This is a genomic window from Variovorax sp. PMC12 (assembly GCF_003019815.1).
Classification (GTDB): Bacteria; Pseudomonadota; Gammaproteobacteria; order Burkholderiales; family Burkholderiaceae_C; genus Variovorax.
On sequence record NZ_CP027774.1, the window covers coordinates 1070092 to 1126067 of the forward strand.

A 55976-nucleotide genomic window follows, 5' to 3' on the forward strand; every position below is an offset into this window, starting at 1 on the left:
CCTGTGGAATGTGCTGGAGAGCATTCCCTCGCCCGGCACGCCGAACCGCACGGTGCGCGACGAGATCCTGGCCTTCAACGCGCTGTGGCGCTCCGACGCGCATGCCCGGCTGATCGACCGCAACCGCCGCATACTCGATGCCAGCGACCTGGGTTTCAACTTCCAGGACCGGCTGGAGCTCATGCGCCTGCTCGCCACACCCGAGCGCGCCCTGGGGACGAAGCGCATCGAGGAGTGCTTTTCCACGCACTTCCTGGACACCCATTTCTGGGCCATGTGGCGCACCACCTTCGCGTTCCAGAACTGGCACAGCGCGGTCGAGCTCAAGCGCTACATGCTGCGCTTCCTGCAGGAGCTGCCGCGCATCCACACGCTGGGCGGCGTGCGGCGAACCGAGTTCAACCAGTACGACGCCATCGTGCGCCCGATGGTGAAGTGGCTGCTGGAACACGGCGTGCGCTTCGACTACGGAACGCGCGTGTCCGATGCGGACTTCACCGCCGGCGCGCAGGGCCTGCGGCTCGACACGCTGCATTGCCTGCGGGAGGGGCGCCCGTTCACCTACAGCCTGGGCGCGCACGAGTGCGCCTTGATCACCATCGGTTCGATGGTGGCCGACTCGCGCAACGGCAACGATCACCAGGCACCGGAGCTGGTACGCGACCAGCGCGACGGCGCCTGGACCCTGTGGCGGAACATGGCGCGCAAGGCACCGTGCTTCGGCCGGCCCGAGGTTTTCTGCGGCAACGTCGACGAGAGCAAGTGGGAGTCGTTCACCCTCACGATGCGCAGCCCTCTGCTGATCCGGCGCATCCAGGCCTTCTCAGGCAACGCCCCCGGCACCGGCGGGCTCATGACCTTCAAGGACTCGAGCTGGCTGATGTCGATCGTGGTGCCGCACGCCCCGCATTTCGAGGACCAGCCTGACAGCGTCTTCACCTTGTGGGGCTGCGGCCTGCTGCTGGACACGCAGGGCAACTACATCGAGAAGACGATGTCCCAAGCCGGCGGCCAGGACATACTGACGGAGCTCATGCACCACCTGGGCTTCGAGGACATCCTCGAAGAAGTCCGGCGCACCACGACCGTGGTGCCGGTGATGATGCCGTACATCACCAGCGAGTTCGAATGCAGGAGCGCGTCGGACCGGCCTCCCGTCATACCCGCCGGCGCACGCAACTTCGCCTTGCTGGGCCAGTACGTGGAAATTCCCGAGGATGTGGTCTTCACCGTCGAGTATTCGGTGCGCGGCGCGATGCACGGTGTCTACGGACTCATGGGCCTGGACACGGAGGTGCCCGCCATCTACCACGGGATCGCCGACCCGAAGGTGGCGTTGGCCAGCCTGCGCACGCTGATGAAATGACCGCGGCGCTGCCGTGGCGCAAGCTTGATCCACCTCAAGTCGGCCAGCCTCCGAGACGCGCAACATGGGCATTCATCGAGTTCAAGGAGAAACCTGATGTCTTTCCTGTCGAACAATGTCGGACCCCTCGACCGCGCGGTACGCATCTGTGCCGGTATTTTGCTCATCGGGCTGGCGGCCAAGGGAACCGTTGGCGTGTGGGGCTACATCGGCGTGGTGCCGCTGCTGACCGGCGTGGCGGGCACCTGCCCGGCCTATTCGCTTTTCGGGTTCAGCACCTGCGCGCGCCGTGGGCGCTGAACGCCGAGCCCAATCGCCTCGTCGTACCGGGAGATGCCCATGCCCTTCCCGTTTTGGCTGCGGGTCGCGCTGTGCGCGGCGCTCGGCGTCTTCGTTCTTTGGAGCGCCGTGCGGCTGCTCATCATGTGGGTCACGCTCGACTGAGGCCTGCGCGGAGAAACGCTCATGTGCATGGCCTTGCTGAGGAAGCTCGCCAGCGTGCGGCTTCCCTACACCGAAGCCGATCCCGCGATGATCGACAGGCTGCGTGTGCTCGAGGCCGCCGGCCATATCAGGGTGCTGATCCCGCCCGTGCATGTGGACTGCGATCACTGCATGCGTCAGCCTCCGGCCACCGTGCTCGAGATCACGCCTCAGGGGCGCAGGGTCCTGAGCACGGGGACGATTGAAGAGGAAACGCCATTGGCCGCCATGCAAAGGCGGCATGCCTCGACGCCGCGGACCAGGGCCGCCAGCGCCGCGCTGGATGTCGTCCAGTTGGCCGCATGGTTCAGCGGCACACGGCCCCGGTCAGGAGACTGAGGCCGGGCTCATCGCCGCGCCTCCAGCGAAACTACTGGATGCTGGAGGCGAACCATCGAAAGGTGTTCTTCCGATTCTGCGAGTTTCCTCCCGTCCGGATGAACAGGAAGCCGAACTGCGCATTGCCCAGCGAGTCGACTGGAATGCCTGCGGCGCGCAAGGCCGCGATTTCATCGCGCAGGCTCAGGTCGAGCGGCAGTTTCAGTGTGATGGTCGCACTGTGGATCGTCTGCTTTTGCATGGTTCACTTCCCTTGCGTATCCCCGATGAATCCGACCGTTCCCCTACGAAGGTCCGGCAGCCAGGAGCCTTGCGCGCAGCATGCCTTCGCGCAACGCATCGACAACATCGGCAGGCATGCCGCCCGCTTGTCGAAAGTCGAAGGTCGTTGTCTCGCCCTCATCCGATCGCACGACGATGACGTCGCTCTCGGCGTTCGGCGAAACAACCCCGATGGCTTGATGCGCATCGACCGGCATCTCGGTCGCTCGCCGCAGGTACAGGTCGAAGCGTCCATGAAAACCGAGCGGCAGCAATTCACCCTGCCCCCCGCAGACGACTTGCCGATGACGCGGTCCGGGATAGAAAGCGGACGTCCAGCGAATGCGCGCCTTCGTGTCGTCGACGGAGGTCACGCGGGCTCCGATGAAAACCGCGCCGGGCGCGAACATGCGGAACTCCCCGAGTGCCTCGAAATACCGGAACTGACGGTCGACACGGTCCTGAACCCAGGCGATCCCGTACCCGTTGGACTTCCACGCACGCGAGGCCAGGCAGGCGGCCCTCACACGCTCGCCGAGCGTTCTGCCCGCAGCGAATTCGCTGACGGTTGCCAGGCGCAGATAGCGGTACATGGCCGTCAGCGGACGCGCACGGCGCCACTGACCAGACGATGCAACAACGGCATTGGCATGGGATTCCCTCGAGAACTGCCGGCAGCGAATGATTTTTTGGGGGGCCGGCGCGAACTCATCCTAAGACTGCGCAACGACTAAATCCAGGATAGAAATTTCGTCTGGTGGACACAAGACTATCCGCGTCGGATGGGTGGAGTGCCTCAAGAGTCGGAACGACTCATCTGGTCACATGAACCATCGCCGATAGCCCCTGTCCAGGTGATGGAAGAGCTATCATCGATTTTCTTTCTATCTCAAACAGCGCCTACCCTAGGGCTGTGAATAGCCGTCAACTAATTCGCGAAGGACGCAAGCGCCTCCAGATGAGCGAGCAGCAATTTGCTGATGCGCTGGGGGTTAGCCGTGGCGCAGTACAGCAATGGGAAAAGCAAGGCGGCACAGCTCCGAAGCGGGCCAATCAGGCACGCGTGGCGAAGCTGCTTGGGATTTCCGTCGCCGAACTGGTCTCGGGTGTGTCGGCGGGCGCACGAGGGGTCGACGTGCGTGCTGAAGTTCCCCTGGTCTCCGAGGTCGAGGCGGGCAACTACACCGTCATCGACAACTTCAAGCCGACGACGCAATTCGACGCCATCCCTGTGAGCGTGCCGGTCAAGCGGCACACCTACGCACTGCGGGTCCATGGCGACAGCATGGTCAGCGAAAGCGGCGACTCCTTTCCCGCCGGATCCATCCTGATCGTCGAACCCGAGATGGAGGCCTTCCCCGGCGACTATGTCATCGCGGTGAACCATGCCAGCGAGACCACGTTCAAGCAGCTCGTGAAAGACGGCGGAGACCTGTATCTCAAGCCGTTGAACAGCCGATATCCCATCAAGCCGCTCGGCAATGCGCGGGTCATCGGCGTCGTGCGCGAATTCACCAAGCGTTTTCGGTAGCGGGCGCAAAAAAATCGCAAGTATGTAGATAGATTTTCTACAAAGCGATACATTTTCCATCCTGGCGCGGCAATCGCCTGGCTCATTCGGGCAAGACGGCTGCGGTGGAAAGGATCGAACATGGATCCCCCGCAGCGGGTCAACCCCGGCGCGAGTTTTCGATGGCCGAAAGAACCGGTCGAAAACCATGGTTGCCGCAATCCTGGCGGAAGCAGGCGGCAATGAAGCTGATCCTGCCGCCACAGTACCGGGACCGGTTCGAATTCGTGTTCAACGTTGACCAGAGCTTCGATAGCCGGACAGTCGTGTGCAGGGCCGAGATCTTCGAGCATTCCGTCCTCAAAGCCGTCCTGCAGATCGTGGACACGAAGCGCACGCGGCTCGAAGTCGTCGATGCAGTCTTGGTTCGCTGCATCCGCTGGGCGGACCTCCGGATTCAGGACGAAGCGGGCGTCTGATTCATCTCTCTGCGTTAGCGGCACCAGGCCTCGATTTGGCGAACGAGGTCCGACCACAGCGCCTGCACAGCCACTGCGGCCAGCAGCACGCCAGCCAACCTCGCGCCCCAGGCCTGGCGCGTCCTGCCGCCAGCCAGCCGCAAACGCTGCCAGAGCCACGGCCCGACCAGCAGCGAGATGCCGCTGCCGGCAGCAAACAATGCCATCAGCGCTGCGCCCTCCAGGGCGCCGTTGGCCATGCCTGCCAGCATCAATGCCGAGTACAGCAGCCCGCAAGGCAGCGCCACCCACAGCAGCCCGGTTGCAAGCACGCCCAGCCACGTGCCGCCGGCATGCGAGCGAAGACGCGTTTCGAGCGAGCGGCCGATGCGCTGTGCCCACAGCGGCTGCCGGCCCGTGGCGGCCAGCATCGCGCCCCAGGCGAACACGAACACATGCAGCAGCACCCACAACGGCCGCAGCGCGGCAACCTGTGTGCTGGCCAGTGCGAGGCTGTCGACGCTGGCGGCGGCGACGGCGCCTGCCGCAGCGTAGCTCGCGAAGCGCCCCAGTTGGAAAGCGCCGGGCGCCGCGAACGTCGCCATCGCGCCGTGCTGCGCCGTGGACGCGAGCGGCACGATGCGAATGACCGCCGACGAAGCCGCACCGCACATCGCCACGCAGTGCGGACCGCCGGCAAGGCCCATGACAAACGCGGCACCGGCGAGCGCGCCCTGCATGGTCAGACCACGCGCGAAAAGCGCGTGCGGTTCGCGCGGGCGTAGCGGTCGAACACCATCGCGATGGCACGCACCAGGAACCAGCCTTGCTCGGTGACCGTGATGTCGTGATCGCTCAACCGCACCATGCCGCAGGCGACCAACGGCCCGAGCGCCGCGAATTCGGTGGCGAAGTAGTGCCGGAAATCGACGGCGTGGGCCTCGCCCATGGCATCGAAGTCGACCCGGCCGCGGCACATCAGCGCCATGATCACCGCGCGGCGCAGCAAGTCGTCGCGCGACAGTACGAGGCCGCGCACCACGGGCAGATGCCCCCGATCGAGAAGGTCGTAGTACTCGTCGAGCGTCTTGGCGTTCTGGCTGTAGGTGGCCCCCACGCGTCCGATGGCGGAGACGCCCAGCGCTATGAGGTCGCCATCGGGCCGCGTGCCGTAGCCCTGGAAGTCGCGCTGCAGCGTTCCGTGCCGCTTCGCGACGGCAAGCGGATCGTCTGGCAACGCGAAATGATCCATGCCGATGTACACGTAGCCGGCTGCCGTGAGCACGTCGATCGCTCGCGCGAGCATGCGCACGCGCCCGGCCGCATCCGGCAGTTCCTCGGCCAGGATGCGACGCTGCGGCTTGAAGCGCTCCGGCAGGTGCGCGTAGGCGTACAGCGCGATGCGATCGGGCCGCAGTTCGCGGATCTGCGACAGCGTGCGTTCGAAGGAGGCATCGTTCTGCCGCGGCAACCCGTAGATCAGGTCCACGTTGATCGACTCGAACCCCAGTGCACGCGCGGCCGCCATCAGAGAGAAGACCTGCGACGCCGGCTGAACGCGGTGCACGGCTTGCTGCACCGCGGGGTCGAAGTCCTGCACGCCGAAACTCAGGCGGTTGAACCCCAGCGCTGCCAGGTCCGACAGCCGCTGCGCGTCGACGGTGCGCGGATCGATCTCTATCGACCGCTCGCCGCCGCGCTCGAAGCAGAAGGAGCGGTGCAGCAGCGCGGCGAGCTCGGCCAGTTCCTGGTCGTCCAGGAAGGTCGGCGAGCCGCCGCCCAGGTGCAGCTGGCTCACGGTCGCGCCGCGCCCCAGCTGCGCCGCCTGCAGCTCGATCTCGCGCGCCAGGTAAGCCAGGTACTGGCGTCCCCGCTCCTTGTGGCGCGTGACGACCTTGTTGCAGGCGCAGTAGTAGCACAGCGATTCGCAGAACGGGATGTGCACGTAGAGCGACAGCGGCGCCGCTTGCGCGCCGGCGTCGCGTCGCTCGCGCAGGGCCTGCAGATAGTCGTCTTCGCCGAAGGCCTCTACGAAACGGTCGGCGGTGGGATAGGAGGTGTAGCGCGGCCCGGGAACGTCGAACTGCCGCAGCAGTTCGATCGGCAAGGCAGGCGCGGGAACGTCGAGGACAGCTGCTGAGGACATGTTCATCCCGAAAATGTTTGAGGTGGCGCGCCTCGGCGCTCGGCCGCCGGCGGCCTGGCGAGCAGCACGGTGCAGGCGCTCGATGCCGCCGCCATCAGCCAGAAGACGAAGAACGCCGCCGTGTACAGGCTCTGGCGGGACATCCGCAGCGCATCGGCGCCGCAGAAGGTGTTGAGCGGATCGAACAGCGCGAACACCAGCACCTCCATGCCGCAAGCCACCAGGAAGGAGGGCCAGAGGATGGTCGCCAGCTGGCGCCACCCGTTCATGACCCGGGCCTCCCCGACGGCGGCGGCACATCCTCGGCGGGCGTGAGCGCATGGTTTCGCCCTGCGAGCGCGGGCATGAGTTTCTTGTCGCCCAGCGTCTTGTTGATCTCGATGCCCTCGCGGTAGTAGTCCTCGGACACCAGTGCTTCGGGGCGGGAGAGCGCGAGCCAGAGCGTCACGAAGCCCGCGACCACCACCACCGCGGGCCCCGCGATCACCATCCAGACCATCGGGTAGCGCCACCATGCGAGCGCCGCGGGTTCGGGTGTTGTTGTTGCCATCGTGTTCATCTCGACCTTTCAGCGCGGCACCAGGAAGACCGCTTTTTCGGAGACCTGCACCGCGCCACCCTCTTCCCGGATGTCGAAGTGCACCGTGTGGGAGCCGGCCGGCGCTGCGCCGTAAGGCACCTGCAGACGCACCGCGACCCAGCGCGACTGGGCCGGCTCGACCGCAACCGCTTCTTCCGGCGAGACACTGAGGCCCTCGATGCCGTGCGCGGCGATCCGGTAGCGCTGCGGCTGCTCGGTGGCGTTCATGATCTGGAGCCGGTAGACGTTCTCTAGGCGCCCGCCTTCCACGATCCGCGCGAGCGAGGCGCGGTCGCGCACCACGTCCACCTTCAGCGGCGTGCGCGTGACGAGGCTGGCCAGCAAACCGGTCACCAGCAGCGCGAGGATCGACGCGTAGACCAGCACGCGCGGGCGCAGCACGCGGCGCAGCAGCTGGCGGCGGCTCCAGCGGCCTTCCATGCCGTTGTGCGTGTCGTAGCGGATCAGCCGCGGCGCATAGCCCATCTTCGTCATGACGGTGTCGCAGGCATCCACGCACAGGCCGCAGCCGATGCATTCGTACTGCAGGCCTTCGCGGATGTCGATGCCGGTCGGGCATACCTGGACGCACAGGCCGCAGTCGATGCAGTCGCCCAGCGCCAGCGTGCGGGGGTCCGGCCCCTTGCGGCGCGGCGCGCGCGGCTCGCCGCGTGCGGGGTCGTAGGTGACGATGAGCGTGTCGCGGTCGAACATGGCGCTCTGGAACCGCGCATAGGGGCACATGTACTTGCAGACCTGCTCGCGCATGAAGCCGGCGTTGCCGTAGGTGGCCAGGCCGTAGAAGAAGACCCAGAACACTTCCCAGGAGCCCATCTGCGTCTGCAGGAAGGCCATGCCCAGCTCGCGGATGGGCGTGAAGTACCCCACGAAGGTGAAACCGGTCCACAGCGCGATGCCGATCCAGATGATGTGCTTGGCCCACTTCTTCACCAGCTTCTCGAGCGACATCGGCTCGGCGTCCAGCCGCATGCGCGCGGTGCGGTTGCCCTCGATCCTGTGCTCCACCCACATGAAGATCTCTGTGTAGACCGTCTGCGGGCAGGCGTAGCCGCACCACAGGCGGCCCGCCACCGCGGTGAACAGGAACAGCGACAGCGCGCTGATGACCAGCAGGCCCGACAGATAGATCAGGTCCTGCGGGTACAGCACCAAGCCGAAGATGAAGAAGCGGCGCGCGGCCAGGTCGAACAGCACCACCTGCCGCCCGCCCCACTCCACCCAGGGCATGCCGTAGAACACGAGCTGGGTCAGGAAGACCAAGGCCCAGCGCCAGCGCGCGAACACGCCGCGCACGGTGCGGGGATAGATCTTCTTCGAAGCCTCGTAGAGGCCGACCTCCTCGGCTGCCGGCGCGCTGGCAATGGGAATGATCTTGCGCGGCATGGACGCGCGGCCTCAGGGTCCGGCCGCCGCGGGCGCGGCGGCGGAGGTGGCGTTCGTGTTCGAGAAGCCCCACACATACGAGGCCAGCAGCTTGATCTGTGCCTCGGTGAGCCGGCCCTGCTGCGCCGGCATCTCGTTGCGCTTGCCCTCGTTGATCATCTGGATGATGGCGGCCTCGCCGTAGCCATGCAGCCAGATCTTGTCGCTGAGGTTGGGTGCCCCCAGCGCCTGGTTGCCGACGCCGCCGATCCCATGGCAGGCCGCGCAGGCCGTGAACTTCGACTTGCCAAGGCCGGCGCGCACCGAATCATGCGGCTCACCCGACAGGCTCAGCACGTAGTTGGCCAGATTCTTCACGTCCTCCGTCGTCCCGACCGCCGCGGCCATGGGCGGCATGACGCCGATGCGCCCGTTGGTGATGGTCTCGACGATCTTGTCGGGCGTGCCGCCGTGCAGCCAGTCCTTGTCGGTGAGATTGGGAAATCCCTTGCTCCCGCGCGCATCGGAGCCATGGCACTGGGCGCAGTTGTTCATGAACAGGCGCTCGCCGATGCCCCTGGCCTGCGGGTCGCGCGCCACCTCCTCGACAGGCATGGCCGTGAAGCGGGCATAGACCGGGGCGAGGGCCTGCGTGGCCTGGGCGACCTCGGCGTCATAGGCGCTGCGCGAGCTCCAGCCGGACCGCCCCCCGAAGCTCCCCAGGCCGGGGAAGACAGCCAGATAGCCCAGAGAAAAAACGATGGTCAGCACGAACAGCCCGATCCACCACATGGGGAGAGGGTTGTTGGCTTCGCGCAGGTCTTCGTCCCAGACATGGCCGGTGGTGTTGTCGGCGCTGGCCGGCACGCGCTTTCGCGCCGTCAGCCATAGCAGCAGCACGCAGCCGAGGATGCTCAGCAGCGACGCCACGGCAACGTAGTTCGACCAGAAATGGCTGATGAAATCGCTCATGTGGGGTCTCCTTCAGTCCTGCTCGAACGGCAGGCGGGCCGCTTCCTGGAAGTCGCGCGCATTGCGCCGCGAGTACGCCCAGATCACGATGCCGATGAAAAGCACGAAGCAGACGACGGTGGCGGCGACGCGCAAGGTGGTGATGTCGATCATGGTTTCGCTCCTTCCCTGCCTACTTGAGCGCCAGGCCCAGCGACTGCAGGTAGGCCACGGTGGCCTCCATCTCGGTCTTGCCCGTGACCTCTTCGCGGGCCTTGGCGATCTCCGCGTCGGTGTAGGGCACGCCGGCGACGCGCAGCGCGCGCATGTGGGCCGGCAGGGACTCTGCGTCGACCAGGCTCTTTTCAAGCCATGTATAGGCCGGCATGTTCGACTCGGGCACGAGGTCGCGCGGATTGTTCAGGTGGATGCGATGCCATTCGTCGCTGTACTTGCCGCCCACGCGCTGCAGGTCGGGGCCGGTGCGCTTGCTGCCCCACTGGAACGGGTGGTCGTAGACGAACTCGCCGGCCACGGAGTAGTGGCCATAGCGCAGCGTCTCCGAGCGGAAGGGGCGGATCATCTGCGAGTGGCAGTTGTAGCAACCCTCGCGAAGGTAGATGTCGCGTCCGGCGAGCTGCAGCGGCGTGAGCGGCTTGACGCCCTGCACCGCTTCGGTGGTGGACTTCTGGAAGAAGAGCGGCACGATCTCGACGAGGCCGCCGATGGCCACGACCACCAGGATCAGGACGATCATCAACAGGTTGTTGGTCTCGATCTTCTCGTGGGAGAAGCCGGTGGACGCGGGTGTCTTGGGGTTGTTCATGGATGTCCTCAGGCGTGGGCGATGGCGGGCGGAACACTGGCGCGCACCGAGAAGCCCGAGATGACGGTCATCCAGACGTTCCAGGCCATCACCAGCATCCCGCTCAGGTAGAGCAGGCCGCCGATCAGGCGCACCACGTAGAACGGGAAGGTGGCCTTCACGCTCTCCACGAAGGTATAGGTGAGCGTGCCGTCGGGGTTGATGGCGCGCCACATCAGGCCCTGCATCACGCCGGCGATCCACATGGCCGCGATGTACAGCACGATGCCGATGGTGGCGATCCAGAAATGCGCCTCGATGGCCTTCACGCTGTACATGGTGGTGCGGCCGTACATGCGCGGGATCAGGTAGTACAGCGAGCCCATGCTGATGAAGCCAACCCAGCCGAGCGCTCCGGAGTGCACATGGCCGACGGTCCAGTCGGTGTAGTGGCTCAGGGCGTTGACCGTCTTGATGGACATCATCGGCCCTTCGAAGGTCGACATGCCGTAGAACGACAGCGCCACGATCAGGAAGCGCAGGATCGGATCAGTGCGCAGCTTGTGCCAGGCGCCCGAGAGCGTCATCACGCCGTTGATCATGCCGCCCCAGCTCGGCGCCAGCAGGATCAGCGAGAACACCATGCCCAGCGACTGAGTCCAGTCGGGCAGCGCGGTGTAGTGCAGGTGGTGGGGCCCCGCCCACATGTAGGTGAAGATCAGCGCCCAGAAGTGCACGATGGACAGCCGGTACGAATACACCGGGCGGCCCGCCTGCTTGGGGATGTAGTAGTACATCATCCCCAGGAAGCCGGCCGTGAGGAAGAAGCCGACGGCGTTGTGGCCGTACCACCACTGCACCATCGCATCCTGCACGCCCGCATAGGCCGAGTAGCTCTTCATCCAGCCGGCGGGAACCACCGCGCCGTTCACGATGTGCAGCAGCGCCACCGCGATGATGAACGCGCCGTAGAACCAGTTGGCCACGTAGATGTGGCGGACCTTGCGCCTGCCGATGGTGCCGAAGAACACGATCGCATAGGCCACCCAGACCACGGCGATCAGGATGCCGATGGGCCATTCGAGCTCGGCGTATTCCTTGCCTCGGGTGTAGCCCAGCGGCAGGCTGATGGCGGCCGCCACGATCACCAGCTGCCAACCCCAGAACACGAAGGAAGCGAGCGCGGGTGCGAACAGCCGGACCTGGCAGGTGCGCTGCACCACGTGGAAGCTCGTGGCCATCAGCGCGCAGCCGCCGAACGCGAAGATCACCGCGTTGGTATGCAGCGGCCGCAGCCGCCCGTAGCTGAGCCATGGAATGCCGAGGTTGAGTTCGGGCCATGTCAGCTGGGAGGCGATGATCACGCCGACCAGCATGCCGACCACCCCCCAGACCACGGACATGAGAGCGAACTGCCGCACGACCGTGTCGTCGAATGTCGCGGCGGGTGGGTGCGTTGCTTGCATCGTCGGGCCTCTTGTTGGATGACGGGAAGTCTCTCCGGGGCCCCGCTCGCGAGCCTTGATGCAAATCAATCGTTGTGCAGGATGCGGTCGCCCTCGACCTCGATGTCCTCGAACTGGCCGCGCTCGATCGCCCACCAGAGCCCGCCGAGGATCGCGAGCACCAGCACCACCGACAGCGGGATGAGCAGGAAGAGGATGTCCATCAGCGCACCGCCGGGCCGGTGGCGGCGAGCCGCGCCGCATTGAGGACCACCACCAGCGAGCTGGCGGCCATGCCCAGGCCCGCGAGCCACGCCGGCAGCCAGCCGACGACGGCGAGCGGCACGCACAGCGCGTTGTAGCCCGCGGCCCACGCGAGGTTCTGGCGCACCACGCGCACGGTCCGGCGTGCCTGCGCGATCGCCTGCGGAACGGCGCACAGCCGGTCACCCAGCACCACGAAGTCCGCGCGCGCCCGCGACAGCGGCACGGCGCGGCCGAAGGCGAAGGAGGCATCCGCGCGTGCCAGCGAAGGGCCGTCGTTCAGCCCGTCGCCCACCATCGCGATTCGCCGGCCCTCGGCCTGCAGCCGCCACAGCACGTCGAGCTTGTCCTCCGGCGTGCAGTCGCCCTGTGCGAAGGCAATGCCGGCCTGCGCGCCGACGTCCTTCGCCGTGCTCTCGCGGTCGCCCGACAGCAGCCGCACCGTCACTCCCTGCGCACGCAGGGCCGCCACGGCCGCACCGGCATCCGCGCGCAGTTCCTCGGCCAGCACGAAGCTGGCGACCCAACCCTGTGCGTCGCGCAGATGGACCTGCGCTGCTTCCACCTGCAGCGGTGGCACGCCGCAGAACGCGGCCGACCCGAGGCGCACGTGCAGCGGAGCGCCCGAGCGATCGCGCGCGCGCTGCATGAGGCCTTCGAGCCCGAGGCCGGCGGTCTCGCCGGCATGCGCCACGTTCCAGCCGGGCGGGGTGCGGAACTGCGCATGCCATGCCTTCACCAGTGCCTGCGCGACCGGATGCAGCGATTGCGCCGCGAGCGCGGCCGCCATCTCCAGCGCATCGCCGGGCCGCAGGCCCTGCCGGCAATAGATGCGCTCCAGGCGCGGCACGTCGTCGGTCAAGGTGCCGGTCTTGTCGAACACCACGGTGTCGACGGATGCCAGGGCCTCCAGCGCCTGCAGGTTGGACGTCAGCACCCCGCCGCGCGCCAGCGCGCCGGCGCTCGCGAGCATGGCGGCCGGCGCCGCCAGCGAAAGCGCGCACGGGCAGGTCACGATCAGCACCGCCACCGCCACCATCAACGCCCGGCCCGGGTCCACCCGCCACCAGAACGCCGCGGCGCCCACCGCGCAGGCCAGCACCACGACGAGGAAAGGCCGCGCCACCCGGTCCGCCAGCAGCGCCAGGCGCGGCTTGTTCAGCGCCGCGCTTTCCATCAGTCGCGCGATCTGGGCAAAGCGCGTGCCCTCGCCCACCGATTCGATGCGCACCTGGACCACCGCCGACAGGTTGTGGCTGCCGGCCAGCACCCGGTCGCCGCAAAGGCGCGGCACGGGGCGTGATTCGCCGGTGAGCAGGGCCTCGTCGGCGCTGGTGTCGCCGTCGATCACCACGCCATCGGCCGGGAACGCCTCGCCGGGGCGCACCCGGACCACGTCGCCGGCGGCGAGCCCGCGCGCGGCCACGCGGACCCAGCTGCCGTCGCGGGCCAACCGCTCCACGCTGTCGGGAAGCCGGTGCATCAGGGCCTCGAGCGATCCGGCGGTTCGCTCGCGCAGGCGCGCCTCCAGCCAGCGGCCGGTCAGAAGGAAGAAGACGAACATCGTCAGCGAGTCGAAATAGACCTCGTGGCCCAGCGGCCCGCCGCTGTCGAAGGTGGCGGCGCTGCTGACGGCGAAGGTCGTGAGCACGCCGAAGGCGACGGGCAGGTCCATGCCGATGCGCCCCGTGCGCAGGTCGCGCCAGGCGCTGCGAAAGAATGGACCGCAGGAGAACAGCAAGACGGGCAGCGTGAGCACCCAGGAGGCCCAGCGCAGCAGCTGGGCCGCGTCGGCCGTCATGTCGCCGGGCCTGGCGATGTAGGCCGGGTAGGCGTACATCATGACCTGCATCATGCAGAAGCCCGAGACCAGCCAGCGCCAGAGCGCCATGCGCAGTTCGCGCGCGCGCTGCCGGCTCGCCGGCTGGCTGTCGGCGGGAAGCAGCGGGTAGCCGGCCGCGGCCGAGGCCTCGAACCAGCGCGAGGGCCGCGTGGCCGCGGCCGACCACACCACGCGCGCGCGCCTGCTCGCGGCGTTGACCTGCGCTTCGATCACGCCCGGCACTTTACGCAGCGCATCTTCGACGGTGAAGGCGCAGGCGGCGCAGTGCATGCCCTCGACCGCGACCTGCGAGGCCCATCGGCCCGTGGCCGCATCCCCCTGCTCCAGCTGGCTGAAGGCCGGCCACTCCAGCGGGTCGTCGAGCAGCCGCCAGCTCTCGGCTGCGGACGTTGCAGCGGGTGCGGAGGATGGATGCGGAGAGAACGAGGCGAGCGCGGCGTGCATCGCAGCGAGGCTAAGGCCGGACTCAGCCTCGCTTGTTGATCTGCATCAACGCGCGGGGCGCGGGCCTGCCTAAGCTCGCGCAACACCTTCCCCGGAGACCCCTCATGTTCAAACGCATCCTCGTTGCCACCGACGGCTCCACGCTCTCGAAGAAGGCCGTGACGAGCGCGATCGCACTCGCCGCCCAGAACGACGCCGACCTCGTGGCGCTCAACGTGATTCCGCGCTATCCCAGGAGCTACCTGGAGGGCTCCATGACTTTTTCGGCGGAAGACATCGGGCGCATCGAGAAACAGTGGGCCGAGAAGGCACAGGCAATGCTCGACACCGTGAGCGCGCGCGCCAAGGAAAGCGGCGTGCGGATCAAGACGGCGACGGCCAACTCCGATCTGGTGGCGGAATCGATCATCGCGGCGGCGAAGAAATACAAGAGCGACCTGATCGTGATGGCCTCGCACGGACGCAAGGGCATCAAGCGCCTGCTGCTGGGCAGTGAGACGCAGCACGTGCTGGCGCACTCGACGCTGCCCGTGCTGGTGCTTCGCTAGTGCGTTTCCGAAGATAGAGAGTCAGGGAGTCGCGCGTCCGCGCGATCTCCCGAACCTGCCTCCCCGCTCATCTGGCCGCGGGGATTGCCCGCGACCGTTCCGGCCGTCCGGCCGTCCGGCCGTCCGGCCGTCCGGCAGCCTGACCTTCCGACTCATCTGAAGCGGCGGTTTTCGCGCGTTTTCGAAATAGGAAGGGATTTCCATAATGGAAATTATTTCCACAAAATTCCTATGATCGCCCCCGGCCGACTCCGTGACAGCGGAGCAGCCGGCCAGCACCAGCAGAGCGCTCGCACCTCTGCGCCATCGATCAGAACGAGGAGACTCCCTTGGAATTTGGCAAATCTTTGACTTTCAGGCTTGCATCGACCGCGGCCCTGGCACTGGCCGTGACCGCATGCGGAGGAGGAGACGGCGGTGGCGGCGGCATCCCCTTCACGGCCCTGCCCGCTTCGCCGGCCGCACCCAGCAGCCCGGCGGCGCCCGTCCAGGAGGCGCCGCCCGCGCCGGCGGACCCGGTCGCGGAGGCGCCCGACGACAGCTTCGACACCTACTACAACGTCTGCAGAGGCACGAACCCCAAGTGCTACAACGACTGGGGCGCCTTTGCCACCACGCCGGACCGGGTGCTGGTCTATTCGCGCACGGCGGGCCCGCGCCATGCGGTGCTGGGCACGCCGATGGCGGCCGGCCTGAACCCCGTGATGAACCCGGACAACGTGATGCAGGCGGGCCTGGTGCGCATGCTGTCGGCCGAGGGCATCACCGTCGACTGGACGGAAGACGTCGCGATCCTCAGCGGCCGCATCAACAACTACAAGGCGATCATCTTCGCGAGCTCGAACCGGGACACCTTGTGGAACGGCGCGGTCAGCACGAGCCAGGACGCGGCGCGCACCGCGCTGCGCAACTACATGCGCCGCGGAGGCGGCTTCGTCGGGCTGCACAACGCCTTCGGCGCGGAATACAACTGGCCCTACTACGAAGGCCTGCTCGGCAACGCGAACTTCTACAACCACGGTCCGAACCGCGGCGGCGATGTCGAAATCGTCTCGGACGATCCGTCGACGAAGGACGTGCCCAAGCGCTTCTCCTTCCAGGACGAGTGGTACAACCTGATGCCCTTCCCCACCAAGGTGAAGTTCCTGGCCAAGGTCGATACCTCGACCCTGAAACCGCTCACCTCGGCGCCGCACCCGGGCCACGCCGACTTCCATCCAGTCGCCTGGTGCCAGTACTACGACGGCGGCCGCGCATGGCTCACGACCCTCGGCCACAACGCCCACTCGTTCACCGCTGACCTGCAGGGCGTCGGTGCCATCGAGTTCCAGAAGCTCGTCGTCCAGGGCGTCAAGTCGGCCATGGGCCTCACGCCTTTCTGCACCGAGTAACGCCGGCAACCGTTCACGGGACAGACATCCATGAAGCAAAAATCATTGGTCACGTTGCTGATTTCCTGCGGCGTGCTCGCATCGCCATTGCTGATCACTGCCTGCGGCGGCTCGAGCGGCGACGGCGCACCCTTCCTGCCGGTAGCGCCGGCTCCCGCGCCGCCACCGTCATCCAGCGCGCCGCCGCCAGCGCCGCCGCCGGTGGCCGGCGCGCCCGCGGCCGACCTGTCGGACTGCTGCACCGCCGGCGACAAGGACTTTCCCAAGGTGGGAGGCAACCTCGGCAACCAGAACTACTCCAGCCTGCGCAAGATCGACAAGAGCGCGATCGGCCGATTGGGTGGCGCCTGGGTCAACCAGATCGAAGGCGGCATGACCACCGGCAACAACCAGAGCACGACGGTGGTGGTCGATGGCGTCATCTACATCGAGTCCGCCCTCGGCAACGTGATCGCGGTGGACGGCAAGACCGGCCTCACCAAATGGAAATGGACCACGCCCTACGGCGGCATCACCCGCCGCGGCGTGGCCGTCGCGAAGGACCTGGGCCTGGTGTTCACCGTGGCCACCGGCAACCGCCTGGTGGCCCTGCGCACCGACACGGGTGCCATCGCCTGGATCAAGCAGTATCCGAGCAGCACCACCGACCCCGACTATCAGGGCGCCCTGCAGAAGGTGGCCCTGGTCTATCACGACAAGCGCCTCTACCTGGGCACCAACGACGGCAACCGCGGTGCCGCCTTCTCCGCCGATGCACTGACCGGCAAGGTGCTGACGTCGTTCTGGGGCGTGCCGCGCGCCGGCGAGATCGGCTACGACACCTGGGGAGGTGCCGCCGAGTCCGATCGCACGGGCGCGACACCCTGGATCCATCCAGCCGTGGACCCGGAGCTGGGCCTCGTCTACTGGACCTTCGGCAACGTGCGCGGCGGCTCGTCGCAGAACGGTTCCGCACGTCCCGGGCTGAACCTGTTCGCCAACTCGATCGTCGCCCTCGACCTCAAGACCGGCGAGTACAAGTGGCACTTCCAGTCCGTCCACCACGACATCTGGGACATGGACAACGTCATGTCGCCGGTGCTCGCGGACGTGAAGATCGACGGGCGTGATCGCAAGGTCGTGATCTACGGAAGCAAGACCGGCATGTACTACATCCTCGACCGAAAGGACGGCAGCGCGCCGCTGGGCATCGACGAAGTGCCGGTCAAGCAGGATGCCCGCCAGGCCAGCTGGCCCACGCAGCCCATGCCGCGCCAGGGCGCATGGACCGAGACCTGCATCGTGGACCAGCCGCTGGGCACGGCGATTCCGGGCGACCCCAACCGCGCGGTGCCGAACTATGTGAAGGGTTGCCTGTACGACGCGCATTGGGACGTGCCCATCCTCTCCATTCCGGGGCACGGGGGCGGTGCCAACTGGAACCACCAGTCGTACAGCCAGCGCACCGGCCTGGTCTACACGGGCATGGGCTACGTGTCCGCCGCACACTCGCTGACCGAGGCGAGCAACGGCCTGCGCCCGCCGGGCACCTACATGACGGGCGCCGTGGTGGCCGTCGATCCGGGCACCAACCTCGTCAAGTGGAAGAAGCAGATGCCGTACTCCCTTGCGCACGGCAACGGCATCCTGACCACGGCGTCCAACCTCCTCTTCATCGGCCAGCCCGACGGCAACCTGCTGGCCATGGATGCCAACGACGGCAGCGAGCTGTGGCGCTTCCAGACCGGCGCCGCGATCAGCGCCAGCCCGATCACCTACGAGATCGACGGCGAGCAGTATGTCGCCGTGTTCTCTGGCGGTACGAGCATTCCGTATGGCGACTCGGCCCCTCGCGGCGACCGCCTCTGGGCGTTCAAGGTCGGTGGCACGGTGCAGCCGCCAGCAACGCCGATTCCGCCTGTCGTGCGTCGCCCGGTGTCGGGGTCGGCCGTGGAAGGCGCGGCGCTGCCCACACCCAACACGGTGTTCCTGGCACGTGTGCAGACCGCCGGGAATGCGCCAGGGGCTGCCGAGTCGACGGCGGTCAACGCCATGACCCCGACCTTCATGCGCGTGCCGGTGAACACCACCGTGACCTTCACCAACCCGGCCGACAACGCCAACACGCATTGCGCCACCCAGTTCTTCGAGGGTCGCTTCAACTTCAGGCTGGCGCCTGGACAGTCTGCGAACCACACGTTCGACGCGCCCGGCGAGTACTTCTACAACGACTGCCACAGTCCGCGCCCCACGGGCAAGATCGTCGTGTACTGAGCTGCGCCGTTCGCAGGCTCCATGAAAAAAAACACCGGCATTTGCCGGTGTTTTTTTTGGAGCGGCGCAGTGCGATCAGCGCAACCGCTGCTCGAGCGGGTCTCCGACCAATGCGACCCGGCCATCGGGACGGCGGATCCACAGACGCTCGTTGCCATGGCCGTCATCGGCTACGAAGAGCACCGCATCCGCGAGCGCGCGAAAGCCCAGCGGCATCGAATTGCGCGGACCCGCCGCGACATCGGCCACGGCGCGGGTCCCGGCCGACGAACCGTCGCTCGTCCAGGGCTCGACGCCGCGCGCGGCCCCGCCGTTCGCCGAGAACCACAGCCGCGAGCCGATGGCGGCGAAGCGTGCCGGAGAGCCGCTTTCGGCGCCCGGTGCGATGTTTTTGACGAGTGCGGTCCCCTTTGCCGTGCCGTCGCTGCGCCACAGTTCCGCACCGGACACACCGTCGGTCGCGGCGAAATAAAGCCGCCCTCCCATCGTCGACAACGGGCTCGCAATGGCACCCTCGGCGCCCGGACGGATGTCCGCCACAAGCGTCGTGCCGGCGGTGGTGCCGTCACTCCTCCACAGTTCGGTGCCATGGACGCCATCGTTGGCGGCAAAGTACAGCATGCGATCGAGTGCGACCAGATGCGCGGGGCGCGAGGACGCTTCGCCCGGGCGGATGTCCTTCACCATTCGCGTGCCCTGATCGGTGCCGTCGCTCTTCCACAGCTCGGCCCCGTGCACACCGTCGTTCGCGGTGAAGTAGATGCTGTCGCCCACGGCGGTCAGGCCTTGAATGTCCGCATCCTCGATGCCCGGGCGGATGTCCTTCACCAGGCGTGTGCTCTGCGGCGTTCCCTCGCTGACCCAGAGCTCATGGCCATGCTCACGCGTGGTCGCGGTGAAGAACAGGCGCTTGCCGGCCACCGTGAGCTGGCGTGCGACTGCCCGGGGGCCGGTGTTGATCGAGGACACGCGCGTGGTGGTTGTCGCGCTGCCCGACGTCTTCCACACCTGGAAGCCGGTGCTGCCGTCGTTGGCGACAAAGTACAGCGCGTCGCCAAACACCGTCAGCTCGCTGGGCATGGAGCCTTCCTCGCCTGGGCGCAGGTCGATCACTAGCGAAGTGCCTGCAGCCGTTCCATCGGTGCGCCAGAGTTCGAGGCCGCGCTCGCCGTCCGTGGCCGTGAAGTACACACGGCCACGGAACGGCGTCTGCCAGACGGGGAAAGATCCCCGGAAGCCGGGGCGGATGTCCTTGAGCATCTTCGTGCCCGCGGCGCTGCCGTCCGTGATCCAAAGCTCCTGGCCCGAGCTCGCGTGGAAGGCGGAAAAAAGCATCCGCCCGCCCAGCGGCGTCAGTCCGGTGGGAGAGACGAAGGCCAGCCGCTGGCGCTGCTCGGGAAGAACTTCGCGCTCGGGATCCTGAGCGAACGCGGCCGATTGGGCGAGGAGCGCCAGCGCGGCGAACCACGCGGGGCGCGCGAAGCGCATCGCAGCCTTGGCCATCTCAGCCCCCGAACCATCGGGCCGGCACCGTCACCAGTTGCGGGAACAGCACCATGACGAACATGATGGCGAACTCGGCCGCCATGAACGGCAGCACGCCGCGGGTGACGTCGTCCATCTTCATCTTCCCGACACCGGCAACGACGTTCAGCACCACCCCCACGGGCGGGGTGATGAGCCCGATGGAGTTGTTGATGATGAACATCACGCCGAAGTAGACCGGATCGATGCCCGCGGCGATGACGACCGGCATCAACACCGGCGTCAGGATCAGGATGGTGGGCGTCATGTCCATGGCCGTGCCCACGGCCATGACCAGCACCATGATCGTGATCATCAGGAGGATCTTGTTCCCCATGAAGGGCTGGAGCAGACCCACCACCTTGGACGGCAGGTCCGCCACCGTGATCAGCCAGGCGCTGACCATGGCCGCGGCAATCAGGAACATGACCACGGCGCTCGTCTTCGCGGCGCTCACGAACACCTTGTAGAGCTCGCCGAAGCTCAGCTCGCGATAGATGAAGGTGGCGACGAAGAACGCGTAGACGGCCGCGACCACGGCAGCTTCCGTCGGCGTGAAGACACCCATGCGCAGGCCGACCAGGATGATGACCGGCAGCATCAATGCCCAGCCCGCGTCCCGCGCGGCCTTCATGACTTCGCGTGCCGGCTTGCGCGGCGGCGGCTGGATCTTCTCGTGCCGCACGAGCCATGCCCAGGTCACCCACAGTGCGCCGCCGATCAGCAAGCCCGGCACGATGGCGGCCAGGAACAGCTTGGAGATCGACACATTCGCGGCGACGCCGAATATCACCAGGCCGATGCTGGGCGGAATCACGGGGCCGATGATCCCCGTGGCGGCGATGAGGCCGCCCGCCCGTGCCTTGTCATGGCCCGCCCTGACCATCATCGGCAGCAACAGTGCGGTCAGCGCGGCGGCGTCCGCGACGGCCGAACCCGAGAGCGCCGAGAGCAGGCAGCCGGCCATGATGGTCACGTAGCCCAGGCCTCCTCGCACGTGCCCGACCAGTGCCAGCGCAAGGTCGACGATGCGCTTGGACAGGCCACCGGCATTCATGATCTCGCCGGCCAGCATGAAGAACGGCACCGCCAGCAGCGGAAAACTGTCGGCACCGCCGATCACGTTCTGCGCGAGGATCTGTGCGTCGAACAGATCGAGGTGCCACATCAGCGCCACGCCGCATGCGAGCAGCGAGAACGCGATGGGAATGCCCATCGCCATGGCCAGCAGCAGGGAGCCCACGAAAACGAGTATGGTCATTTGCGCGCTCCTGGAGCCTCATCTTTCGATCCGAGGATCTGCTTGAGCTGGACGGCCTCCTCCGACTCCTGGATCATCACGAGCTCGTCATCGGCGATGCGCCCCGTGAGCAGCCGAAGCAGATCGAGCGCCAGGATGAACCCGGCCAACACCGAGAACACCACGCCGGAGGCATAGACGATGGCCATCGAAGCGCCGGTGACCGGTGCCGTGACGTCCCAGTTGATGCGCGCCTGCGCCACGCTGCCCTGGAACAGGAGCCAGACGATGTAGAGCATGACCACGTGGCCTACCGCCAGGCAGATCTTCTTGCCGAGGGGCGGCAGCTTCTGAACAACCATGTCCACGCCCAGGTGGCCGTGTTCCTTGAGCGCGACCACCGCGCCGAGGAAGGTCATCCAGATGAAGAGCCAGCGCGACACCTCTTCGGACATGGTGATGCCCGAATTGAAACCGTATCGCAGCACCACGTTGCCGAACACGAGCACCACCATGACCGCGAGCGCGGCGGCGATCAGTGCCTCGATGCCGGCACAGCACCGATCGATCCATTGATTCATCTTGTTTTCTCTCTGGCGGTCCGTCCTCGCCGGACAGCACGGTGTTTCAGGAGGCGGCCACCTGCTTTTGCATGTCGACCAGTGCGCGCAACGCCGCCAGGTAGGAATGCGGCCCCAGTCCCTGCACCGTGCCTTTCACCGCCGGCGAGATGATCGAGTGCGCACGCCATGTCTCGCGTGCGGCGATGTTCGACATGTGCACCTCGATGGTCGGAAATGGCATGGCCTTGATCGCGTCATGCAGCGGCACGCCGTGCTGGGTCAGCCCTGCGGGGTTGACCAGCGCGCCTTGGGCATCGTCGATGTGGGCATGCAGGAAGTCGATGAGATCGCCTTCGTGGTTCGACTGGATCGTCTCCAGTGCCACGCCGAGTTCGCTTGCCAGCGCTTGCAGCTGGGCATTGATTTCCGCGAGCGTGGTCTTGCCGTAGATATGCGGTTCGCGGCGCCCGAACAGGTTGAGGTTCGGGCCGTGGAGAACGAGGATTTTCATGAGGGAAGCCGAGCGGGCGGTCATTGTTTGCGGATGCGGGCGAGCTCGTCGTTGTAGAGCTTGACGATGGCGGGGTCGTACTGCGCCGCGAACTTGTCGATCGCCGGCTTGGCGATCTCGCGCATGCGCACTTGTTCTGCCGCGCTCACTTCGTTGAACTGCGCGCCCTTGGCTTGCAGGTCGCCGATCGCCTTCTGGGCAGCGGCACGGCTGACCTGGCGCTGATAGCCGCGCGCCTCGTTGGCGGCCTCATTCATCATCTTCTGCTCGGCGGCGCTCAGCGAGTCCCAGAACTTCTTGCTGACCAGCACGATGTTGGCCGCATACACGTGGTTCGTGGCGCTCACGAACTTCTGCACCTCAAAGAACTTGTTCGACAGGATCACCGAATACGGGTTCTCCTGGCCGTCGACCGCTTTCGACTCGAGCGCGCCATAGAGCTCGGCGAAGGGCATCGGCACCGGATTGGCCTTGAACGACTTGAACGTCTCCAGGAACACCGGGTTGGGAATGACCCGGATCTTCAGTCCCTCGAGATCCTCCGGCTTGGCGATGGGGCGCTTGCTGTTCGTCACGTTGCGAAAGCCCAGGTCCCAGTAGCCCAGCGCCACGAGGCCCTTCTCCGGCAGCTTGGCGATCAGTGCCTGTCCCAGCGGGCCGTCGAGCAACGCATCGGCCTGCGCGAAGTTGTTCACCGAGAACGGGAAGTCGACCAGGCCGAACTCCTTGACGATCCCCGCCAGCGAGGTGGTGGCCGGTGCCGACATCTGCTGCACGCCGCCCTGCAGGGCGGACTGCTGCTGCATCTCGTTGCCGAGTTGAGAGGCCGGGTACTCCTGCACCTTCATCTTGCCGCCGCTCTTGGCAGCGAGCAGTTCGGCGAAGCGCTTCACGCCGAAGCTCACGGGATGGTCCGCATTGTTGAGATGGCCGAAGCGGATCACCCGCTCCTGCTGGGCCCAGGTCGGGGCGACAAGGCCGATGCACAGGCCGGCGACGGCAAGCGTTCGAAGAAGTTTCACAGGTATCTCCAAAAGGGTGCAGAAAAGTCTGACTGGCCCGATTCTGAGTTTTTCGGAAAAACTTTCCATAATGGAAATCCCTTCCCGTGATCTGATAGAGTGACGATGTCGCAACGCCACGCAACCGGAGACACGAAATGAGCGAAATGCTGGGACGCAGCTTCAAGGTCTTGGAATACCTGGCGGAGCATCCGCACGGCGTTGCACTGTCCACCGTGGCCAGTCAATTGCAGATCCCGTTGAGCGCATCGCACCGATTGCTGACCGAACTGATTCGCTGCGGCTACGTGCGCCAGGACATTGCCGACGGCCACTACGTGCTGACCATCAAGCTCGTCTCCGTCGGTCTGTCGTTCCTGAGCAATTCGGGCATCGTGGACGTGGCGCAGCCACTGCTCGACCAGCTTGCCGCGACCTCCGGCGAACTGGTGCGCCTGGCAGTGGTCGACGGTGAAGACCTGACCTTCGTGGCCAAGGCGCAAGGGGCAACGCACGGACTTCGCTACGACCCGGACATGGGGCTGTCGGTCACCCTGTCGTGCAGCGCGGCAGGGCATGCGTGGCTTTCGACCATGAGCGAGGACGATGCGGTGGCGCTGGTGGCCAAGAAGGGCCTGGGCAAGCCAGAAGACTACGGCCCGAAGGCGCCCACCACGCTCAAGGCGGTGATGACCTACGTGAAGGCGGCCCGCCAGCGCGGCTTCAGCATGATCAACGAGGTCTTCGCACCGGGAATGACCGCCATGGCCGCGCCGGTCTTCGCTTCCGGCGGTTCGGTCATCGGTGTTATCACCATCGCGGGGCCCGCCGTCAGGCTGACGCAGCAACGCATGGAGGCACTGGGACCCGCGCTGCTCGCCACGGTCGAGGAAGTCGCGCGTGCCAGCGGTGCTTCGGCGCTGTTCAAGAAAAGAGCATGAATGACACAACGAGGAGACAAACGCCATGAGGAAGAACTTGATTCACAGGCTGCTGGCAGCCGCTGTTGCCGCCACGGCCTTGCTTGCGGCATCGGGTGCGGCTGCGCAGGTCAAGGAGCGCACGCTGAAATTCGCGTTCCAGAACCAGGCGGGTCATCCGCAGGCGCTGGGCGCGCAGAAATTCGCTGACCTCGTGGCCGCCAAGTCCGGCGGCAAGATCGCGGTGAAGCTGTTTGCCGGCGGCGTGCTGGGCGGCGACCTGCAAACTGTGTCGGCCCTGCAGGGCGGAACCATCGAGCTCACGGTGCTGAACGCGGGCATCCTCTCGGCGCAGGTGAAGGAATTCGCGGCTTACGACTTGCCGTTCCTCTTCAACAGCGCCAAGGAGGCCGATGCGGTCACCGATGGCCCCTTCGGCCAGAAGCTCATGGCCAAGCTGGAAGACAAGGGCCTGCACGGCCTGGGCTACTGGGACCTGGGTTTTCGCAATCTCACCAACAGCAAGCGGCCGATCACGAAGGCGGATGACATTGCGGGCCTGAAGATCCGCGTGATCCAGTCGCCGATCTACATCGACCTGTTCACGGCACTGGGCGCAAACGCCACGCCGCTGCCGTTCCCCGAGCTCTACCCTGCGCTCGACCAGAAGGCCGTCGACGGCCAGGAGAACCCGAACACGACCATCCTGTCGTCGAAGTTTTCCGAGGTGCAGAAGTACATCACCCAGACCCGGCACATCTACAACCCGCAGGCGCTGCTGATCAGCAGGAAGACCTGGGACGGCATGAGCGCGGACGAGAAAAAGATCATTGCGCAGGCGTCGGCCGAAGCCACGCTGTTCCAGCGTGCAGCCTCTCGCGGCGCCGCCGATGGCGCACTCGACGCCCTGAAGAAGGCTGGCATGGTCGTTTCCGAGATTCCGCCGCAAGAGACCGCGAAGCTGCGTGCCAAGGTCCAGCCGGTGATCGACAAATATTCAGCGTCCGTGGGCGAAGCCACCGTCGCGGAGTTGATGGCTGAAGTCGAGAAGGCGCGGAAATAGCGCGAGCTTCAGCTCTCGCCAACGCCGCTCCGCGGCCTGGCCCCTACTGGGCCGTCGAAAGCGCCTTCAGCCGCGTCAGCAAGGCACCGACGATGTCGCCCCAGGGCCGACGCTCGGCCGGTGCGACCCACAGCCCGAATGCGACGCGGAAGACCGCGATGCCCGACTCCGCCAGCAGGCTCGCGTCGGGCTCGGCGAATCCCCTGGCGCGCAAAGCCTCGGCCAGCGCCGTGGACAGCCTTGCGAGCTTGATCAGCTCTCGCTCGCGCAGTTCGCCGTTGGCTGCGATCACCGCAGCGCGCAAGCGGGCGAAGCCGCGGCGGTCCTCGTCGAAAAAATCGGCCGGCGCCTGCAGCGCGAAGGCAATGGCATCCATGGCCGTTGCATCCATCGGGGCGCTGTGCAGCGCAGCCACCATCGATTCCTGCAAGACCTCCGATCCGCTGAAGAGCACCTCGCGCTTGTCGGCGAAATAGCGGAAGAACGTTCTTGAAGTCAGGCCCGCGCGCTCGGCGATGGCGGCGACGGTCGTCTGCTCATAGCCGATCTCCGCGAACAACTCCATGGCCGCCATGCGCAGGCGCCCTTCCCCATCCGGCTCCCAGCGACCCATCGCATCCTCATAGTGTTGACACAGAGTGACATCATAGGCCTACAATGATGTCACTCAATGACATCAAAGGAGCGCACATGCGAATTCTCGTCACCGGAGCCTCGGGCTGGATCGGATCGGCCAGCGTCGTCGAGCTGATCTCCGCGGGACACCAAGTGCTCGGCCTCGCCCGCAACGAAGAGGCCGCGGCCAAGATCCGAAAGCTCGGCGCTGAAGCGGTGAAGGGCTCGCTCGACGATGTGGCCAGCCTGCGCGCCGCCGCCGAACGCGCCGAGGGCGTGGTGCATCTCGGATACAACCACGACTTCTCGCAGATGGCCGATGCGGCGCGCACCGACCGTGCGGCCATCGACGCCTTCGCCGATGTCCTCCACGGCACCGGCGGCCCGCTGCTGATTGCGTCGGGCACCCTCGGCCTCGCGCCCGGACGAGTCGGCACCGAGAGCGACATGCCGAATCCGGCGGTGCACCCGCGCGTGGCCAACGCGGCATACACGCTCGGCCTGGCCGAACGCGGCATTCGCTCGCTCGTGGTGCGCTTTGCCCCGACAGTGCACGGCGCCGGAGGCGACCACGGCTTCGTCGCCACGCTGGCGAAGATCGCCCGCGCGAAAGGCGTGTCGGCCTACCTCGGCGAGGGCCGCAACCGCTGGTCCGCCGTCAACCGGCTGGACGCAGCCAGGCTCGTGCGGCTGGCGGTAGACAAGGCGCCGCCCTCCACCGTGCTGCATGCGGTGGCCGAGGAAGCCATCGCCACGCGCGACATTGCCGAGGCCCTCGGCCGATCGATGCAGGTGCCGGTGGAGTCGGTTCCGGTCGATCGCGCGGCTGCGCACTTCGAGTGGATCGGCCTGTTCTTCGGCGCCGACGCGCCTGCATCCAATGAAAGGACTCGCGAGCTTCTGGACTGGGAGCCGAGCCACGCGACGCTGCTGGAAGACATCGCCGCCGGGCACTATCCCGGCCGCTGAAGCGGCCGCCGAGCCGTGGCGCCGTTTTTCGACTTCTTCCTCGCTAGCACGCCCGTAAGAATCAGCCTACGTCAAAAGACGCAATCTGGCGCTTCTTGCAACGCGTTTCCGACGCTTCGCCAAAGGTAGGATCGTCCATAGTGAAACTTCACGCCAGCAGCTCAACTGCATGGCGCATGCGTTCGGGCAGGGGCGCTGCACGTTTCACCGGACGACTCCAAAAACATCCGATGAGGAACTCATGAGAGAAGAATTCGAAGCGCTGCTCGCCACCGTGCGGGAAGAAGAAAAAGACGTCGTCGATGCCTGGCTGACCGAGGCAAGGCTGACGGACACCGGCGCGAGGCGCGCAGCCGAGACCGAGGCCCGCGACATCCTGAGCCAGCTGCGCCAGGCGCTTGAGAGCGGCGGCGACCCCTCCCGTCTGGACAGCGCCGCATGGGCGCCGTTGCGCGAGGTGCTGGGCGACCTGTCGAAAACCCGCGCGGCCAAAGGCCAGTCGGCGGCGGACACCAGCATGTTCCTGCTCGCTCTCAAGAAGCCCCTCTTCTCTTCGTTGCAGCGCCGCCTTGCCGCCAACCCCGAAGCCATGGCGGCGTCGCTCTGGTCGCTCTCGACGACCGTCGACAAGCTCGCGCAACACACGGTGGGCATCTACCAGCAGGCGCGGGAAGAGATCATCCGCCGCCAGCAGGAAGAGCTGCTCGAGCTGTCCACACCCGTGGTCAAACTGTGGGACGGCGTGCTCGCCGTGCCGATGATCGGCGTGCTCGACAGCAGTCGCACGCAGATGGTGATGGAGGCCCTGTTGCAGAAGATCGTGGAAACCGGCTCCGAGCTGGCCATCATCGACATCACCGGGGTGCCCACGGTCGACACGCTGGTGGCGCAGCACCTGCTCAAGACGGTCACGGCCATTCGCCTGATGGGCGCCGACTGCATCATCAGCGGCATCCGTCCGCAGATCGCGCAGACCATCGTGCACCTGGGCATCGACCTGCAGGGGGTGCGCACCAAGGCCACGCTCGCCGATGCGCTCGCGCTCGCGCTTCAGCAGACCGGCTGGCGCGTCTCGCGCGACAAGTGAGCGGCAGGCCTTATGGACCGCATCCCAATTCTTCGCATGGGTGACACGCTGCTGGTCACCATCCAGGTCGACATGCAGGACCAGACAGCGCTGACGCTGCAGGACGATCTGTCCAACCAGATTGCCAAGACCGGCGCATCGGGCGTCATGATCGACATCTCCGCGCTCGAGATCGTCGACTCCTTCGTCGGCCGCATGCTCACCAGCATCTCGGGCATCGCCCGCATCCTCTCGGCCACGACCGTCGTCGTCGGCATGCAGCCGGCGGTGGCGATCACGCTGGTCGAGCTCGGGCTGTCGCTCGACGGTGTGCGGACCGCGCTCAATGTCGAGCGCGGCATGGAGCTCCTGCGGCGTTCCCGTCAGGAGAACGCGTTTGGCCACTGAACAATCCGGCACGTTGCCTTTGCTCAGCGAGCAGAACATCGTCGCGAGCCGGCAGTTGGTGCGCACGCTCTGCCAGGAGCTGAAGTTGTCCCTGGTCGACCAGACCAAGATGATCACCGCGGCCAGCGAGCTTTCGCGCAACACGCTCATCCACGGCGGCGGTGGCCGGATGCGATGGGAATTCGTGGAGCGCAACGGTCGCCGAGGCCTGATGCTGCACTTCGAGGACGAGGGTCCGGGCATCGCGGATCTCGCGCTCGCCCTGACTGACGGCTGGACCAGCGGCAGCGGCATGGGCCTGGGCCTGCCCGGGAGCAAGCGGCTTGTGAACGAGTTCGACATCGCATCGGCGTCGGGACAGGGCACCCGAGTGAGCATCACCAAGTGGAAATAGTCACCGGCTGGACCCACAAGGCCTTCCCCATGACCGACGCCAGTTGCGTCGGCGAGGCACGGCGCCACGCCGCGCAGGCAGTCGCGAACATGGGCTGGAACGAGGTCGATGCGGGTCGACTGGCACTGGTGGTGACGGAGTTGGGCACCAACCTGCATCGCCATGCGAGGAACGGGCGGCTGTTGATCGCGGCGCACCAGGAGACGGGCGAAGCCGGCGAGGTCGAGGTCATCTCGATCGATGACGGACCCGGCATCGCGGACCTTTCCCTTGCGATGCAGGATGGCCACTCCTCGGGCAGCACGCCGGGTACCGGGCTGGGCGCGGTGCGCCGCCTGGCCAGCGAATTCGACATCCACTCCAGCATGCCGGGCGGCACGGTGAGCGTGGCGCGCATGCGTCCCGCCGTGTCTTCCGCCGAGGGGACATGGCATGTTGCCGACAGACAGATCGGCGCGATCTGCCTGCCCGCGCCGCACGAAGCCGTCTGCGGCGACGGCTGGGCGGCCGCGATCCATGACGAGCGGACCACCGTACTGCTGGCCGACGGGCTGGGGCACGGCCCGGAAGCCGCCAAGGCCTCGCAGGCCGCCACGGCCGCCTTTGCCTCTTGCTGCGAAGGAGATCTGCGCGAGACCGTGCAGAAGGTGCACCGCGAACTTCAGACCACCCGGGGCGCCGCGGTCTGCGCCCTGCGCATCGACACGGCCGACGCCACCGTCACCTACACCGGCGCCGGCAATATCGTGGGCCGGGTAATGTCGGGTGTGTTCGACAAGTCGCTCGTCACCCAGCATGGCACCGCGGGCATGCAGATCCGCAAGCCGGAGACCGCCTCGCTGGCGCTGCCTGCGCACGCGCTGGTGATCCTGCACAGCGACGGCATCGAGACGCGCTGGAACGTCGATCGCATCCGGCCACTGCTGCAAAAGGACCCGACGCTGGTGGCCGCGGTTCTTTTGCGCGACCATACACGTCACCGCGACGACGCCACCGTCGTGGTGATCCGTCAAAAGGAATAACCGATGAACAGCACCGGCCTGGCCGACTGCGACGACTCGCAAGCAGCGCTGGCAGCCAGCCGACGCGAAGTCGATGAACTGCGCGCGGAACTCGAGGAAACCAACCGCGGCGTGGTGGCGCTGTATGCAGAGCTCGATGCGCAGGCCGAGCAACTCAAGAAGGCCACCGAACTCAAGAGCCGTTTCCTGGCCTACATGAGCCATGAGTTCCGCACCCCGATCAGTGCGATCCGCAGCATCGCTCGCCTGCTCAGCGACCGCCTGGACGGACCGCTGACGCCGGAGCAGGAAAAGCAGGTCGGCTTCATCGACGGCACCGCGAAGGAGCTGGCCGAGATGGTCGACGACCTGCTGGACCTGGCCAAGATCGAGGCGGGCCGCGTCGACATCTCGCCGGCCTGGTTCGAGATGGTCGACCTGTTCTCCGCGCTGCGCGGCATGTTTCGCCCGGTGCTGCACAACCCCGCCACCGCCCTGATCTTCGAAGAGCCTGAGGGCTTGCCCAAGCTCTACACGGACGACCGCAAGCTGTCGCAGATCCTGCGCAACTTCATCTCGAACGCGCTCAAGTTCACGCCGCAGGGCGAGGTTCGGGTGAACGTCATTCGCGTGGGCGAGGATGCCCTGAAATTCTCGGTCTCCGACACCGGCATCGGCATTGCGCCCGAACACCACGCCGCGGTGTTCGACGATTTCTCGCAGGTCGATTCCCCCGTGCAGAAGCGCCTGCGCGGCACCGGACTGGGCCTGTCCCTCAGCCGGCAGCTCGCGGTGCTGCTCGGGGGACATGTCGAGGTGGCGAGCGAGCTGGGCAAGGGTTCGGTGTTTTCGGTGACGGTCCCGGTGCAGTGGCCCCGCCAGGCATCCGCGCCACAGGAATAGGCATGCCGAGCGGACCCCTGATCAACACCACGATCGACCGGTCGCGCCATACGGTGCTGGTGGTCGACGACAACCCCACGACGCGCTACGCGACCGCGCGCACGATCCGCGCTGCGGGTTTCCAGACCCGTGAAGCAGGCACTGGCGGCGAAGCGCTGGAACTCGCATCCCGGCAGATTGCCGCCGTGGTGCTCGATGTGCATCTCCCGGATTTCAGCGGCTTCGAGGTATGCCGCGAGCTGCGGGTGCAACCATCGACCGCCACCCTGCCCGTGGTGCACCTGTCGGCCACCTTCGTGCGCAACGAGGACAAGGTGGCAGGCCTCAACGCCGGCGCCGACGCCTATCTGGTGCACCCGGTCGAGCCACCCGTGCTCATCGCCACGCTGCAGGCCCTCATCCGTGCCCGCATGGCAGAGGAGAAACAGCGCAACAGCGAGGCGCGCTTCCGTGCGATCCATGACCATGCACCCACCGGCATCGCACTGATCGATGCCGAGGGGCGCTTTGCCGACGTGAATCCGGCGCTGGTCGCCATGCTCGGACAGCCGCGCGACGTCCTGGTCGGCCAGCCGGTCAGCGCCTTTGCACCCGGCGAGTGGACCGCATTCGTGAACGCCCACACGCAGGGGGCGCAGCTCCCCTCGGCGCCATGGAAAGGCGAATTTCCCCTGTTGCGGCTCGACGGCTCCTGGATACGGCTCGAATGGACCATGTCCGGCCACATCGAGCCCGGCCTGCGCGTGGGCATCGCGCTCGATGTATCGGAGCGCTTCGAGCTGGAGGCGCGCCGCCGCGAAGTGCTGGAGCGCGAGCAGGCGGCGCGCGTTGCCGCCGAGCGGCTGAGCCGGACCAAGGACGACTTCGTGGCGGTGCTCTCGCACGAATTGCGCAACCCGCTCAACGCGATCAGCGGGTGGGTGCATGTGCTCAAGGTCGGTGGGCGAACCCCCGAGCAGATGGAAAAAGGGCTTGCCGCCATCGATCGCAGCGTCAAGGCGCAGACACGGCTCATCGCCGACATCCTGGACGTCTCACGCATCAGTTCCGGAAAACTGCGGCTTCACCGCGAGTGGGCGGAGCCACGCGCCCTGGTGAGCGCGGCGATCGAGGCGCTGGCCGCCCCGGTGGCGGCCAAGCGGCTGGACATCGTGTTCGACCGGCAGGAGGCCGACGCGCCCGCCTGGCTCGACGCCACGCGGTTCCAGCAGATCGTCTGGAACCTGCTTTCGAATGCCATCAAGTTCTCCGGCGAGGGCGGGCGCATCCTGATCGAGCTGCAACGGCAGGACCACATGTTGCATCTGTCGGTGCGGGACTTCGGCCGCGGCATCCGCGCGGACTTCCTGGAGCACCTGTTCGACCGCTTTTCCCAGAGCGACTCCCCCGACAACCGATTTCATGGCGGGCTCGGGTTGGGGCTGTCCATCGTGAAGAACCTCGCCGAGCTGCATGGCGGCGGCGTGTCGGCCCACAGCGAGGGCGAGGGCCACGGCGCAACGCTGCGCGTGACGCTCGGCGTCGTTCCTTCGGACGAAGCGTCGATCCTGCTTCCGGATACGCCGGAGTCGCAGGCGGGCAGGCCAGCCCCTGCCATGAGCGGCGTGCTGCATGGCCTCGATGTGCTGGTGGTCGAGGACAACGCGGATGCGAGCGAGATCATCACGGTGGTGCTGGCCGACGCCGGCGCCAGCGTCCGGCTGGGCGTCGATGTCGAAAGCGCCCTGCAGCTGTTCGACCAGAAATGGCCCGATGTGCTGATCAGCGACATCGGCCTGCCGGGCCGGGACGGCTACGACCTGATCCGCGAAGTGCGCGAGCGCGAACGCCTGCTCGGCAAGCCCAGGCTGTTCTCGGTCGCCCACACGGCTTTCACCCGTCCGCAAGACCTGGCGAAGACCACGGAGACAGGCTTCGATGCACACCTCGGGAAGCCGTTGCAGCCGCATGCGCTGGTCGCGCTGGTGGCCAGCCGCACCACGGCGGGCTGACGCTACTGCGTGAAATTGTCTTTGAGCAGATCGATGACGTCTGACGAGCGTCCGCTCAGGACGGCCTTGGCCGAATACAGCATGGTGCCTGCGACCTGGGCGAATTCCACCTTCGGCGGCATCACCAGTTCGGTCCGGTTGACGCTCACGTCCAGCAAAGCGGGGCCGGGATGCGCGAGGAACGCGCGCACCGCATCGGGCAGATCCTCAGCGCGCTCGACCTTCTGCCCGTAGAAGCCGATCACCTCTGCCAGCCGGGCGAAGTCGGGGTTGAGCAGGTCGGTGTAGTTGTCGAGCAGGCCTTCGACCTTCTGCTCCAGCTCGACGAAGTTGAGGCTCGCGTTGTTGTAGACCACCACCTTGATCGGCAGCTTCTCCTGCACGGCGGTCATCAGGTCGCCGAGCAGCATCGCGATGCCGCCGTCGCCCGAAAGTGAAATGACCTGGCGCCCGGGATAGGCCTTCTGCGCGCCAAGAGCCTGAGGCATGGCATTGGCCATGGTGCCGTGCAGCAGGCTCACCAGGGTGCGCCGGCGTCCGTTCATCGTCAGGTGGCGCAGCGACCACACCATCGGGCTGCCGCCGTCCGCCGTGAAGATCGCATCGTCAGCGGCCATCTCGTCGATGACGCGCGTCAGGTGCTGCGGATGAATCAGGCCTTCCTTGCCCGGACGCTCGTCGCGGCGCAGCGTTTCCACCGCCTCTTTCCTGTGGCGCAGACAATCATCGAGAAAGCTTCGGTCGCTGCGCTCTTCCAGCAGCGGAATGAGCGCCTCGATGGTGGCGGCCACGTCGCCGACCAGCCCCAGCGCCACGGGATGGCGCCGCCCGAGGTGGCTGCCGTCGATATCGATCTGCGCGATGGTGGCCTTGGCCGGGTAGAACTGGCTCCACGCGAAGTCGGCGCCGAGCAGCAGCAAGGTGTCGCACTCCTGCAAGGCGCGGTAGCCCGACTCGACACCGAAGATGCCGGTCATGCCCATGTTGAAGGGGTTGTCGTACTCCACGAAATCCTTGGCGCGGGAGGTGTGCGCGATCGGTGCCTTCAGGCATTGCCCCAGTGCGAGCAGCATCTCGTGCGCGCCTTCGCAGCCGTGGCCGGCGTAGATCGCGATCTTGCGTCCCTTGCCGAGCAGCGCGGCCAGCTGCGACAGCTCCGCATCGTTCGGCCGCAGCACCGGCCTGGCTCGGTGCACCGCGTACGTCAGGCCTTCCTTCACCTCGGTCTGCGCGATGTCGCTCGGCAGGATGATCACCGCCACGCCCTTGCGCGAGAGGGCCGCCTGTGCCGCGAGCGCAGTGAGCCGCTGCGCCTGTTCGGCCGAGTACACCTGTTCGCAGAACACGGTACAGCTCGCGTAGAGCGACTTGAAGTCGACCTCCTGGGGGAATTCCATGCCCAGCTCGGTCGTGACAACCTGGCTGGCGATCAGCACCACAGGCGCGCGATTGCGGTTTGCCTCGAACACGCCGTTGATGAAATGCAGGCCGCCCGGGCCGCAGGAGCCGGCACAGGCCGTGAGTTCGCCTGTCAGGTAGGACTCGGCACCGGCGGCGAATGCGGCCGCCTCTTCATGCCGCACGTGGACCCATTCGATGTCGCTGCGGTGGATGGCATCGGTGACATGGTTCAGCGTGTCGCCGACGATGCCGTAGCAGCGCTTGATGCCCGCATGCTGAAGGGTTTCGACGACGAGTTCGGCGACTTTGCGTTGAGCCATGGAGAGGGTCCTGGGGGGCGTTGTCTCAGGCATATGCCTGATCCCAGGAGGCTATGGCCACGGCGCGAAGACACCGTCGGCAGGCGTCGGCAGCGCCGGTAGGATGGCGCCGCACCGGCCCGCGAAGGCCGATGCTGCGCCACATCAGTTCACTTCGCCTCGATGGCGACTCCTCTCTTGCGCGCCTGGAAGACGAACGAGACAACCTGCCAGGCCACGAAGACCGCGATCAGGCTCAGCAGCGTGCCGCTGATGGGGCGGGTCACGAAGGCGCCGAAGCTGCCGCGGCTCAGCAGCATCGCGCGGCGGAAGTTTTCCTCCAGCATCGGGCCGAGGATGAAGCCGAGCATCAGCGGCGCCGCATCGAGCTCCAGGCGCATGAACATGTAGCCCATGAAGCCGAAGGCGGCCGTGATGAAGACGTCTTCCAGGTTGTTGTTCACGCTGTAGGTGCCGATGCAGCAGAAGAACAGGATCGACGGAAACAGCACGGCGTACGGGATCTTGAACACCGACAGCCAGTACCGCACCAGCGGCACGTTCAGCACGAGCAGGAAGACATTGCCGATCCACATGCTGGCGACCAGGCCCCAGAACAGGTCGGGATGGCTGCCGATCATGTTCGGCCCCGGCTGGATGCCCTTGATGATGAAGGCGGCCAGCATCAGCGCCATCACGGCGTTCTCCGGAATGCCGATGCTCATCAGCGGAATGAAGCTCGTGCGTGCGGCGGCTTCGTCGGCAGCGGCCTGTCCGGCCACGCCTTCGATGCAGCCGGAGCCGATCTCGTGCTTGTACTTGCTGACCTTCTTGTCGATCGCGTAGGCCGCGAACTGCGCGATGGTGGGGCCGCCGCCGGGCAGGATGCCCAGGAAGGAGCCGATCACGCTGCCGCGCAGCGCGCTGGGGATGATCCGCATGAACTCGGCCCGGGTCGGGATGAGATTGATCTTGCCGTTGAAAGGCGAGCGCTCTTCACGCGAATCGAGATTCTTCGTGATCTCGGCGATGCCGAAGCAGCCCAGCGCAATGCTCACGATGCCGACGCCGTCCACAAGGAAAGGCAGGTCCATGGTGAAGCGCTGTGCGCCGCTGTTGACGTCGGTGCCGATCGTTCCCAGCAGCACGCCGATCATGCACATGGCCAGGCCGTTGAGCAGGCTGCCCGTGGTGACGAAGCTCACGCACACGAAACCCACCAGCATCATCGCGACGTAGTCGGCGGGGCCGAACAGGAAGGCGACCTCGCCGAGCACCGGAGCCAGGAAGGTCAGCACCAGGATGGCGACCGTGCCGCCGATGAAACTGGAGAAGCCCGCGGTGAATAGCGCCAGCCCCGTCTGCCCCTTGAGCGTCATCGCGTACCCGTCGATACACGCCACGATGCTGCTGGCGTGCGGGATCTTCATCGTGATGGCACTCACGCTGTCGCCGTACTGCGCGCCGTAGTAGATGCCGGCGAGCATGATGAGCGCGCCGGTCGTGGGAATGGAGTACGTCAGCGGCAGCAGCAGGCTGATGGTCGCCAGCGGCCCGAGGCCGGGCAGCAGGCCCACCAGCGTACCCACGGTGCAGCCGATGGCGCAGAACATCAGGTTCTGCCACGTCAGGGCATGCGAAAAGCCGAATGCGAGATTGTTCAGGACTTCCATGATCGTCGCCTCAGAAGAGTGGCAGGTTCAGGCCGAGGAGCTTCTGCAGCGCCAGCGCCATCACGATCAGGCCGGCCGAGACCTTGACGTTGCGCACCCACGAGTACGAGCTGCCTGCGAACGCCGAGCAGAACACCATGAAGACGATGCCCGCGATCATGTTCAGGAAGGTGGAAATCAGCGCGAACCCGCAGAGGCTTCCGAGGATGAGCGAGATGTTCTTGAAGTTGAAGTCGAGCTTCACCGGCGCGACGAAGAACGACCGGATCACGGTCGACACGCCGATCACCAGCAGCATCGCACTGACCATGGCCGGGAACAATCCCGGTCCTGCGCGACTCAAGTCTCCAATGGGGTAGCGAAGCGCCGTGAGGCCGAAGGCCAGCGCGATTGCCATGAGGAAGAGTCCTCTGACAAGGTTCCTGTTTTTCATAGTTCCCGATTTACTGGGTTGTCCAAAGTCACCGGCGCGGACAACTCCGCCCCGGCCCCGTCTCCATCCGGGTGGAACCCGGACGAACGGATGCTCTCGGGCGTACCTGAGCGTTGTCTGACGCCGCCGTAAGGGGAACTACGTATCTCTCGGTGAGCGCAAGCCCGCGCGGGCTTGCGCCGCTGCTCTTCTATACGGTCACGCTCCTCGCGGCGTCCAGCGTGCGCTTGGCACGCATCGCCTTGCGCACCGTGGACCAGGCTGCCCAGGCCAGCATCGCGGCGGTGCATGCCAGCAGCGAGGCACTGATGGGGCGTTCGACGAAGACCATGGCGTCACCGCGCGACAGCAGCATGGCGCGGCGCAGATGTTCCTCCAGCATCGGCCCCAGGATATAGCCCAGCAACAGCGGCGCCGGCTCGAAGCGCAGCACCATCAATGCGTAGCCCATGATGCCGAGGGCGGCCACCGCATAGATGTCGACGGCGTTGTTGTTGACGCTGTATACCCCGAGCGCCACGAACACCAGAATGGCCGGATACATCCACGCGAAGGGAATGCGAAGCAGCGCGACCCACAAGCCGATGGTCGGCAGGTTCAGCACCACCAGCATGATGTTGCCGATGGCAAAGCTCACCACCAGGCCCCAGAAGAGGTCGGGCTGCTCGGTGATCAGCATGGGCCCGGGCTGGATGCCGTGGATGATCAGCGCACCCAGCATCACGGCCATGACCGCGTCGCCGGGAATGCCCAGCGACAGCGAAGGCACGAAGGCCGTCTGCGCCGAGGCGTTGTTGGCAGATTCGGGGGCGGTGATGCCTTCGATGGCACCGTGGCCGAACCGGCTCGGGTCCTTGGCCACTTTCTTCTCGATCGCATACGACATGAACGCCGCGATCGACGGCCCCACGCCGGGCAGTGCCCCCAGCGCCGAGCCCAACGCCGAGCCGCGCACCATCGGCTTGATCGTGGCCCTGAACTCGCCCGACGTGGGCACCATCGACCTGAGCGTGACCTTCTCGGGCTTCTGGTTGGTGTCGGCCGAGTTGATGCAGCGCACCACCTCCGCGACGCCGAACAGACCCATGGCCAGCGCGATCAGGTTGATGCCGTCCATCAGTTCGGGCACGTCGAAGCTGAAGCGCGCGACACCCGAATTGACATCGGTCCCGACCATGCCCAGCAGCAGGCCGAACACCACCATGCACAGGCCCTTGGCGGGCGATCCGGAAGTCATGGAGGAGGCTGCGACCAGGCCCAGCACCATCATCGAGAAGAACTCGGCCGGCCCGAACTTCAGTCCGATGCCGGCGATGACCGGCGAGAAGAGCACGAGCAGGATCAGGCCCGACATCGCGCCGACCAGCGACGCGATGGTGGTCACGAACAGCGCGACACCCGCCTTGCCTTTCCTGGCCATCGGATAGCCGTCAAGGCAGGTGACCGCCGATGACGGCGTGCCCGGCAGGTTCAACAGAATGGAGGCGGTCGAGCCGCCGTACTGCGCGCCGTAGTAGACGCCGGCGAGCATGATGATCGCCGCGGTCGGCGGCATGTGATAAGTCAGCGGCAGCAGCAGCGAGATCGCGGCCAGCGCGCCGATGCCGGGCAGCACGCCGACCACGGTTCCGAGCAGGACCCCGAAGAAGCAGTAGGCGAGCGTGATGGGTTCGGCGGCGACTTGCAGGCCGAGCCAGAGATTGCTGAGAAGGTCCATGGAATGTCGAGAGTCAGTTGCCCCAGGGCCAGATGGGCAGGGTCATTTGCAGGGCCAGGGGAAAGATCAGCGTGGTGAGCACGGCCACCACGGCGCAGACGACCAGCCGGGTGCGCAGGCCCATGGCCGAAGGCATCAGGGCCAGCAGCGCGGCCAGCGCGGAGGCGAGCACCACGCCGACGCGCGGCAGGGTCCAGGCGAACACCAGGAGACTGGCGATGGTCCAGGCCAGGTTGCTCCACTGCACGGCGACGGCCGCACCGCGGCGCCACCAGGCGGGCAAGGCCACCAGCAGCCCCAGCACCGCCAGTGTCCAGCCGAGCACCACGGGGAAATAGCCCGGCCCCATGCGCGACGCGCTGCCGAAGTTGTAGGTGCTGCCGTAAAGGGCGAAGAAAAGGCCGGCGGCGACCATCGCCAGCCCCCCGATCAGGTCGTGAATGTCTCTCGTGATTTTCATGAAGCAGGCAATGGGTCCTCGGACCCTTGGATGGAACAGGTCGACGCGCGCAAGCGTCGGCGAAGCCCGCGCCGCGACGAGGCCGCGGCATCGGGCTGGTGGCAGCTTAGGTCGGGCTCCACGCCGGGGCGGCGGCGATTTGTATTGCAATGTGTTGGGCCGCATCCCCGACACATCGCATTGCAAGACACTGCGCGCCCGTTGCCTTGCGGGCTGTTCCGGACGTGCCGGCCGCTGCGGCTACCCCGCGGTCCTGGGCAGGGTCAGCAGCGCTTCGAGGCCGCCTTCGCCGCGGTTGCGCAGCGTGATCGAGCCGTCATGCGCCAACGCAATCGAGCGTGCGATCGACAGGCCGAGCCCGGTTCCGCCCGAGGCCAGGTTGCGGGATTCCTCCAGCCGCAAAAAGGGCTCGAAGACCTGCTCCAGCGAAGCCTCGGGAATGCCCGGACCGGCGTCCTCGATGCGGATGCGCAGTGCCTGCGCCGAATCATCGATGCGGACATGCGCCGCGCCGCCATAGCGGATCGCGTTCTCGATCAGGTTCTGCACGCAGCGCCGAAGGCTGCTGGCGTAGGCCGGCAGCGGCTCGCGCGCGTGGCCGTGCAGCGTGACGGTCCCGCCGGTCTCCTCGAAATCCGCACGCAGGCCCGCCAGCAGGCTGTTCACGTCCACCGATCGGCGGGGCTCGTTGTGGTCCGCGCCGCGGATGTAGTCCAGCGTCGACGAGATCAGCGATTCCATGTCGCCCAGGTCCTTGCGGAACTTGTCCTGCATCTCTCCGGGCGGCAGGAACTCAGCGCGCAGCCGCAGGCGAGTGATGGGCGAGCGAAGATCGTGGGACACCGCCGCCAGGAAGCGCGTGCGTTCGCCGATGTCCTGGATCAGCCGCCGCTGCATGAGGTTGAACGTGCGGGCCGCCTGGTGCACTTCGCGCGGTCCGCCTTCGGACAGCGGCGGGCTGTGCAGGTCGCGGCCCAGCGCATCCGCCGCTTCGGCCAGCCGGCGCAACGGCCTGAGCGCCAGGCGCACCGCGACCAGCGCGATCGCGACGAACACCATGATGCGCAGCACATAGATGCGCAGCACGTAGTCGGCCACGATGCTGAAGGGCTTGGCCTCGATGCCACCCTGCGCCTCGGACGCCACGACCTCGATCCACTGCGCGGCCTGGCCCGGCAACTGCAAAGCGATGCGGAAGTGACCGACCGGTTCGCGCGCGTTCAGCAAGGTCCAGGCGTTCGCCGACCGCCCGGTGTCGTCGGCCAGTTCGGCCGACAGCAGCGTGGCGTCGACTCCGCTGCCGAGCCGGTCGCTCAGCGACTGGCTCAGGATGTCCTGCACGGCTTCCAGCGTGTTGTCGGGACGCGGCGACTGCGGCATCGGCCCGTCCCGCAATGCGAGCCTGAAGCTTTCCGAGCCCAGTTGCGCCAGGGCCTGTGGCACCGCCTCCACCGGCATCGACCGCAGGACGCGCAGGGTGTCTGCCAGCTGGATCGACACCAGGCGAATCGGCATCTCCATCGCATGGCGGTAGCGCATGTCGAACCAGACCGAACTGGTCAATGCCTGCGCGGCCAGCATGCCCATCACGAGGATCAGCGCGAGCCTGCCTCCCAGCGATCGCGGCCACGGCAGCCAGCGCCGCCAACGCCCCTGCCCGGCCGCGTCGACGCTGCGCGCCTCAGCGCTCTTCGAGCGCATCGACCGACATCACATAGCCCGCATGCCGCACCGTACGGATCATTCGCGGCATGCGCGCATCGTCCTGGAGGGTCACGCGCAGGCGGCTGATGCACACATCGATGGCCCGGTCGAACGGCGCGCGCTCCTTGCCGAAGGCATGCTCGATGAGGAAGTCGCGGCTCAGCGTGCGGTGCGCGTTCTGCAGCAGCAGGCGCAGCACCCGGTAGTCCGAGCCACCCAGCGACAGGACCACCTGGCTGGGCGACAGCAGTTGATGCGTGCGGGTGTCGAGCTGCCACCCATCGAAGCGCACCGTCCGGGCGCTTTCGGCCTCGCACGGGGGCGGAAAGCTGCGAAGGCGTCGCAGCACGACCTTGATGCGTGCCAACAGCTCGCGCGGGTCGAAGGGCTTGGGCAAGTAGTCGTCCGCGCCCATCTCCAGGCCGATGATGCGATCGAGCAGTGCGCCGCGTGCCGTCAGAAGAATGACAGGAGGCCCGCCTTTGGCATGCAGGTCGCGGCACAGAGACAGTCCGTCCTCGCCGGGCATCATCACGTCGAGCACCACGAGCGAAATCGACTGCTGGCCGAGCTGCCGATGCATCTCCAGCCCGCTCGATGCGGCAGCTACCTTGTAGCCCGCGTTGCTCAGATAGTCCGACAGCAGTTGCCGGATGTCGACATCGTCGTCGACGACAAGAATTCGTTCAATCGCTTGCATGGACAGGGGGGACGGGCGTTGAAGCAATGGCCCTGACGACGCCGAGACCGGGTCGATGGATCGAGTGCGCTGGAAAGCGCGACCATTTTCAACCGCGCCGCGCGGGCGGCGGCCTACGCCCCTATGTCTTTGAGGGCGACCGGCTTGCGTGGCTGCCGCGTCTGTGTGATTGCAGATTGGCCAGGTGCACCTGCATGCCCGTGCTTTCCTGCTGTTCATGCAGCCACTGCACCAGACGCTCGGCACGCGTGACACCGATGCCTCGCACCGGATACCACCAGGTCGTTCCGGTGTCGTTGATCCGTTGCACCAATTGCCCGAGCGTGCCGAAGCCGGCCTGCTCAAGCCGTTCGGACAACAGCGGATCGAACCACGCGGCCACGCTGTCGTGTGCCTGAGGTACGTTGTCGAGCGATTGAAGCGTGTCCATGCGATGTCCCTGCGCGATGTGTGACAGCCCCCGGAGCGCGGGTGTGATGGTTGGTGACCTGCGCGACCAGGGGATCGCATGCTTCTTTGCATGGCCCGTGCCAGACGCCGAAACGTTGATTCGCAAGGACATTTCTTGCGAGCCGCTGGGCGTGTGTCGTTGATTCAGGCAAATAGCGTGATCAATATTTGGACACATGCATGTCGAGCGAGCAGGGTTTACCAGCGTGCGCTGTGCGGGCGGCGATTGACCGGGACGGCCGTCGTGTCAAATACCCGGACATCGTCCAATTCGCCAACATCAAGGAACGAGCTTGCCAGTGTCCACATTCGAACTTCTTCCACCTGATATTTCCGCCTGGCGCGCCGGCAACACCGGCACCGAAGGCGTCTGGCATTTCGACTCCGGCCAGGCCGGGCACCGCGTGATGATCAGCGCGCTGGTGCACGGCAACGAGGTATGCGGCGCCTGGGCGATCAAGGGGCTGCTGGACGCGGCCGTGCGTCCGCAGCGCGGCAGCCTGACGCTGGCTTTTTGCAACCTGGAGGCCTTCGACGGTTTCGATCCGGCAGATACCGACGCCTCGCGTTTCGTGGACGAGGACCTCAACCGCCAGTGGTCCGTCGATCGCCTGGAGGCGGGCGGCACACGCGAGCGCCGCCGCGCCGCGGCTTTGCAGCCGCACGTGGCGCAGGCCGACTGGCTGCTCGACCTGCATTCGATGCACGAGCCGTCCGCACCGCTCACGCTCACCGGCATGCAGCCGCGCAACCTCGCGCTGGCGCGGCAGTTGCGCAGCCCCGAGCACATCGTGATCGACGCGGGCCACAAGGACGGCGTGCGCATGCGCGATTTCGGCCGCTTCGGCGCGCCCGACGCCGACCCGCTCAGCGATGCACTGGCGCTGCTGGTCGAGTGCGGTTTCCATGGGGACCCGGCCAGCCGCACCGTGGCGCAGGACCAATGCGCCCGCTTCCTGCGCGCTGCGGGCACGCTCGACGATGCGGCCATCGCGCGGGCCCTGCCCGGCTGGCTGCAGGCCGATGCGCCGCGCCAGTGGGCGCTGGACGTCACCGGGCCGGTGGTCGCGCGCGGCGATGACTTCCACTTCGCCCGCCCGTTCACCGGCCTGGAGGTGATCGCCCAGGCGGGCACCGTGATCGGCTGGAACGAGGGCGAGCCCGTGACCACGCCGTATGACGACTGCGTGCTCGTCATGCCGTCGACCCGCCAGGCCCGGCCCGGCGTGACGGTGGTCCGGTACGCGCGCCGCAGGCCGCTTTGAGCCGGGTTGAGATCGGGCGCCATGCCCCGATCTGTTAAGCCAGGACCTGCCGCATTTGCGCGCCGGGCGCCTGCCGTAGCCTTTCTTCCCGTGCCCCTGCATTCATTCCATCCCGCCGTTGCCCGGTGGTTCCTGAGAACCTTTCCCGGGCCCACGCCCGCCCAGGCCGAGGCCTGGCCGGCGATCAGCGCCGGGCGTGACACGCTGGTGGCAGCACCCACCGGCTCCGGCAAGACGCTGACCGCTTTTCTCGCCGCGCTGGACGATCTCGTGCGCCGGGGCCTCGAACCCGGCGGCCTGCCCGACGAGACGGCGGTCGTCTACGTGTCGCCGCTGAAGGCGCTGTCGAACGACATCCGCCTGAACCTGGAAGCGCCGCTCGCGGGCATCCGCGCCGAACTGGCGGCGCTCGGGCTGGCCGATGTCGACATCCGCACCGCCGTGCGTACCGGCGACACGCCGCAGCGCGAACGCCAGCAGAACCTGCGCCGGCCGCCGCACGTGCTGGTGACCACGCCGGAATCGCTCTACGTGCTGCTGGGTTCGGCGTCCGGACGGCGGATGCTCGCAACGGTGCGCAGCGTGATCGTCGACGAGATCCATGCCGTCGCCGCAAGCAAGCGTGGCAGTCACCTGGCGCTGTCGCTGGAGCGATTGCAGGCGCTGTGCGCGGCACATTCGGGCGCGCGACCGGTGCGCATCGGCCTGTCGGCCACGCAAAAGCCCATCGACGAGGTGGCGCGCTTCCTGGTGGGCGCGGGCGCACTGTGCGCGGACGGCACGGCCGACTGCGCGGTCGTCGACATCGGCTATGCCAGGCAGCGCGATCTGGCGCTCGAACTGCCGCCGACGCCGCTGGAAGCCGTCATGTCCGGCGACCAGTGGACGCAGGTGTACGCGCGCGTGGCCGAGCTGGTGTGGCTGCACAAGACCACGCTGGTGTTCGTCAACACGCGCCGCATGGCCGAGCGGGCAGCGCGGCACCTGGGCGACATTCTCGGCAAGGAAGCGGTGGCCGCGCACCACGGCAGCCTGTCGAAGGAAACGCGGCTCGACGCCGAGCAGCGCCTCAAGCGCGGCGCGCTGAAGGTGCTGGTGGCCACGGCCTCGCTGGAGCTGGGCCTGGACATCGGCGACGTCGACCTGGTCTGCCAGATCGGCTCGCCGCGTGCCATTGCCACCTTCCTGCAGCGCGCGGGGCGCTCGGGCCATGCGGTGGGCGGGGTGCCGAAGGCGCGGCTCTTCCCGCAGTCGCGCGACGAACTGGTCGAATGCGCCGCCCTGCTCGACTGCATACGCCGTGGCGAGCTCGACGCCTTGCGCATACTGCCTGCGCCGCTGGACGTGCTGGCCCAGCAGATCGTCGCCGAGACCGCTTGCCGCGAGTGGGACGAGGACGCGCTCTTCGCGCTGGTACGCCGCGCCTGGCCTTACGCGCGGCTCACGCGCGAGAGCTACATGCAGGTGGTGTGCATGGTGAGCGAAGGCTTCACCACGCGCCAGGGCCAGCGTGCCGGCCATGTGCACCGTGACGCGGTGAACCACCTGCTTCGCGAACGCAAGGGTGCGCGCATGACCGCGCTGACTTCCGGCGGCACGATTCCGGAGACCGGCGACTACACGGTGGTGCTGGAGCCGCAGGCCGACAAGATCGGCACGGTCAACGAGGACTTCGCGATCGAGAGCCTGGCGGGCGACGTGTTCCAGCTCGGCAACACCAGCTACCGCATCCTGAAGATCGAGCCGGGGCGCGTGCGGGTGGAGGACGCGCACGGGGTTGCGCCCAACATTCCGTTCTGGCTCGGCGAGGCACCGGGGCGCAGCGACGAGCTGTCGTCCGGTGTGTCGCGCCTGCGAGAGGAGGTGGCGCGGGCCCTGGAAGTCGGCGGCCGCGACAGCGCCATGCGACTGCTGACGCAGACCCTCGGCCTCGACGCAGAAGCGGCGCGCCAGATCGTCGAACACCTGGCGCATGCATACGCGGTGCTCGGCGCGCTGCCGACGCAACGCACGCTGGTCATGGAACGTTTCTTCGACGCCTCGGGCGGCATGCAGCTGGTGATTCATTCGCCTTTCGGCAGCCGGCTCAACCGTGCGTGGGGTCTGGCGTTGCGCAAGCGCTTTTGCCGCACCTTCAACTTCGAGCTGCAGGCCGCGGCCACGGAAGACGCCATCGTGCTGTCGCTGTCCGCCAGCCACAGCTTTCCGCTCGACGAGGTCGCGCGCTATCTGCATTCGGCCTCGGCGCTGCACGTGCTGGTACAGGCATTGCTCGACGCGCCGCTGTTCAACGTGCGCTGGCGCTGGAACGCGACCACGGCGCTGGCGCTGCCGCGCTTCAGCGGCGGGCGCAAGGTGGCGCCGCAGCTGCAGCGCATGCGCTCCGAAGACCTCCTGGCGGCCGTGTTCCCGGACCAGGTCGCATGCGCGGAGAACATCGTCGGCGAGCGCGAAGTGCCCGCGCATCCGCTGGTCGCGCAGACCCTCGACGACTGCCTGCACGACGCGATGGATGCCGACGGCTGGCTTGCGTTGCTGCGCCGGATGGAGTCGGGCGAGGTGAAGATGATTGCGCGCGACTTGCCGGCACCCTCGCCGCTTGCGATGGAAGCGTTGAGCGCGCGTCCCTATGCCTTTCTCGACGACGCCCCGCTGGAGGAGCGCCGTACGCAAGCCGTGCAAAACCGCCGCTACAGCGACCCCGAAAGCGCCGACGATGTCGGCCAGCTCGACGCCGATGCCATCGCCAGCGTGCGCGAGGAAGCATGGCCGCAACCGCGCAACGCCGACGAGATGCATGAGGCGCTGGGCATGCTCGGCGCGGTGGGCGACGACGAAGTGGCCCGGCAGGCGGACTGGAAGCTCTGGCTCTCGACGCTCGCCAAGGCAGGCCGCGCCACGCGCCTGCTGTGCGAAGGCAAGGGGCGTGCCGCGCGCGGGCTGTGGGTGACGGCCGAACGGCTGCGGCTGCTGCAGGCCGTGGCGCCCGATGCACCGCTGCAACCAGCCATCACCCCGCCCGCCGATGGCGAACAACCGCCGGACCGCGATGCCGCCTTGCGCGAGCTGCTGCGTTCGCGCCTCGGCGGCCTTGGGCCGGTGAAGGTAGAACAGTTGGCCCGACCGTTGTTCCTGCAGCCTGCCGATATCGAAGGTGCGCTGCTAGCGCTGCAAGCCGAGGGGAGCGTGTTGCAGGGCCGTTTCACACCGGGCACGACGGCCCTCGAGTGGTGCGAGCGGCATCTTCTGGCGCGCATCCACCGCTACACGCTCAAGCGCCTGCGCCGCGAAATCGAACCGGTGGAGCCGCGCGACTTCGTGCGCTTTCTCTTCGAGTGGCAGCACATCGGCGCGTCCGCGCGGGTGCGCGGTCCGGAGGCGCTCTCGGGCATCCTCTCGCAGCTCGAAGGCTACGAGGCGCCTGCGCCGCTGTGGGAGGCCGAACTGCTTCCCGCGCGCGTGGCCGATTACGCCGGCGCATGGCTCGACGACCTGTGCACCGCCGGACGGGTGTTGTGGACACGGCTGCGGCCCAACGCCACGGAGAGCCGCAAGGGTGCGGGCAGTCTGTCGCTGCGCGCCACGCCGGTCGTGCTGCTGCCGCGTCGCAGCGCCGCGTTGTGGACCACGCTGGCACCCGCGCCGGCCGATGACGAACACCTGGGCTCGCGGGCCGCGCGCGTGGCCGCGCACCTTGCGCAGCACGGTGCCTGCTTCTTCGACGAGATCGCGGCCGGTACCCGGCTGCTGCCGGTCGAGATCGAGGAGGCGCTGGCCGAACTGGTCGCCAAGGGCCGTGTGCGCTGCGACAGCTACGCCGGCCTGCGCGCCTTGCTGGTGCCGGCGTCGAAGCGTGCGTCGGCCGACACACGGCGGCGCCGTCGCGCGCCGCTCTTCGGCATCGAGGATGCGGGCCGATGGACGCTGGTGCGCCCGCCCGCCGCTGAAACCTTGCCGACCGGTTCCGCGGAGGCCATCGAGCAGGTCGTGCGCGTGCTGCTGCGCCGCTATGGCGTGATCTGCTGGCGCCTGCTGGAGCGCGAGGCTGCATGGCTTGCGCCGTGGCGCGATCTGGTGCGCGTGTGCCGGCGGCTGGAAGCGCGCGGCGAGATCCGCGGCGGGCGCTTCATCGCCGGTGTATCGGGCGAGCAGTTCGCGTTGCCTGAAGCCATCGCGTCGATGCGGCAGGTGCGCCGCCAGCCGGACACTGGCGAGCTGGTCGCGCTGGCGGCCAGCGACCCGGCCAACCTGCTGGGCACGCTGGTGCCCGGGCCGAAGGTGCCCCGCGTGGCGGGATCGCGCGTGGTGTACCTCGACGGCGTGCCGGTCGCCACCAGCGTGGCCGGGGAAGTCACGATGCTGGTGGCGCTCGATGCCGCGCAGAAGCAGTCCGCCCTGCGCGCGTTGTCGCTGGACGCGCCGCTGCGGTTCTCGGAGCTGGCTACGCTGCAGCCTGGGTGATCCGCAGGCTCAGTTGACCTCGGTGCCATGGCCGCCGCCACGGGTCATGACCTCGACGGAGCGCACGCCAGGCTGCTGCTGCAGGCGCAGCACGAAGCGGTCGATGTCGGCCGATGACACGCGCACCAGCTGAACCGTGATGTCGTCCATCTGACCGCCCGGCTGCACCGCCACCAGGAAGCGCCGCAGCCGCGCAGGCTGGATGCCCAGGCCGCGCTCCAGCGTCTCGGGGCTTACCGCGCCGTGGTCCGCGACCACGCCCAGGCGGCAGCTCTGGCTGCGGGCACGATAGGCCTCTTCGAGCGGTTTGATCCCCGCCAGGATCACGAGGATGATCACCGTCGAGGCAGCGGCCGGAAAGTAGAGCCCGCCGCCCACCGCGAGTCCGATCGCGGCCACCGTCCAGATGCTGGCTGCCGTAGTGAGCCCACGCACGATCTCTCCACGCGCCAGGATCGCGCCCGCGCCCAGGAAGCCGATGCCCGACACCACCTGGGCGGCAGCGCGCGAAGGGTCGAGCACCACATGCTCGCCGCGCAGGCTGTCCGCAAAGCCGTATGCCGATACCAGCATGAACAGACAGGCGCCGACACTCACGAGCATGTGCGTACGGATGCCCGCGGCCCAAAGCAATCGTTCGCGCTCCAGACCGACGAGGCTGCCTAGGGCAGCAGCGACGAGAAGACGCAGCAGCGTTTCACCATGGGGGATAAGGACAGAGGTTTGCATGGCACAACTGTGCGGGCGGCCATGCACCTGGTGCATCGGAATGCCGCTTCATCGGCCGTCAGAGTGCGCCGCGAAAGCTGCGGTCCGTCAACGCCGGGATACCCCCGCGTCCATCAGCAGCGTCTTGGGCTCCAGATAGGCGTTCACTCCCCATCGCCCCATCTCGCGCCCGAGCCCCGAGTGCTTGAAGCCGCCGAACGGCGCGCGCGGCTCATGGGACAGCGTGTTGACGAGGACCCGGCCCGCATCGATCTGCCGCGCCACCCGTTCGCAGCGCGCGGAGTCCTTGCCGAGGACGAGGGCGCTCAGTCCGTAGCGCGTGTCGTTGGCGATGGCAATGGCGTCGGCCTCGTCTTCATAGGGGATCACGGTCAGCACGGGGCCGAAGATTTCCTCGCGTGCAATGCGCATCTGGTTGGTTGCGCCGGTGAAGATCGTCGGCTTCACGAACCAGCCTCTGTGCAGTCCCTCGGGCCGCCCTTCACCGCCGGCGAGCAGCTTCGCGCCTTCGGCTTGGCCAAGGCGGATGTAGCTCTGCACGCGCTCCCATTGCTTTGCGCTCACCATGGGGCCGATGTCGGTGTCGGCTTTGCTCGGGTCGCCCGACTTGATGTGCGACACCGCTTCCCTTGCGATCTGCTCGAACTCGGCCAGCCGCGCCCGCGGCACGAGAATGCGCGTCCCCGCGATGCAGGCTTGTCCGCTGTTGGCGAAGCCTGCCTGGAGCACGAGAGGCATGACGCCCGCGAAGTCGGCGTCCTCCAGCACCACCGTGGGCGACTTGCCGCCCAATTCCAGCGTCACGCGCTTCATCGTGGCCGCACCGGCGGTCACTAAATGCTCGCCGACGGCGGACGATCCGGTGAACGATATCTTGGCAATGTCGGGATGGCGTGCGATTTCCTCGCCGACGACATCGCCACGGCCATTGACGATGTTGAACACGCCGGGAGGCAGGCCGGCGTCATGCAGCGCCTCGGCAATGACCTGCGTTTGCAGCGCGCTCATCTCGCTGGGCTTGATGACGACGGTGCAGCCTGCCGCAAGCGCCGTGGCGAGCTTGTTGCAGATGAAGCCCGCATTGCTGTTCCAGGGAGTGATCAGGCCAGCGACGCCCACGGGCGTCTGGATCACCCGCGCAGTTCCCGCCTGCTCCTCGAACGCGAAGGATTCCAGCACTTCGACGGCCTGCTCGATGACGGCGGCCGGATAGGTCGCCATCCAGCGCCCGCGCACCGAAGGCGCGCCGTATTCCTCCAGGATGGCTTCCATCAACCGGTCTTCGCGTGCGACGACGGCCCGGTGCATGCGCTTGAGCGCCGCCACGCGTTCCTCGCGCGTGGTGCGCGACCAGGCGGGGAACGCGGCCTTGGCAGCCGCGATTGCGCGCCTTGCATCGTGCGCATTGCCAAGCAGCACCCGGCCGATGACTTCCTCGGTGCTCGGATTGTGAAGATCGAACCATTCCTGGCCGTGCGGTGCGACGAATTCGCCGTCGATGTAGATGCGTTCAATGCGGTGCATGGTGACTCCTTGGAAATGACTCGCGGCCTTCGGCGCCGGGGAAGGAACGGGGGCCCGAATCCGCGGTGACATGGAAGTCTAGGAATGGTTTATTGTTCTGATAAGCCGCCTTTTCGTGGATGGCATATCCGGATAATCAGGACAATTCATGCATCGCACAGGAATGACCGAGCTCGAAGTGGTGCTGGCCGTGGCACGCCGCAACAGCTTTCGCGCGGCGGCGCTGGAACTCGGCATGTCGACCACTGCAGTGAGCAGCGCCGTGGCCGGGCTGGAAGCGCGGCTGAAGGTGCGCCTTTTCAACCGTTCTACGCGCAGCGTGGCACTCACCGATGCCGGCCAGCGCTATGTGGAGCGCATCGCGCCGGCGCTTGCCGAGATCCGCAGCGCGGGTGAAGAGGCCGGCACCGGCTCGGGCGTTCCCAGCGGCACGCTGCGGATCAATGCGCCGCAAGGGGCCGCTTTTCTGCTGCTGGAGCCTCTCTTCAGCACGTACGCGCAACGCTATCCGCAGGTGCGGATCGACATCTTGAGCGAGTCGCGCATGGTCGACATCGTGGCCGGTGGCTTCGATGCGGGCATCCGCCTGGCCGAGTCCGTGCCGCAGGACATGATCGCGGTCGCGCTCTCGCGCGACATACGCATGCTCGTGGTGGCAACGCCGGCGTACCTGGCGCGCCACGGAACACCCAGGCATCCGCGCGACCTGCTCAAGCACCAGAGCATCGGCATGCGCATGTCGCACGGCGGCATTTATCACTGGGAGCTGGAGCGAAACGGCCAGAAGCTGCAGATGGACCTGCCCGTGCGCCTGGCGCTCAACGAGATGCCAGCCATCAAGCAGGCGGTGCTGCTCGGCCTGGGCATCGGCTTCATCTCCGAATGGTTCATCGAGGAAGAACTCGCGTCCGGCGCGCTGAAGCCTCTGCTGGTTCCGTGGTGCCTGCCTTTCGGTGGCCTGAGGCTCTACTACCCAGGCCGTCGCTTCGTGCCCGCGCGGCTGCGGGCGCTCATCGACCTGATCCATGAGCTGCGCCTGGCCGCGAACTGAAGGTCGCCACTGCCAGCAAGCCGCCGGACGCAAGGCACTATATTCCCCTGGTGCCCACCACCACTGCCCCCACCCCGTTCGACTACGCCTGCTTCGTCGAGGACCTGAAACAGCGCATCGATGGCGCGCGGCTGTCGGCCGCGCGGGCCGTCAACCGCGAACTGGTGGCGCTGTACTGGGACATCGGGCAGGCCATTCATGAGCAGCAGGCGCGCCGCGGATGGGGCGACGCGGTGGTCGACCGGCTGGCGCGCGATCTCAAGACCTTCTTTCCCGGGACGGCCGGTTTTTCGGCGGCGAGCCTCTGGCGCATGCGGCAGTTCCACGCGCTCTACACCGCGCCGGAATTTCTCGCACAGCTTGTGCGAGAAAACGAGCGCGATGCCAAGCGCCCGCGGGCGTCCAAGGCGCTTGTGGTGACCGGCGATCGGCAACTCGCACAGGCTGTGCGAGACATGGTGGAGGCCGTGCCCTGGGGCCATCATGTCAACCTGCTGTCCAAGCTCGACGACGCCGGCCAGCGGCTTTTCTACCTCAAGGCCACCGCGCGCTTCGGCTGGAGCCGCAACGTGCTGCTCAACCAGATCAAGGCGCAGGCCTACGAACGGTCGCTGGCCGAGGGCAAGGCGCACAACTTCGCGCTGGCGCTGCCAGAGCACCTTGCCGAGCAGGCTGAGGAAGCCCTCAAGAGCAGCTACAACCTGGAATTTCTCGGCATCCGGCGAGAGATCAGGGAGCGCGAGCTGGAAGATCACCTGATCGACAGGCTGCGCGACTTCATCCTCGAGCTGGGCTACGGCTTCTGCTTCGTCGGGCGCCAGTACCGCCTCACGCTCGGGCGCAAGGAGTACTTCATCGACCTGCTCTTCTACCATCGCTTTCTCAAGGCGCTGGTGGCCATCGAATTGAAGATAGGTGCCTTCGAGCCGGAATTCGCCGGCAAGATGGACTTCTATCTCAACCTTCTCAATGAGAAGGAGCGTGCGCCGGACGATGCACCGTCCATCGGGATCATCCTGTGCGCCGAGAAGGACAACCTCGAGGTGGAGTTCGCGCTCAAGAGCAAGTCGAACCCGATCGGCGTGGCCGAGTACCACCTCCAGGGCCGGCTGCCGGCGGAGATGAAGGGCAAGCTGCCCTCCCCGCGCCAGCTGCAGGAGGTGGTGCGGGCCAGCTATCCCGGGCTGGCTTCGCGGGAGCGGAGTTCCAGATAGTTCGGCCGACGCAGGCACCCATGCACGCGGGCGCAGCAGGCGGGTGTACGCCCCGAGCCTTTCCGGCACGTGAGCGGCCGCGGAGGCCGATCAGCGCGCCTGGTCGGCCACGGGCCGCACGGCGTGGGTGGATTCGGCGTCCTCGTTGAGGCCGATCCATGCGTTGCCGAAGTTCACGGCATAGAAGTGCTGCTCGGCTTCGCTGCCGGAGCCCGACCAGAACTTGACGGCTGGCGTGTCGGGAAAGCGCGCCGTGTCGATCGTGGGGATGCGGGTCTCGCCTGCGCACCATCGGGGCAAGGTCACGGGGGCCTGCTCAGGGCCCAGTGCAAGCGTGAAGCTCTCTTCCACCAGGCCATGGTCGCACCGCCGCAGGGCTGCCAGTTCCGTGATGGTCGGCAGCCGCCACTGGTCGATGCCTTCGTGGCCCTGGGCATTGAGCGCCTGAACGCGCGCCTGGGCATCCATGAGACCCAGTGCCTCTGCGTTGCCCACGCAGCGTTCTTCCTTCAAGGTCTGGCCCACGGCGCATCGCAGCCATCGCAACCCGGTGGTGGCATCGGTCACGACTGCCGCTGTCGTCGGACCGGGTGAAGATGAAGCAGGCTGCTCGTTGCAGCCGACCAGCAGACACAACGCCATCAAGGCAACCACGGCCCCCCTCGGCGACCAAGCCTTCGCATTGCGCACTCAAATCCTCCATCGGCAATAGCCGTCATTCGTTTGTCATGGATACGAAACGTTAAAAACATAACATAAGTACACATATATCAGCAGGCGCCGTTTCCATGCCCGAAACCTCCGAGTATTTGAGCGATTTCCGGCCGCGTTTTCGCCAGCCCAGTGCGGCGGATCTCTGCACGGAAGTGCCGTGCATGACGACCGAGGAAACGAACGAGAAAGTGCTGGAAGTCTTCAACCGGCACCGCGACCTCGTCAGCCTGCCGGTGGTGGAGGGAAACCAGCCGATCGGCCTGATCAACCGGAACATCTTTCTCTCGCAGATGAGCAAGCCGTTTCGCGTGGAACTGTACGGCCGCAAGAGTTGCATCGCCTTCATGGACAAGGACCCGCTGATCGTCGATGCGGCGCTGGACCTGGAAGCGCTGACCCTCAAGACCGTGGCGCACGGCGAGAAGGCCCTGTCCGACGGCTTCATCATCACGCGCGAAGGCGAATTCGCCGGTGTGGGCAATGGCCTGCAGCTCATGCGCCTGGTGGCGGACCTGCAGGTGTCGCGCAACCGCCAGATCATGCACAGCATCGAATACGCCAGCGTGATCCAGCGCTCCACCTTGCGCAGCTCGCTCGATGCCTTGGCACGCGCGTGCCCGCAGGCGCACCTGGTGTGGGAGCCGCGCGACGTGGTCGGCGGCGATTTCTACCAGTTCAGCACCGCGCCGGACGGCTGGTTCGCCACCGTGGCCGACTGCACGGGGCACGGCGTTCCCGGCGCCTTCATGACGCTGATCGCCTCCACCAACCTGAACCGCGCCATCGAGCAGCACGGCCCGCGTGACCCCGCCCGGCTGCTGGGCAACGTGAATCGCAGTATCAAACATATGCTGGGCCAGATGGACGGGCAGGACGCGACGCCCGGCTCGGACGACGGCATGGACGCCGCATGTTTCTGGTTCGAACCCGCGCAAGGCCGCCTGGTGTTCGCCGGCGCACGGCTGTCGCTGTTCCTGCTGCGTCCCGATGCCGATGCCGTGGAGCTGGTCGAAGGACGGCGCAAGGGCGTGGGCTACATGGACACCGAGTTCGACTTCAGCTGGAGCAACCAGGAACTGCTGTTGCCCCCGGGCAGCCTCGTCTTCGTCAGCACCGACGGGCTGATCGACCAGGTCGGTGGTCCCCGCGCCATCGCGCTGGGCAAACGGCGTGTGCGCGAACTGCTGCTCGAGCAACGCGGGCGCACGGCCGCGCAAGTCAACCAGGCCGTGCTGGACGCCCTGCAGGCCTGGCAGGGCGAGCACCATCGCCGCGACGACCTGACATTTTTCTGCTTCCGCACCTGACACGGAATCACCCATGCCCTTCCCTCAGATCGCCGACAAGTACGGCTCCTTCTTCAACGTGGCGCGCCAACACCAGGTCATCTTCTATTACGTCGGCTACTTCTCCCAGCACATCGTGGCCGCCATGTCCGACGCCGTGAAGCTGCAGCTCGAGGTGGCCGGCGTCGCCGGCCCGACCCGGCGGAGGCTGTTCTCGTCGTTCGTGGAAATGGCGCAGAACATCATTCACTACTCTGCCGACACGCTCACCGCAGCGAGCACGCACAGCGGCGAGCTGCGCCACGGCTCGGTCTGCATCCGCCGCGAAAGCGATGGCGGCTTCCTGCTGCTGTGCGCCAATCCCGTGGAGCCCGAGATCGCCGATGCGCTGCGCGCGAAACTGGAAACCCTGCGCAGCATGACGCTGGAAGAGATCAAGCAGGCCTACCGCCAGACGCTGCGCGAGGAAACGCCCGAAGGCAGCAAAGGCGCGGGCATGGGGCTTCTCACGGTCGCTCGCGACGCCCGCGAACCGCTGGAGTTCGATTTCGACGCCGCGGACAGCGACGGCGGCGCCCCGGTGTTCTACCTGAAGGCGGCGATCTGACACGCCCAAGCCCGGCAACGAATCGAGATTACAGATGGAAAACCTCTACATCGCCCCGACGCCCAGTTCACCCCAGGTGGACTTCAAGTTCGACACTCGGACACTCAGCCTGCGAGGCGAGTCCTACCCCGAGAACGCAGCCGCCTTCTACGGCGAGGTGATCTCGCGGCTCAAGGACTACCTGGCCCAGCAGAGCGGCACCCAGATCGAGGTCAATATCGCATTGGCCTACTTCAACAGTTCCAGCACCAAGATGCTGTTCAACCTGATCGCGGCGCTCAACGACGCCGTGGAGGCCGGCAACCGCGTCACCCTGAACTGGTACCACGACGAGGACGACGACACCATCCTCGAATTCGGCCAGGAGCTCAGCGAAGACTTCCCCGCGATCGATTTCGCGAGCCATCCCGTGAAGTCGAGCTGAATGGACGCCGCCGCACCACCGGACCTGTTCGATGCCGAGAGCCGGGCGCTGCAGGCCGCGCGCGCGGCCTACGACACTTGTGCCGCGACGCAGCCCGCACCCTGCCACCGGGCGTTGGGCGAACTGCTCACCGCCTACGAGCGGCTCCTGCGCGAAACGCGCCGGCTGGTGCGGCGCAGCGATCGCGCCGAGCTCGAGATGAATCAGCTGAACCTGCGCCTGCAGGATCTGGCCGCCGAACTCGAATACCGCGCCACGCACGACCCCCTGACCGGCGTGCTCAACCGGGCGGCCGTCATCGAGCTCGTGAACAGCCATTTCGCGGACGGCGACATCGCGCTGATCGTGCTGGACATCGACCACTTCAAGCGCATCAACGACAGCTTCGGCCATCCTGCCGGAGACCGGGTCATCCAGGCCGTGGTGACCTGTCTGCAGGCGCAGGTGCCCGCGACTGCGCACATCGGCCGTGTCGGCGGCGAGGAGTTCACCGTAGTGCTGCCAGGGCAGTGCGGCGATACCTGCGGGCAGCTCGCACAAGCGCTGCGAAGCGCCATCGAGGCGTACGCCTTCGACTTGCCCGACGGCAGCGGCGTCACGGCCAGCTTCGGCGTTTGCTGGCTTCCGCGCGGCAGCAACTTCGACATCGCCTACGGGCTGGCCGACGAAGCCTTGTACGTTGCCAAGCGCGGCGGCCGCAACCAGGTCGCGCTCGCATCCGGCCACGTGCATGTGCAGCCCGCATGAGGCGCGCGGCTGAGCCGGGGCGGCCGGCCCACGCAAAGCGCCGGACGCCCGACTGGCGCGTGCTCGTGGTGGACCAGGACGCCGATGTGCATGCCGCAGCGCGCGCCGCGCTGCAGGGCCTCACGCTGTTCGAGCGGCCATTGGTGTTCGTGCATGCGTATTCCGGCGAGGAGGCACGCGCGCTGGTGCTGCGCGAGCACGACCTGGCCGTTGTGATCCTGGACGTGGTGACCGAAAGCACGAAAGCCGGCCTGGACCTGGTCGACTTCATCCGCCACACGGCCGGCCTGCGCAACACACGCATCGTGCTGCGCACAGGCGGCCCCGGCCATGTGCCGGCGCTGGACACGCTGCTGCGCTACGACATCAACGACTACCGGACCAAGGCTGAACTCACCCAGGACCGCCTGCTGGCCATGGTCGTCACGGCCGTGCGTTCCTACAAGCAGCTGTGCGCCATCGAGGCCAACAGCCGCAG

At 66.8% G+C, this 55976-nt stretch carries 56 protein-coding genes (2 of these 56 only partly in view); 26 read left to right on the top strand and 30 right to left on the bottom strand.

All coding sequences use genetic code 11. The features are described 5' to 3' along the window. The 3 genes from C4F17_RS32330 to C4F17_RS32340 form a co-directional block, all read left to right on the top strand. Positions 1-1366, top strand: partial view of an oleate hydratase gene (locus tag C4F17_RS32330; RefSeq protein ID WP_234383087.1) — the 3' portion only. 215 nt of this gene lie to the left of the window's left edge; only the last 1366 of its 1581 coding nucleotides appear in the window; its start codon lies off the left edge, out of view; its stop codon occupies positions 1364-1366. A gap of 96 nt (positions 1367-1462) precedes the next feature. Then, positions 1463-1666 carry a YgaP family membrane protein gene (locus tag C4F17_RS32335; RefSeq protein ID WP_442805204.1) on the top strand — a complete coding sequence of 68 codons (204 nt, stop codon included), beginning with the start codon at positions 1463-1465 and terminating at the stop codon, positions 1664-1666. Positions 1667-1837: 171 nt separating this feature from the next. Continuing rightward, positions 1838-2188: a hypothetical protein gene (locus C4F17_RS32340; RefSeq protein ID WP_159053808.1), complete on the top strand. Its 351-nt coding sequence runs from the start codon at positions 1838-1840 to the stop codon at positions 2186-2188. 31 nt (positions 2189-2219) lie between these two features. On the opposite strand, the gene C4F17_RS32345 is transcribed toward C4F17_RS32340, so the two are convergent. Together C4F17_RS32345 and C4F17_RS32350 are read right to left on the bottom strand one after the other, a co-directional pair. After that, positions 2220-2429, bottom strand: a complete 210-nt coding sequence (locus C4F17_RS32345) for a hypothetical protein (RefSeq protein ID WP_081267737.1) — start codon at positions 2427-2429, stop codon at positions 2220-2222. Positions 2430-2472: 43 nt separating this feature from the next. After that, positions 2473-3042, bottom strand: a complete 570-nt coding sequence (locus C4F17_RS32350; RefSeq protein WP_106938432.1) for a hypothetical protein — start codon at positions 3040-3042, stop codon at positions 2473-2475. A 365-nt stretch (positions 3043-3407) separates the two neighbouring features. On the opposite strand from C4F17_RS32350, the gene C4F17_RS32355 reads away from it, so the two are divergent. Together C4F17_RS32355 and C4F17_RS32360 are read left to right on the top strand one after the other, a co-directional pair. Continuing rightward, positions 3408-3980, top strand: coding sequence for a LexA family protein (locus C4F17_RS32355; protein WP_106938433.1), 573 nt, complete (start codon positions 3408-3410; stop codon positions 3978-3980). Between the two features lie 221 nt (positions 3981-4201). Then, positions 4202-4438: a hypothetical protein gene (locus C4F17_RS32360; RefSeq protein WP_106938434.1), complete on the top strand. Its 237-nt coding sequence runs from the start codon at positions 4202-4204 to the stop codon at positions 4436-4438. Positions 4439-4452: 14 nt separating this feature from the next. Here C4F17_RS32360 and C4F17_RS32365 read toward each other — a convergent pair whose 3' ends face one another. From C4F17_RS32365 to C4F17_RS32415, 11 genes are all read right to left on the bottom strand, one after another. Further along, positions 4453-5157 carry a sulfite exporter TauE/SafE family protein gene (locus C4F17_RS32365; protein ID WP_106938435.1) on the bottom strand — a complete coding sequence of 235 codons (705 nt, stop codon included), beginning with the start codon at positions 5155-5157 and terminating at the stop codon, positions 4453-4455. 2 nt (positions 5158-5159) lie between these two features. Continuing rightward, on the bottom strand, positions 5160-6563 hold the full coding sequence (gene hemN / locus C4F17_RS32370; RefSeq protein WP_106938549.1) for an oxygen-independent coproporphyrinogen III oxidase: 1404 nt from the start codon (positions 6561-6563) through the stop codon (positions 5160-5162). A gap of 2 nt (positions 6564-6565) precedes the next feature. Next, on the bottom strand, positions 6566-6832 hold the full coding sequence (locus C4F17_RS32375) for a hypothetical protein (RefSeq protein WP_081267742.1): 267 nt from the start codon (positions 6830-6832) through the stop codon (positions 6566-6568). Then, positions 6829-7113, bottom strand: coding sequence for a FixH family protein (locus tag C4F17_RS32380; RefSeq protein ID WP_442805205.1), 285 nt, complete (start codon positions 7111-7113; stop codon positions 6829-6831). The genes C4F17_RS32375 and C4F17_RS32380 overlap by 4 nt, the downstream gene beginning before the upstream one ends. An 18-nt stretch (positions 7114-7131) precedes the next feature. Beyond that, positions 7132-8547 (bottom strand): cytochrome c oxidase accessory protein CcoG, encoded by a 1416-nt coding sequence (ccoG, locus tag C4F17_RS32385; protein ID WP_106938437.1) that lies wholly within the window; start codon positions 8545-8547, stop codon positions 7132-7134. 12 nt (positions 8548-8559) lie between these two features. Then, positions 8560-9498: a cytochrome-c oxidase, cbb3-type subunit III gene (gene ccoP / locus C4F17_RS32390; RefSeq protein WP_106938438.1), complete on the bottom strand. Its 939-nt coding sequence runs from the start codon at positions 9496-9498 to the stop codon at positions 8560-8562. Between the two features lie 12 nt (positions 9499-9510). Next, a complete protein-coding gene (locus tag C4F17_RS32395) occupies positions 9511-9651 on the bottom strand; it encodes a cbb3-type cytochrome oxidase subunit 3 (RefSeq protein ID WP_081267746.1) in 141 nt (46 codons plus the stop codon). Between the two features lie 19 nt (positions 9652-9670). Further along, the gene (ccoO, locus tag C4F17_RS32400) at positions 9671-10303 is read right to left on the bottom strand and encodes a cytochrome-c oxidase, cbb3-type subunit II (RefSeq protein ID WP_106938439.1); all 633 of its coding nucleotides are present in this window, start codon (positions 10301-10303) and stop codon (positions 9671-9673) included. An 8-nt stretch (positions 10304-10311) separates the two neighbouring features. After that, positions 10312-11748 (bottom strand): cytochrome-c oxidase, cbb3-type subunit I, encoded by a 1437-nt coding sequence (gene ccoN, locus C4F17_RS32405; protein ID WP_106938440.1) that lies wholly within the window; start codon positions 11746-11748, stop codon positions 10312-10314. Between the two features lie 65 nt (positions 11749-11813). Beyond that, positions 11814-11951 (bottom strand): cbb3-type cytochrome oxidase assembly protein CcoS, encoded by a 138-nt coding sequence (ccoS, locus tag C4F17_RS32410; RefSeq protein ID WP_081267749.1) that lies wholly within the window; start codon positions 11949-11951, stop codon positions 11814-11816. Continuing rightward, positions 11951-14278, bottom strand: coding sequence for a heavy metal translocating P-type ATPase (locus C4F17_RS32415; protein WP_106938441.1), 2328 nt, complete (start codon positions 14276-14278; stop codon positions 11951-11953). The genes ccoS and C4F17_RS32415 overlap by 1 nt, the downstream gene beginning before the upstream one ends. Before the next feature lie 104 nt (positions 14279-14382). On the opposite strand from C4F17_RS32415, the gene C4F17_RS32420 reads away from it, so the two are divergent. The 3 genes from C4F17_RS32420 to C4F17_RS32430 all read left to right on the top strand — a co-directional run bounded on the left by C4F17_RS32420 (position 14383) and on the right by C4F17_RS32430 (position 18470). After that, entirely contained in the window at positions 14383-14826 is a 444-nt protein-coding gene (locus C4F17_RS32420) for a universal stress protein (RefSeq protein ID WP_106938442.1), read from the top strand. A 329-nt stretch (positions 14827-15155) separates the two neighbouring features. Next, positions 15156-16217, top strand: a complete 1062-nt coding sequence (locus C4F17_RS32425) for a ThuA domain-containing protein (protein WP_234383088.1) — start codon at positions 15156-15158, stop codon at positions 16215-16217. Between the two features lie 30 nt (positions 16218-16247). Next, a complete protein-coding gene (locus tag C4F17_RS32430) occupies positions 16248-18470 on the top strand; it encodes an outer membrane protein assembly factor BamB family protein (protein WP_106938443.1) in 2223 nt (740 codons plus the stop codon). A gap of 75 nt (positions 18471-18545) precedes the next feature. On the opposite strand, the gene C4F17_RS32435 is transcribed toward C4F17_RS32430, so the two are convergent. Genes C4F17_RS32435 through C4F17_RS32455 form a run of 5 tightly spaced genes read right to left on the bottom strand, consistent with a single transcriptional unit; the run spans position 18546 to position 23330 of the window. Further along, complete coding sequence (locus tag C4F17_RS32435) at positions 18546-19973, bottom strand: ELWxxDGT repeat protein (protein ID WP_106938444.1); 1428 nt, start codon at positions 19971-19973, stop codon at positions 18546-18548. Between the two features lies 1 nt (position 19974). Further along, the gene (locus tag C4F17_RS32440; RefSeq protein WP_081267754.1) at positions 19975-21255 is read right to left on the bottom strand and encodes a TRAP transporter large permease; all 1281 of its coding nucleotides are present in this window, start codon (positions 21253-21255) and stop codon (positions 19975-19977) included. Then, positions 21252-21815 carry a TRAP transporter small permease gene (locus tag C4F17_RS32445; RefSeq protein ID WP_081267755.1) on the bottom strand — a complete coding sequence of 188 codons (564 nt, stop codon included), beginning with the start codon at positions 21813-21815 and terminating at the stop codon, positions 21252-21254. The genes C4F17_RS32440 and C4F17_RS32445 overlap by 4 nt, the downstream gene beginning before the upstream one ends. Before the next feature lie 46 nt (positions 21816-21861). Beyond that, positions 21862-22308 (bottom strand): type II 3-dehydroquinate dehydratase, encoded by a 447-nt coding sequence (locus tag C4F17_RS32450; RefSeq protein WP_081267756.1) that lies wholly within the window; start codon positions 22306-22308, stop codon positions 21862-21864. Between the two features lie 20 nt (positions 22309-22328). Next, entirely contained in the window at positions 22329-23330 is a 1002-nt protein-coding gene (locus tag C4F17_RS32455) for a TRAP transporter substrate-binding protein (RefSeq protein ID WP_081267757.1), read from the bottom strand. Positions 23331-23467: 137 nt separating this feature from the next. Between C4F17_RS32455 and C4F17_RS32460 the strand changes: the two genes are divergently transcribed. Next, on the top strand, positions 23468-24250 hold the full coding sequence (locus C4F17_RS32460; protein ID WP_081267758.1) for an IclR family transcriptional regulator: 783 nt from the start codon (positions 23468-23470) through the stop codon (positions 24248-24250). A 25-nt stretch (positions 24251-24275) separates the two neighbouring features. After that, the gene (locus C4F17_RS32465; protein ID WP_106938445.1) at positions 24276-25292 is read left to right on the top strand and encodes a TRAP transporter substrate-binding protein; all 1017 of its coding nucleotides are present in this window, start codon (positions 24276-24278) and stop codon (positions 25290-25292) included. 43 nt (positions 25293-25335) lie between these two features. Here C4F17_RS32465 and C4F17_RS32470 read toward each other — a convergent pair whose 3' ends face one another. Beyond that, positions 25336-25905 (bottom strand): TetR family transcriptional regulator, encoded by a 570-nt coding sequence (locus tag C4F17_RS32470; protein WP_106938446.1) that lies wholly within the window; start codon positions 25903-25905, stop codon positions 25336-25338. 77 nt (positions 25906-25982) lie between these two features. Here C4F17_RS32470 and C4F17_RS32475 point away from each other — a divergent pair, with 77 nt between their 5' ends. From C4F17_RS32475 to C4F17_RS32505, 7 genes are all read left to right on the top strand, one after another. Beyond that, positions 25983-26876, top strand: a complete 894-nt coding sequence (locus C4F17_RS32475) for an SDR family oxidoreductase (RefSeq protein WP_106938447.1) — start codon at positions 25983-25985, stop codon at positions 26874-26876. A gap of 241 nt (positions 26877-27117) precedes the next feature. After that, positions 27118-27963, top strand: a complete 846-nt coding sequence (locus C4F17_RS32480) for an STAS domain-containing protein (RefSeq protein ID WP_106938448.1) — start codon at positions 27118-27120, stop codon at positions 27961-27963. A gap of 12 nt (positions 27964-27975) precedes the next feature. Then, positions 27976-28350 (top strand): STAS domain-containing protein, encoded by a 375-nt coding sequence (locus C4F17_RS32485; RefSeq protein ID WP_081267763.1) that lies wholly within the window; start codon positions 27976-27978, stop codon positions 28348-28350. Continuing rightward, positions 28340-28744 carry an anti-sigma regulatory factor gene (locus C4F17_RS32490; protein WP_081267764.1) on the top strand — a complete coding sequence of 135 codons (405 nt, stop codon included), beginning with the start codon at positions 28340-28342 and terminating at the stop codon, positions 28742-28744. Before C4F17_RS32485 ends, C4F17_RS32490 begins: the two co-directional genes overlap by 11 nt. Next, positions 28735-29766, top strand: a complete 1032-nt coding sequence (locus tag C4F17_RS32495; protein WP_234383090.1) for an ATP-binding SpoIIE family protein phosphatase — start codon at positions 28735-28737, stop codon at positions 29764-29766. Before C4F17_RS32490 ends, C4F17_RS32495 begins: the two co-directional genes overlap by 10 nt. Positions 29767-29769: 3 nt before the next feature. After that, positions 29770-30648, top strand: coding sequence for a sensor histidine kinase (locus C4F17_RS32500; RefSeq protein WP_106938450.1), 879 nt, complete (start codon positions 29770-29772; stop codon positions 30646-30648). Positions 30649-30650: 2 nt separating this feature from the next. Then, positions 30651-32639, top strand: coding sequence for a hybrid sensor histidine kinase/response regulator (locus tag C4F17_RS32505; protein WP_106938451.1), 1989 nt, complete (start codon positions 30651-30653; stop codon positions 32637-32639). 2 nt (positions 32640-32641) lie between these two features. Here the strand turns inward: C4F17_RS32505 and C4F17_RS32510 are convergent, their stop codons facing one another. From C4F17_RS32510 to C4F17_RS32545, 8 genes are all read right to left on the bottom strand, one after another. Beyond that, positions 32642-34360: a thiamine pyrophosphate-dependent enzyme gene (locus tag C4F17_RS32510; protein WP_106938452.1), complete on the bottom strand. Its 1719-nt coding sequence runs from the start codon at positions 34358-34360 to the stop codon at positions 32642-32644. Between the two features lie 149 nt (positions 34361-34509). Next, on the bottom strand, positions 34510-36012 hold the full coding sequence (locus C4F17_RS32515) for a tripartite tricarboxylate transporter permease (RefSeq protein ID WP_081267769.1): 1503 nt from the start codon (positions 36010-36012) through the stop codon (positions 34510-34512). A 10-nt stretch (positions 36013-36022) separates the two neighbouring features. Next, positions 36023-36409 carry a tripartite tricarboxylate transporter TctB family protein gene (locus tag C4F17_RS32520; protein WP_081267770.1) on the bottom strand — a complete coding sequence of 129 codons (387 nt, stop codon included), beginning with the start codon at positions 36407-36409 and terminating at the stop codon, positions 36023-36025. A 226-nt stretch (positions 36410-36635) separates the two neighbouring features. Further along, a complete protein-coding gene (locus C4F17_RS32525; RefSeq protein ID WP_106938453.1) occupies positions 36636-38162 on the bottom strand; it encodes a tripartite tricarboxylate transporter permease in 1527 nt (508 codons plus the stop codon). Between the two features lie 13 nt (positions 38163-38175). Beyond that, entirely contained in the window at positions 38176-38622 is a 447-nt protein-coding gene (locus tag C4F17_RS32530) for a tripartite tricarboxylate transporter TctB family protein (protein WP_106938454.1), read from the bottom strand. A 240-nt stretch (positions 38623-38862) separates the two neighbouring features. Further along, a complete protein-coding gene (locus tag C4F17_RS32535) occupies positions 38863-40323 on the bottom strand; it encodes an ATP-binding protein (protein WP_106938455.1) in 1461 nt (486 codons plus the stop codon). Continuing rightward, on the bottom strand, positions 40304-41026 hold the full coding sequence (locus C4F17_RS32540; RefSeq protein WP_106938456.1) for a response regulator: 723 nt from the start codon (positions 41024-41026) through the stop codon (positions 40304-40306). Before C4F17_RS32540 ends, C4F17_RS32535 begins: the two co-directional genes overlap by 20 nt. 121 nt (positions 41027-41147) lie before the next feature. Further along, positions 41148-41456: a phage integrase family protein gene (locus tag C4F17_RS32545; protein ID WP_106938457.1), complete on the bottom strand. Its 309-nt coding sequence runs from the start codon at positions 41454-41456 to the stop codon at positions 41148-41150. A gap of 319 nt (positions 41457-41775) precedes the next feature. On the opposite strand from C4F17_RS32545, the gene C4F17_RS32550 reads away from it, so the two are divergent. Together C4F17_RS32550 and C4F17_RS32555 are read left to right on the top strand one after the other, a co-directional pair. Then, entirely contained in the window at positions 41776-42741 is a 966-nt protein-coding gene (locus tag C4F17_RS32550; RefSeq protein WP_234383092.1) for a succinylglutamate desuccinylase/aspartoacylase domain-containing protein, read from the top strand. Positions 42742-42762: 21 nt separating this feature from the next. Next, entirely contained in the window at positions 42763-47202 is a 4440-nt protein-coding gene (locus tag C4F17_RS32555) for a DEAD/DEAH box helicase (RefSeq protein WP_106938458.1), read from the top strand. 9 nt (positions 47203-47211) lie between these two features. On the opposite strand, the gene C4F17_RS32560 is transcribed toward C4F17_RS32555, so the two are convergent. Both C4F17_RS32560 and C4F17_RS32565 read right to left on the bottom strand, forming a co-directional pair. Continuing rightward, positions 47212-47931 carry an MgtC/SapB family protein gene (locus tag C4F17_RS32560; protein WP_106938551.1) on the bottom strand — a complete coding sequence of 240 codons (720 nt, stop codon included), beginning with the start codon at positions 47929-47931 and terminating at the stop codon, positions 47212-47214. A gap of 87 nt (positions 47932-48018) precedes the next feature. Then, positions 48019-49455 carry an aldehyde dehydrogenase family protein gene (locus C4F17_RS32565; RefSeq protein ID WP_106938459.1) on the bottom strand — a complete coding sequence of 479 codons (1437 nt, stop codon included), beginning with the start codon at positions 49453-49455 and terminating at the stop codon, positions 48019-48021. A 148-nt stretch (positions 49456-49603) separates the two neighbouring features. On the opposite strand from C4F17_RS32565, the gene C4F17_RS32570 reads away from it, so the two are divergent. Then, complete coding sequence (locus C4F17_RS32570) at positions 49604-50506, top strand: LysR family transcriptional regulator (protein WP_199852013.1); 903 nt, start codon at positions 49604-49606, stop codon at positions 50504-50506. Between the two features lie 50 nt (positions 50507-50556). Next, complete coding sequence (locus C4F17_RS32575) at positions 50557-51720, top strand: PDDEXK nuclease domain-containing protein (RefSeq protein WP_106938461.1); 1164 nt, start codon at positions 50557-50559, stop codon at positions 51718-51720. 90 nt (positions 51721-51810) lie between these two features. On the opposite strand, the gene C4F17_RS32580 is transcribed toward C4F17_RS32575, so the two are convergent. After that, positions 51811-52287, bottom strand: coding sequence for an Lcl C-terminal domain-containing protein (locus C4F17_RS32580; RefSeq protein WP_159053809.1), 477 nt, complete (start codon positions 52285-52287; stop codon positions 51811-51813). A gap of 221 nt (positions 52288-52508) precedes the next feature. Here C4F17_RS32580 and C4F17_RS32585 point away from each other — a divergent pair, with 221 nt between their 5' ends. The 5 genes in view from C4F17_RS32585 to C4F17_RS32605 are tightly spaced (at most 34 nt apart) and all read left to right on the top strand, a layout consistent with a single transcriptional unit that may run on beyond the window. After that, on the top strand, positions 52509-53741 hold the full coding sequence (locus C4F17_RS32585) for a SpoIIE family protein phosphatase (RefSeq protein WP_106938463.1): 1233 nt from the start codon (positions 52509-52511) through the stop codon (positions 53739-53741). Positions 53742-53754: 13 nt separating this feature from the next. After that, on the top strand, positions 53755-54327 hold the full coding sequence (locus tag C4F17_RS32590) for a SiaB family protein kinase (protein WP_081267779.1): 573 nt from the start codon (positions 53755-53757) through the stop codon (positions 54325-54327). Positions 54328-54361: 34 nt separating this feature from the next. Further along, positions 54362-54751 carry a DUF1987 domain-containing protein gene (locus tag C4F17_RS32595; protein WP_106938464.1) on the top strand — a complete coding sequence of 130 codons (390 nt, stop codon included), beginning with the start codon at positions 54362-54364 and terminating at the stop codon, positions 54749-54751. Then, complete coding sequence (locus C4F17_RS32600) at positions 54752-55498, top strand: GGDEF domain-containing protein (protein ID WP_106938465.1); 747 nt, start codon at positions 54752-54754, stop codon at positions 55496-55498. Beyond that, positions 55495-55976, top strand: partial view of a putative bifunctional diguanylate cyclase/phosphodiesterase gene (locus C4F17_RS32605; RefSeq protein WP_106938466.1) — the beginning only. Its footprint extends 1741 nt past the window's final position; 482 of the gene's 2223 nt are visible here — the first part of the coding sequence; the start codon lies at positions 55495-55497; the stop codon falls past the right edge of the window. Before C4F17_RS32600 ends, C4F17_RS32605 begins: the two co-directional genes overlap by 4 nt.

What these genes read in the sequence shown, in the direction of transcription:
- C4F17_RS32415 (WP_106938441.1), bottom strand. Translation starts at nt 14,278, where the DNA reads ATGCACGCCGCGCTCGCCTCGTTCTCTCCGCATCCATCCTCCGCACCC.
- C4F17_RS32535 (WP_106938455.1), bottom strand. Translation starts at nt 40,323, where the DNA reads ATGCGCTCGAAGAGCGCTGAGGCGCGCAGCGTCGACGCGGCCGGGCAG.
- C4F17_RS32540 (WP_106938456.1), bottom strand. Translation starts at nt 41,026, where the DNA reads ATGCAAGCGATTGAACGAATTCTTGTCGTCGACGACGATGTCGACATC.
- ccoG (WP_106938437.1), bottom strand. Translation starts at nt 8,547, where the DNA reads ATGCCGCGCAAGATCATTCCCATTGCCAGCGCGCCGGCAGCCGAGGAG.
- ccoS (WP_081267749.1), bottom strand. Translation starts at nt 11,951, where the DNA reads ATGGACATCCTCTTCCTGCTCATCCCGCTGTCGGTGGTGCTGGTGCTC.
- C4F17_RS32565 (WP_106938459.1), bottom strand. Translation starts at nt 49,455, where the DNA reads ATGCACCGCATTGAACGCATCTACATCGACGGCGAATTCGTCGCACCG.
- C4F17_RS32515 (WP_081267769.1), bottom strand. Translation starts at nt 36,012, where the DNA reads ATGGAAGTCCTGAACAATCTCGCATTCGGCTTTTCGCATGCCCTGACG.
- C4F17_RS32345 (WP_081267737.1), bottom strand. Translation starts at nt 2,429, where the DNA reads ATGCAAAAGCAGACGATCCACAGTGCGACCATCACACTGAAACTGCCG.
- C4F17_RS32500 (WP_106938450.1), top strand. Translation starts at nt 29,770, where the DNA reads ATGAACAGCACCGGCCTGGCCGACTGCGACGACTCGCAAGCAGCGCTG.
- C4F17_RS32395 (WP_081267746.1), bottom strand. Translation starts at nt 9,651, where the DNA reads ATGATCGACATCACCACCTTGCGCGTCGCCGCCACCGTCGTCTGCTTC.
- C4F17_RS32590 (WP_081267779.1), top strand. Translation starts at nt 53,755, where the DNA reads ATGCCCTTCCCTCAGATCGCCGACAAGTACGGCTCCTTCTTCAACGTG.
- C4F17_RS32435 (WP_106938444.1), bottom strand. Translation starts at nt 19,973, where the DNA reads ATGGCCAAGGCTGCGATGCGCTTCGCGCGCCCCGCGTGGTTCGCCGCG.
- C4F17_RS32510 (WP_106938452.1), bottom strand. Translation starts at nt 34,360, where the DNA reads ATGGCTCAACGCAAAGTCGCCGAACTCGTCGTCGAAACCCTTCAGCAT.
- hemN (WP_106938549.1), bottom strand. Translation starts at nt 6,563, where the DNA reads ATGTCCTCAGCAGCTGTCCTCGACGTTCCCGCGCCTGCCTTGCCGATC.
- C4F17_RS32545 (WP_106938457.1), bottom strand. Translation starts at nt 41,456, where the DNA reads ATGGACACGCTTCAATCGCTCGACAACGTACCTCAGGCACACGACAGC.
- C4F17_RS32525 (WP_106938453.1), bottom strand. Translation starts at nt 38,162, where the DNA reads ATGGACCTTCTCAGCAATCTCTGGCTCGGCCTGCAAGTCGCCGCCGAA.
- C4F17_RS32560 (WP_106938551.1), bottom strand. Translation starts at nt 47,931, where the DNA reads ATGCAAACCTCTGTCCTTATCCCCCATGGTGAAACGCTGCTGCGTCTT.
- C4F17_RS32365 (WP_106938435.1), bottom strand. Translation starts at nt 5,157, where the DNA reads ATGCAGGGCGCGCTCGCCGGTGCCGCGTTTGTCATGGGCCTTGCCGGC.
- C4F17_RS32465 (WP_106938445.1), top strand. Translation starts at nt 24,276, where the DNA reads ATGAGGAAGAACTTGATTCACAGGCTGCTGGCAGCCGCTGTTGCCGCC.
- C4F17_RS32335 (WP_442805204.1), top strand. Translation starts at nt 1,463, where the DNA reads ATGTCTTTCCTGTCGAACAATGTCGGACCCCTCGACCGCGCGGTACGC.
- C4F17_RS32570 (WP_199852013.1), top strand. Translation starts at nt 49,604, where the DNA reads ATGCATCGCACAGGAATGACCGAGCTCGAAGTGGTGCTGGCCGTGGCA.
- C4F17_RS32530 (WP_106938454.1), bottom strand. Translation starts at nt 38,622, where the DNA reads ATGAAAATCACGAGAGACATTCACGACCTGATCGGGGGGCTGGCGATG.
- C4F17_RS32340 (WP_159053808.1), top strand. Translation starts at nt 1,838, where the DNA reads ATGGCCTTGCTGAGGAAGCTCGCCAGCGTGCGGCTTCCCTACACCGAA.
- ccoN (WP_106938440.1), bottom strand. Translation starts at nt 11,748, where the DNA reads ATGCAAGCAACGCACCCACCCGCCGCGACATTCGACGACACGGTCGTG.
- C4F17_RS32520 (WP_081267770.1), bottom strand. Translation starts at nt 36,409, where the DNA reads ATGGCAATCGCGCTGGCCTTCGGCCTCACGGCGCTTCGCTACCCCATT.
- C4F17_RS32445 (WP_081267755.1), bottom strand. Translation starts at nt 21,815, where the DNA reads ATGAATCAATGGATCGATCGGTGCTGTGCCGGCATCGAGGCACTGATC.
- C4F17_RS32485 (WP_081267763.1), top strand. Translation starts at nt 27,976, where the DNA reads ATGGACCGCATCCCAATTCTTCGCATGGGTGACACGCTGCTGGTCACC.
- C4F17_RS32470 (WP_106938446.1), bottom strand. Translation starts at nt 25,905, where the DNA reads ATGGGTCGCTGGGAGCCGGATGGGGAAGGGCGCCTGCGCATGGCGGCC.
- C4F17_RS32430 (WP_106938443.1), top strand. Translation starts at nt 16,248, where the DNA reads ATGAAGCAAAAATCATTGGTCACGTTGCTGATTTCCTGCGGCGTGCTC.
- C4F17_RS32460 (WP_081267758.1), top strand. Translation starts at nt 23,468, where the DNA reads ATGAGCGAAATGCTGGGACGCAGCTTCAAGGTCTTGGAATACCTGGCG.
- C4F17_RS32555 (WP_106938458.1), top strand. Translation starts at nt 42,763, where the DNA reads ATGCCCCGATCTGTTAAGCCAGGACCTGCCGCATTTGCGCGCCGGGCG.
- ccoO (WP_106938439.1), bottom strand. Translation starts at nt 10,303, where the DNA reads ATGAACAACCCCAAGACACCCGCGTCCACCGGCTTCTCCCACGAGAAG.
- C4F17_RS32600 (WP_106938465.1), top strand. Translation starts at nt 54,752, where the DNA reads ATGGACGCCGCCGCACCACCGGACCTGTTCGATGCCGAGAGCCGGGCG.
- C4F17_RS32355 (WP_106938433.1), top strand. Translation starts at nt 3,408, where the DNA reads ATGAGCGAGCAGCAATTTGCTGATGCGCTGGGGGTTAGCCGTGGCGCA.
- C4F17_RS32595 (WP_106938464.1), top strand. Translation starts at nt 54,362, where the DNA reads ATGGAAAACCTCTACATCGCCCCGACGCCCAGTTCACCCCAGGTGGAC.
- C4F17_RS32505 (WP_106938451.1), top strand. Translation starts at nt 30,651, where the DNA reads ATGCCGAGCGGACCCCTGATCAACACCACGATCGACCGGTCGCGCCAT.
- C4F17_RS32380 (WP_442805205.1), bottom strand. Translation starts at nt 7,113, where the DNA reads ATGGCAACAACAACACCCGAACCCGCGGCGCTCGCATGGTGGCGCTAC.
- C4F17_RS32375 (WP_081267742.1), bottom strand. Translation starts at nt 6,832, where the DNA reads ATGAACGGGTGGCGCCAGCTGGCGACCATCCTCTGGCCCTCCTTCCTG.
- ccoP (WP_106938438.1), bottom strand. Translation starts at nt 9,498, where the DNA reads ATGAGCGATTTCATCAGCCATTTCTGGTCGAACTACGTTGCCGTGGCG.
- C4F17_RS32585 (WP_106938463.1), top strand. Translation starts at nt 52,509, where the DNA reads ATGCCCGAAACCTCCGAGTATTTGAGCGATTTCCGGCCGCGTTTTCGC.
- C4F17_RS32420 (WP_106938442.1), top strand. Translation starts at nt 14,383, where the DNA reads ATGTTCAAACGCATCCTCGTTGCCACCGACGGCTCCACGCTCTCGAAG.
- C4F17_RS32480 (WP_106938448.1), top strand. Translation starts at nt 27,118, where the DNA reads ATGAGAGAAGAATTCGAAGCGCTGCTCGCCACCGTGCGGGAAGAAGAA.
- C4F17_RS32475 (WP_106938447.1), top strand. Translation starts at nt 25,983, where the DNA reads ATGCGAATTCTCGTCACCGGAGCCTCGGGCTGGATCGGATCGGCCAGC.
- C4F17_RS32440 (WP_081267754.1), bottom strand. Translation starts at nt 21,255, where the DNA reads ATGACCATACTCGTTTTCGTGGGCTCCCTGCTGCTGGCCATGGCGATG.
- C4F17_RS32450 (WP_081267756.1), bottom strand. Translation starts at nt 22,308, where the DNA reads ATGAAAATCCTCGTTCTCCACGGCCCGAACCTCAACCTGTTCGGGCGC.
- C4F17_RS32350 (WP_106938432.1), bottom strand. Translation starts at nt 3,042, where the DNA reads ATGTACCGCTATCTGCGCCTGGCAACCGTCAGCGAATTCGCTGCGGGC.
- C4F17_RS32360 (WP_106938434.1), top strand. Translation starts at nt 4,202, where the DNA reads ATGAAGCTGATCCTGCCGCCACAGTACCGGGACCGGTTCGAATTCGTG.